Source organism: Paenibacillus campinasensis (assembly GCF_002272015.1).
GTDB lineage: Bacteria > Bacillota > Bacilli > Paenibacillales > Paenibacillaceae > Paenibacillus_AQ > Paenibacillus_AQ campinasensis.
Genome location: NZ_NPBY01000045.1, coordinates 115,343 through 173,013 on the forward strand (window position 1 = coordinate 115,343; position 57,671 = coordinate 173,013).

At 54.2% G+C, this 57,671-nt stretch carries 51 protein-coding genes (2 of these 51 running past the window's edge); 36 read left to right on the top strand and 15 right to left on the bottom strand.

What is annotated here, in order from left to right; translation table 11 throughout:
- A protein-coding gene (locus CHH67_RS14925; protein ID WP_095265987.1) for an alpha/beta hydrolase crosses the window boundary here: on the bottom strand, positions 1-738 show its 5' portion. The gene continues 267 nt to the left of window position 1, outside the view; 738 of the gene's 1,005 nt are visible here — the first part of the coding sequence; the start codon lies at positions 736-738; its stop codon lies beyond the left edge, outside the window.
- A 371-nt stretch (positions 739-1,109) separates the two neighbouring features.
- Here CHH67_RS14925 and CHH67_RS14930 point away from each other — a divergent pair, with 371 nt between their 5' ends.
- The 11 genes from CHH67_RS14930 (at position 1,110) to CHH67_RS14980 (ending at position 15,418) form a co-directional block, all read left to right on the top strand.
- Positions 1,110-1,691: a GNAT family N-acetyltransferase gene (locus CHH67_RS14930; protein WP_095265988.1), complete on the top strand. Its 582-nt coding sequence runs from the start codon at positions 1,110-1,112 to the stop codon at positions 1,689-1,691.
- A 19-nt stretch (positions 1,692-1,710) separates the two neighbouring features.
- The gene (locus CHH67_RS14935; protein ID WP_095265989.1) at positions 1,711-2,469 is read left to right on the top strand and encodes an energy-coupling factor transporter transmembrane component T family protein; all 759 of its coding nucleotides are present in this window, start codon (positions 1,711-1,713) and stop codon (positions 2,467-2,469) included.
- A 190-nt stretch (positions 2,470-2,659) separates the two neighbouring features.
- Positions 2,660-3,190 (top strand): ECF transporter S component, encoded by a 531-nt coding sequence (locus tag CHH67_RS14940; RefSeq protein WP_095266052.1) that lies wholly within the window; start codon positions 2,660-2,662, stop codon positions 3,188-3,190.
- 6 nt (positions 3,191-3,196) lie between these two features.
- Complete coding sequence (locus CHH67_RS14945) at positions 3,197-4,867, top strand: ABC transporter ATP-binding protein (RefSeq protein WP_095265990.1); 1,671 nt, start codon at positions 3,197-3,199, stop codon at positions 4,865-4,867.
- Positions 4,868-5,036: 169 nt separating this feature from the next.
- Positions 5,037-6,581 (top strand): MDR family MFS transporter, encoded by a 1,545-nt coding sequence (locus CHH67_RS14950; RefSeq protein WP_095266053.1) that lies wholly within the window; start codon positions 5,037-5,039, stop codon positions 6,579-6,581.
- Between the two features lie 277 nt (positions 6,582-6,858).
- On the top strand, positions 6,859-8,631 hold the full coding sequence (locus CHH67_RS14955) for a sensor histidine kinase (RefSeq protein WP_095265991.1): 1,773 nt from the start codon (positions 6,859-6,861) through the stop codon (positions 8,629-8,631).
- The gene (locus tag CHH67_RS14960; protein WP_095265992.1) at positions 8,628-10,259 is read left to right on the top strand and encodes a response regulator; all 1,632 of its coding nucleotides are present in this window, start codon (positions 8,628-8,630) and stop codon (positions 10,257-10,259) included. The genes CHH67_RS14955 and CHH67_RS14960 overlap by 4 nt, the downstream gene beginning before the upstream one ends.
- A 102-nt stretch (positions 10,260-10,361) precedes the next feature.
- A complete protein-coding gene (locus tag CHH67_RS14965; protein ID WP_095265993.1) occupies positions 10,362-12,056 on the top strand; it encodes a type 2 periplasmic-binding domain-containing protein in 1,695 nt (564 codons plus the stop codon).
- A 347-nt stretch (positions 12,057-12,403) separates the two neighbouring features.
- Positions 12,404-13,294: an ABC transporter permease gene (locus tag CHH67_RS14970; protein ID WP_095265994.1), complete on the top strand. Its 891-nt coding sequence runs from the start codon at positions 12,404-12,406 to the stop codon at positions 13,292-13,294.
- Between the two features lie 23 nt (positions 13,295-13,317).
- Positions 13,318-14,196 carry a carbohydrate ABC transporter permease gene (locus CHH67_RS14975; protein ID WP_095265995.1) on the top strand — a complete coding sequence of 293 codons (879 nt, stop codon included), beginning with the start codon at positions 13,318-13,320 and terminating at the stop codon, positions 14,194-14,196.
- A 220-nt stretch (positions 14,197-14,416) separates the two neighbouring features.
- Positions 14,417-15,418, top strand: coding sequence for a glycoside hydrolase family 53 protein (locus CHH67_RS14980; protein ID WP_244908209.1), 1,002 nt, complete (start codon positions 14,417-14,419; stop codon positions 15,416-15,418).
- A gap of 27 nt (positions 15,419-15,445) precedes the next feature.
- Here the strand turns inward: CHH67_RS14980 and CHH67_RS14985 are convergent, their stop codons facing one another.
- A complete protein-coding gene (locus tag CHH67_RS14985; protein WP_095265997.1) occupies positions 15,446-15,907 on the bottom strand; it encodes a MarR family winged helix-turn-helix transcriptional regulator in 462 nt (153 codons plus the stop codon).
- 258 nt (positions 15,908-16,165) lie between these two features.
- On the opposite strand from CHH67_RS14985, the gene CHH67_RS14990 reads away from it, so the two are divergent.
- Both CHH67_RS14990 and CHH67_RS14995 read left to right on the top strand, forming a co-directional pair.
- Entirely contained in the window at positions 16,166-16,897 is a 732-nt protein-coding gene (locus tag CHH67_RS14990) for an ABC transporter ATP-binding protein (RefSeq protein ID WP_095265998.1), read from the top strand.
- A 19-nt stretch (positions 16,898-16,916) separates the two neighbouring features.
- Positions 16,917-18,209 (top strand): ABC transporter permease, encoded by a 1,293-nt coding sequence (locus CHH67_RS14995; RefSeq protein ID WP_095265999.1) that lies wholly within the window; start codon positions 16,917-16,919, stop codon positions 18,207-18,209.
- Between the two features lie 35 nt (positions 18,210-18,244).
- Here the strand turns inward: CHH67_RS14995 and CHH67_RS15000 are convergent, their stop codons facing one another.
- Entirely contained in the window at positions 18,245-19,519 is a 1,275-nt protein-coding gene (locus tag CHH67_RS15000) for a BaiN/RdsA family NAD(P)/FAD-dependent oxidoreductase (protein ID WP_095266000.1), read from the bottom strand.
- Between the two features lie 214 nt (positions 19,520-19,733).
- Between CHH67_RS15000 and CHH67_RS15005 the strand changes: the two genes are divergently transcribed.
- The 6 genes from CHH67_RS15005 to CHH67_RS15030 all read left to right on the top strand — a co-directional run bounded on the left by CHH67_RS15005 (position 19,734) and on the right by CHH67_RS15030 (position 26,342).
- Positions 19,734-21,473, top strand: coding sequence for a two-component system sensor histidine kinase NtrB (locus CHH67_RS15005; RefSeq protein ID WP_095266001.1), 1,740 nt, complete (start codon positions 19,734-19,736; stop codon positions 21,471-21,473).
- Positions 21,474-21,949: 476 nt separating this feature from the next.
- The gene (locus CHH67_RS15010) at positions 21,950-22,384 is read left to right on the top strand and encodes a BrxA/BrxB family bacilliredoxin (protein WP_095266002.1); all 435 of its coding nucleotides are present in this window, start codon (positions 21,950-21,952) and stop codon (positions 22,382-22,384) included.
- An 89-nt stretch (positions 22,385-22,473) separates the two neighbouring features.
- Complete coding sequence (gene nadE / locus CHH67_RS15015; protein WP_095266003.1) at positions 22,474-23,283, top strand: ammonia-dependent NAD(+) synthetase; 810 nt, start codon at positions 22,474-22,476, stop codon at positions 23,281-23,283.
- A 182-nt stretch (positions 23,284-23,465) separates the two neighbouring features.
- A complete protein-coding gene (gene acpS, locus CHH67_RS15020) occupies positions 23,466-23,864 on the top strand; it encodes a holo-ACP synthase (RefSeq protein ID WP_095266004.1) in 399 nt (132 codons plus the stop codon).
- Between the two features lie 27 nt (positions 23,865-23,891).
- Complete coding sequence (gene mutY / locus CHH67_RS15025; RefSeq protein WP_095266005.1) at positions 23,892-25,040, top strand: A/G-specific adenine glycosylase; 1,149 nt, start codon at positions 23,892-23,894, stop codon at positions 25,038-25,040.
- 63 nt (positions 25,041-25,103) lie between these two features.
- Entirely contained in the window at positions 25,104-26,342 is a 1,239-nt protein-coding gene (locus tag CHH67_RS15030) for an MFS transporter (protein ID WP_095266006.1), read from the top strand.
- A 121-nt stretch (positions 26,343-26,463) separates the two neighbouring features.
- Here CHH67_RS15030 and CHH67_RS15035 read toward each other — a convergent pair whose 3' ends face one another.
- The gene (locus CHH67_RS15035; RefSeq protein ID WP_095266007.1) at positions 26,464-27,072 is read right to left on the bottom strand and encodes a superoxide dismutase; all 609 of its coding nucleotides are present in this window, start codon (positions 27,070-27,072) and stop codon (positions 26,464-26,466) included.
- Between the two features lie 299 nt (positions 27,073-27,371).
- Between CHH67_RS15035 and CHH67_RS15040 the strand changes: the two genes are divergently transcribed.
- The 9 genes from CHH67_RS15040 to folE all read left to right on the top strand — a co-directional run bounded on the left by CHH67_RS15040 (position 27,372) and on the right by folE (position 37,823).
- The gene (locus CHH67_RS15040; RefSeq protein WP_095266054.1) at positions 27,372-29,936 is read left to right on the top strand and encodes a hypothetical protein; all 2,565 of its coding nucleotides are present in this window, start codon (positions 27,372-27,374) and stop codon (positions 29,934-29,936) included.
- A gap of 30 nt (positions 29,937-29,966) precedes the next feature.
- On the top strand, positions 29,967-30,758 hold the full coding sequence (locus tag CHH67_RS15045) for an ABC transporter ATP-binding protein (protein ID WP_244908207.1): 792 nt from the start codon (positions 29,967-29,969) through the stop codon (positions 30,756-30,758).
- Positions 30,759-30,826: 68 nt separating this feature from the next.
- Positions 30,827-32,101 (top strand): ABC transporter permease, encoded by a 1,275-nt coding sequence (locus CHH67_RS15050; RefSeq protein ID WP_230875816.1) that lies wholly within the window; start codon positions 30,827-30,829, stop codon positions 32,099-32,101.
- Between the two features lie 35 nt (positions 32,102-32,136).
- Entirely contained in the window at positions 32,137-33,243 is a 1,107-nt protein-coding gene (locus CHH67_RS15055; protein ID WP_095266009.1) for an efflux RND transporter periplasmic adaptor subunit, read from the top strand.
- 372 nt (positions 33,244-33,615) lie between these two features.
- Positions 33,616-34,041, top strand: coding sequence for a GNAT family N-acetyltransferase (locus tag CHH67_RS15060; RefSeq protein ID WP_095266010.1), 426 nt, complete (start codon positions 33,616-33,618; stop codon positions 34,039-34,041).
- A 204-nt stretch (positions 34,042-34,245) separates the two neighbouring features.
- Entirely contained in the window at positions 34,246-34,848 is a 603-nt protein-coding gene (gene lepB / locus CHH67_RS15065; protein WP_095266011.1) for a signal peptidase I, read from the top strand.
- Between the two features lie 36 nt (positions 34,849-34,884).
- Positions 34,885-36,735: a tRNA epoxyqueuosine(34) reductase QueG gene (queG, locus tag CHH67_RS15070; protein WP_095266012.1), complete on the top strand. Its 1,851-nt coding sequence runs from the start codon at positions 34,885-34,887 to the stop codon at positions 36,733-36,735.
- A 140-nt stretch (positions 36,736-36,875) separates the two neighbouring features.
- On the top strand, positions 36,876-37,109 hold the full coding sequence (locus tag CHH67_RS15075; protein WP_095266013.1) for a YneF family protein: 234 nt from the start codon (positions 36,876-36,878) through the stop codon (positions 37,107-37,109).
- A gap of 120 nt (positions 37,110-37,229) precedes the next feature.
- Positions 37,230-37,823 (top strand): GTP cyclohydrolase I FolE, encoded by a 594-nt coding sequence (gene folE, locus CHH67_RS15080; protein WP_095266014.1) that lies wholly within the window; start codon positions 37,230-37,232, stop codon positions 37,821-37,823.
- A 166-nt stretch (positions 37,824-37,989) separates the two neighbouring features.
- On the opposite strand, the gene CHH67_RS15085 is transcribed toward folE, so the two are convergent.
- From CHH67_RS15085 to CHH67_RS15105, 5 genes are all read right to left on the bottom strand, one after another.
- Positions 37,990-38,262, bottom strand: coding sequence for a hypothetical protein (locus CHH67_RS15085; protein WP_095266015.1), 273 nt, complete (start codon positions 38,260-38,262; stop codon positions 37,990-37,992).
- Positions 38,263-38,294: 32 nt separating this feature from the next.
- Complete coding sequence (locus tag CHH67_RS15090) at positions 38,295-39,533, bottom strand: Tle-like phospholipase domain-containing protein (RefSeq protein WP_095266016.1); 1,239 nt, start codon at positions 39,531-39,533, stop codon at positions 38,295-38,297.
- A gap of 24 nt (positions 39,534-39,557) precedes the next feature.
- Complete coding sequence (locus CHH67_RS15095) at positions 39,558-39,866, bottom strand: hypothetical protein (RefSeq protein ID WP_095266017.1); 309 nt, start codon at positions 39,864-39,866, stop codon at positions 39,558-39,560.
- 380 nt (positions 39,867-40,246) lie between these two features.
- Entirely contained in the window at positions 40,247-41,611 is a 1,365-nt protein-coding gene (locus CHH67_RS15100) for a Fe-Mn family superoxide dismutase (protein ID WP_095266018.1), read from the bottom strand.
- 131 nt (positions 41,612-41,742) lie between these two features.
- Positions 41,743-42,732: an alpha/beta hydrolase gene (locus tag CHH67_RS15105; RefSeq protein ID WP_095266019.1), complete on the bottom strand. Its 990-nt coding sequence runs from the start codon at positions 42,730-42,732 to the stop codon at positions 41,743-41,745.
- A 209-nt stretch (positions 42,733-42,941) separates the two neighbouring features.
- Between CHH67_RS15105 and CHH67_RS15110 the strand changes: the two genes are divergently transcribed.
- Positions 42,942-43,682, top strand: coding sequence for an IclR family transcriptional regulator (locus CHH67_RS15110; protein ID WP_095266020.1), 741 nt, complete (start codon positions 42,942-42,944; stop codon positions 43,680-43,682).
- A gap of 144 nt (positions 43,683-43,826) precedes the next feature.
- On the opposite strand, the gene CHH67_RS15115 is transcribed toward CHH67_RS15110, so the two are convergent.
- From CHH67_RS15115 to acnA, 4 genes are all read right to left on the bottom strand, one after another.
- Entirely contained in the window at positions 43,827-44,927 is a 1,101-nt protein-coding gene (locus CHH67_RS15115; RefSeq protein WP_095266021.1) for a DUF1648 domain-containing protein, read from the bottom strand.
- A complete protein-coding gene (locus CHH67_RS15120; protein ID WP_095266022.1) occupies positions 44,924-45,325 on the bottom strand; it encodes a GntR family transcriptional regulator in 402 nt (133 codons plus the stop codon). The genes CHH67_RS15115 and CHH67_RS15120 overlap by 4 nt, the downstream gene beginning before the upstream one ends.
- 134 nt (positions 45,326-45,459) lie before the next feature.
- Positions 45,460-45,612: a hypothetical protein gene (locus CHH67_RS26230; protein WP_176475578.1), complete on the bottom strand. Its 153-nt coding sequence runs from the start codon at positions 45,610-45,612 to the stop codon at positions 45,460-45,462.
- A 200-nt stretch (positions 45,613-45,812) separates the two neighbouring features.
- Positions 45,813-48,530: an aconitate hydratase AcnA gene (gene acnA, locus CHH67_RS15125; protein ID WP_095266023.1), complete on the bottom strand. Its 2,718-nt coding sequence runs from the start codon at positions 48,528-48,530 to the stop codon at positions 45,813-45,815.
- 308 nt (positions 48,531-48,838) lie between these two features.
- Between acnA and CHH67_RS15130 the strand changes: the two genes are divergently transcribed.
- The 7 genes from CHH67_RS15130 (at position 48,839) to CHH67_RS15160 (ending at position 55,528) form a co-directional block, all read left to right on the top strand.
- Positions 48,839-49,858, top strand: coding sequence for an amidase domain-containing protein (locus CHH67_RS15130; RefSeq protein ID WP_095266024.1), 1,020 nt, complete (start codon positions 48,839-48,841; stop codon positions 49,856-49,858).
- A 95-nt stretch (positions 49,859-49,953) separates the two neighbouring features.
- Entirely contained in the window at positions 49,954-51,048 is a 1,095-nt protein-coding gene (locus CHH67_RS15135) for a D-alanine--D-alanine ligase (RefSeq protein WP_095266025.1), read from the top strand.
- A gap of 324 nt (positions 51,049-51,372) precedes the next feature.
- Positions 51,373-51,690, top strand: a complete 318-nt coding sequence (locus tag CHH67_RS15140; protein ID WP_095266026.1) for a hypothetical protein — start codon at positions 51,373-51,375, stop codon at positions 51,688-51,690.
- On the top strand, positions 51,687-52,688 hold the full coding sequence (gene uvsE, locus CHH67_RS15145; protein ID WP_095266027.1) for a UV DNA damage repair endonuclease UvsE: 1,002 nt from the start codon (positions 51,687-51,689) through the stop codon (positions 52,686-52,688). The genes CHH67_RS15140 and uvsE overlap by 4 nt, the downstream gene beginning before the upstream one ends.
- Positions 52,689-52,875: 187 nt before the next feature.
- Positions 52,876-53,733: an inositol monophosphatase family protein gene (locus CHH67_RS15150; RefSeq protein WP_095266028.1), complete on the top strand. Its 858-nt coding sequence runs from the start codon at positions 52,876-52,878 to the stop codon at positions 53,731-53,733.
- Between the two features lie 89 nt (positions 53,734-53,822).
- Positions 53,823-54,095 carry a hypothetical protein gene (locus CHH67_RS15155; RefSeq protein WP_095266029.1) on the top strand — a complete coding sequence of 91 codons (273 nt, stop codon included), beginning with the start codon at positions 53,823-53,825 and terminating at the stop codon, positions 54,093-54,095.
- Between the two features lie 167 nt (positions 54,096-54,262).
- Complete coding sequence (locus CHH67_RS15160; protein WP_095266030.1) at positions 54,263-55,528, top strand: SGNH/GDSL hydrolase family protein; 1,266 nt, start codon at positions 54,263-54,265, stop codon at positions 55,526-55,528.
- A 97-nt stretch (positions 55,529-55,625) separates the two neighbouring features.
- On the opposite strand, the gene CHH67_RS15165 is transcribed toward CHH67_RS15160, so the two are convergent.
- Together CHH67_RS15165 and CHH67_RS15175 are read right to left on the bottom strand one after the other, a co-directional pair.
- Positions 55,626-56,498, bottom strand: coding sequence for an aminoglycoside 6-adenylyltransferase (locus CHH67_RS15165; protein ID WP_095266055.1), 873 nt, complete (start codon positions 56,496-56,498; stop codon positions 55,626-55,628).
- Between the two features lie 316 nt (positions 56,499-56,814).
- A protein-coding gene (locus CHH67_RS15175) for a glutamate-1-semialdehyde 2,1-aminomutase (protein WP_095266032.1) crosses the window boundary here: on the bottom strand, positions 56,815-57,671 show its 3' portion. The gene runs 463 nt beyond the window's last position; the window shows 857 of its 1,320 coding nt (coding positions 464-1,320); its start codon lies off the right edge, out of view — the gene reads right to left on this strand; it ends in the stop codon at positions 56,815-56,817.

Below are 57,671 nucleotides of genomic sequence, written 5' to 3' on the forward strand. Positions count from 1 at the left end.
GCCATGGATGAAAAAAACCGGGATGCGGCTGTCCCGCACGGCGCGGATCGGGCTCACCTGCTCTACGCTGAAGCCTGCTTTGCGCCGGATGCGGGAGGCCACCCAGGACAGAAACGGAATGGAAGGGATTTTGTTCAGCGTGGTCAACTGATGCCTTAGCAGCTCGGTCAGATCGGAATAAGGGCAGTCGGCAACGACAAATTTGACTTGAGGGTCGGCGATCGCCAAGTATTCAAGCACTGTTCCGCCGCCCAGTGATTGACCGTGCAGTCCGATGCTGATATCCGCTCCGTATTCCCGGGTAAGCCAGCGAACCCATGCCTGCACATCATATTTTTCGTAATATCCGTAAGTGGTAAAACGCCCCTCGCTTCGGCCGTGCCTGCGCTGGTCAATCAGCAGGACATTGCAGCCTTCCTCCACGAACATATCGATAAATTGAGTAGAAAACGCCCTTGATCCAGTGTAGCCGTGAACGATGATAACCCAGCGCTTGGAGCCGGGATGACGCTCCACAGCGTCGCCGCACAGCCTCAGTCCGTCGAAGCTGGTGATCACGACCTCTTGTTTCTCAAGCGCCTCATAACGCTCCCTGCTGTATAACCCGGCTTTTTCCAGAATGGAGAACAGAAGGTGATCATTTCTTACTCTCATTCTCGTAATTTGCAAATATCCGAGTTGTGTAATCGCGGCAGCAAGAATCACAATAACCAGCAGAATGGAGATAGTAATGTACATCTTTACACTTGGCCTCCTTGTTTCGGTTATGCATGCGTGGATGCAGTATTGACGGGAGTGCTTCGGATGAATCAATATAGCTGTAAGGTTGTTTTCCACAACGAGGGTTCCAGGATTAATCGAATAGCAGGCTGTTCATCGATACGAACGCTGCCTATACTCCTCTATATTGTACCCGGAAGCGGCTGGAATCGCATGCTGCGAATAGCTGACAACGGGTAGTATCACCGAAAATAAGGTTTGCCACTCCTGATGATCAAAAATTGAGAGGCCCAACTTCCGTGTAAATGGCCAGCTCCCTCATTCCCCGCAGCGCATGTCTTGCTGGAAGCCAAACACGGATTTCTGATGCCGAAAAAGGAGAGATGCCTGTGTACCGCTGTCAAGGCGATATTCCCGAGCTGACAGGGGAGCGAATCAGACTCCGAAGGATGGAGCCTTCGGATGGACGAGCGATGTATGCGTGCTGGGCGGATGCGCAAACAGCTCGATTCCTGGAGATCCCGGCGATCAACGGGGCGGAGGCCGCCGCCGCTTTAATCGCTTCGCTGAACAAGCTGGCTGAAGAGGATGAAGCGCTGCGCTGGGGCATTGAGCTGCGACAGACGGGAACGCTGATCGGCAGCTGCGGCTACAATTTGTGGCAGCTGCAGGGGGCGTATCGCGGGGAGATCGGCTGTGAGCTCGCCAGCGCCTACTGGGGCCAAGGCTATATGCAAGAAGCGCTGTCTCTATGTATCGATTATGGTTTCTCGCAGATGGAATTGAACCGGATCGAGGCATACTGTGACCGGGATAATGGGCGCGCGGCCGCTTTTTTTCACAAAATGGGTTTCGTCCTTGAAGGGACGCTGCGGGAATATCGTTACTCGGACAGAGGCGCTGTGGATGCGGTGGTCCTGTCCATACTGCGCAGGGAGTGGAATGCTCTTCCGCCGCAGACCAAGGCTTAGATGCTAGGAGTTGTTGGATGTGTTGATTCAATTTGAAACCGGAAATACGCTGCTGCACAGAATGGATCCTCTCAGCAAAATGACGGTACTGTTCTGCGTGGCGGTGATGGCCATGGTGCTGGATCATTTCTCGCATCAGGCCGGGCTGCTGCTATTGTGCATCGCGGCAGCCCGCGGCCTTGCAGGTCTGTCATGGATGCGGATTGCCAGGGGCATCCGGTTGATTGCGATTGTGGCTGTTCCGTATTTTGTACTTACGAGCCTTACGGCATCGGGCGAGACGGTTGTGCTCGCATGGGGGCCGCTTGCATTCACCGCCGAGGCGCTGAATGCCGCCGCTGCAATGTCGCTGCGCATGATTGTGCTGTTCCTGTCGTCGCTGGTGTACATCGTGACCACCGATCCAAGAGCGCTTGTGACAGAAATGGTGGTGAGGCTTCGTTTGCCGTACCGGTTCGCCTTTGGCATCTCGGCCGCCCTGACGTTCATTCCGCTGCTTGAGGCAGAGGGCACCCAGATCCTGGCCGCCCATCAGGTGCGGGGGCATCGTCCGCCGAAAGGGATAACGGGGCGCATCCGCTGGTGGGGGCGGTTTGTCACCGCGGTGCTGCTGAATGCGTTGCGGCGGGTCCAGCAGACGGCCGGAGCGATGGAAAGCAAAGGCTTCGGCGCTTTCCCGGATCGGACGTTTCGCAAAGCGGTTGCGATTCCTTGGTGGAGCCCGTGGTCGGCTGCGGCTGGCGTGCTATTGACCTTGCTTGTGTGCTGGATTGTCTAAATTGTTAACCTTAAACTAATAAAATAGGTTGACGTTTCGGATCGGAGAAGGCAAAATACTAGAGTAACAAAATTCAGCGAAACACTTCCGAAGAAGCAAGGGAAGTGCAGTTCAAGGAGGAGTTCAAGTGTCTTCATCCGCGTCTACCCATCATAAATGGTTCTCGTTTACAACCCAGGAAATTATCCTGATGGCGATGCTGGCTGCGGTCAATGCGGTGATCACAGTGTACATCGGTCCGGTTAACAAGCTGCTCACCAGCCTCGGGGGGCCGATTGCAACCTCGACAACGACCGGAATTTATATGGTTTACGGTCTGCTGGCCTATTACATCATCCGCAAGCCGGGTACGGCCGTGCTGACATTTGCCATAGGAGGAACCATTCAGGCCTTAACGGGAACGGTTTACGGCATCGCATCATGCTTTGTAGCCGCTGGTTGTTATATGGTAGTGGCAGAGGCGATCTTTGCCATCTTCCGTTACAGGAATTGGAGTGCGGGCGTGATGATGCTGACAGGAGGCGCGATGGTGCCGCTGTGGTTCCTGTTTGCTTCGATCATGTTCGGTTATACCGCTTGGCCGATTGGCGTGCTTGGCGCTGCGCTTGTTGTCCGGATTGCCAGCGGCATTGTGGTGTGCGGCCTGCTGACGAAGGTGCTTGGCGACGCGCTCGTCAAATCGGGGCTGTTGCGGCGGTTTGCGGCCGGGGCACGGAGTTAACCCGGTATGAAAGGCACGGAGGTCATCTGTACCGAGCTCGGATTTACATATGACGGAGAAGAGCGGCCAGCCCTGGAAGGCGTAACGATGGCCATCCGCTCAGGAGAATGGGTCGCTATTGTCGGCCCCAGCGGCAGCGGAAAATCAACGCTGTGCCAGCTGCTTAACGGGCTTCTGCCCCGAAGCGGGGGCGGAGTTCGGGCGGGTCAGGTACAGCTGGACGGAATCGACCCGAAGGATGCGCCGCTCTCGGCGGTAACGGAGGCGGCGGGGGTGCTGTTTCAGGACCCGGATGCCCAGCTCGTCCAAGGCATTGTCGAGGACGAGGTGGCGTTCGGCCCTGAGAACATGAGAGTCCCGCCGGAGCAAATCGAGCGGCGGGTCCAGGAAGCGCTGCAGGCGGTCCGGCTGCTGGACCGCCGCGCAGACCCCGTCCGCAGCCTGTCCGGAGGACAGCGGCAGCGGACGGCGATCGCCGCGGTGCTGGCGCTTAAGCCGCGGCTGCTCGTCTTTGACGACGCCTGCGCCAGCCTGGACGCTGCGGCGCAGGCGGATTTCCTGCAGCTGTGTCGCATGCTGCAGGCCGAGGGCCGGACGCTCATCACCGCGTCCGGCCGCTTTGACGATGTCGCGCGCGCAGCGCAGCGCGTCATCGTCCTGGACGGCGGCCGCGCGGTGCTGGACGCGCCGCCGGAGGAGCTGCTGCGCCGCTGCGGTGAGCAGCTGGCGCAGCTGGGCGTGCTGCCCCGGGCCGCAGGCTCCCGGGGCGCGGGCCCGGCGGGCGGGCCGATGGCCGCCCCGCCTGCCGCCGGGGCGCGAGCTGCCGCGCTGGAAGCGGCCGCCCCGCCAGCGGCCGCCCCGCCAGCGGCCGCTCCGCCAGCGGCCGCTCCGCCGCTGGCCTCCGGCGCCGGGGCATTGCACGCCCCGGCCACCTCGGCCAAGAGCGGGCCGGGAGCCGCATCGCCCGCCGCCGGCGCATCTTCGGCACTGCTGGACATACGCGAGCTGAGCTTCTCGTATCCCGGCGGCCGAAGGGCGCTTGACTGCGTAAACGCTCGCCTATATCCCGGCGAATGGGTGCTCCTCACCGGGGAGAACGGTTCGGGCAAAACCACGCTCAGCCGCCTCATCATGGGCTTGCTGCCTGCACGTTCCGGCAGCTTGTACTGGCAGGGAGCGGATATGGCCGCGCTGCCGGTTTACCGGAGAGCAGAGCATATCGGCTACGTATTTCAGCAGCCGGAGCATACCTTTACCGCCTGGACCGTATGGGATGAGCTGGTCTATGCGCTCCATGCGGGAGCGCATAGCCGGGACAGAACCGGGTTTGCCGGCGATCAGCTGGAGCGGGCAAGCTTTCTGCTGGAAGCGGCCGGCCTTGTTGGGCGCGAGCAGATATCTCCCTATCTGCTGAGCCAGAGTGAGAAGCGGCTGCTCAGCCTGATCAGCCAGCTTGTCATCCCCAAGCCGCTGTATATTCTGGATGAGCCGACCTCGGGCATGGATTATGCGGCGGTAGACCGCGTGAACCATCTGTGCCGATTTGTAATCGGGGAAGGCGCCGCCGTGCTCATGATCACACATGATCCCGGCTGGGTGCAGGAAGCGTCCGCGCGTATCCTCCATCTGGAGGACGGAAAAGTCAAGACTCCCCATCCGGCAGGGCAAACAGTATAATAGAAATATTACACAAGTTGGAAGCGCTCCTGTACAGGAGGGCTTCTTATGCTGTAGGCCGCATTTGTGTCCCGGTGAAGCGAGAGCTTCGTCGTCAATCCTTTTGCGGGGCGGAACTTACATAGGGATGCAGCCGCGGCTCGTACAGAATAAAGGGGCGTATATGGACTTGAGTACAGTAAAACATAACAAGCGCGGCTATATATTGGCAGGGTTATTGTTGTCCACGTTTATGGCTGCCATTGAAGGAACGGTTGTCGGGCCTGCCGGTCCGGCCATTATCAGCAGCTTTGGCAGCGTCAGCCTGATGAGCTGGATTTTTACCGCGTATCTGCTTACGATGACCGTAACCACCCCGATCTTCGGAAAGGTCAGCGATCTGTATGGCCGCAAGCCGGTATTCCTCTATGGCTCGCTGGTGTTTCTGATTGGCTCCCTCCTGTGCGGCTTGTCGCAGTCCATGACCCAGCTGATCGTGTTTCGCGCCATCCAGGGGATCGGTGCGGGTGCTGTCATTCCGGTGACGTTCACGATTATCGGGGACATCTATAACCTGGAGGAGCGCGGCAAGGTACAGGGGATGATCAGCTCGGTATGGGGCATCTCCTCGTTGATCGGTCCGCTTCTGGGCGGCTATTTTGTGGACTATTTATCCTGGCACTGGATTTTTGTGTTTAACGTGCCTTTTGCATTATTGTCGATCTGGCTGATCTATAAATACTTTCTGGAAGAGCGCAGCCCGCGCTCAGTTTCGATTGACTATGCGGGAGCTGGGCTGTTCGCGGTAGGAACGACGGCGCTGCTGTTTGCACTTGCGGTCGGCGGGGAGACCTATGCCTGGACCTCGCCTTTCATGCTGGCACTGCTGTTCGCTTCGATCGCGCTGCTGGGGGCATTTCTATATGTAGAGAGCCGGGTGCAGGAGCCGATGCTGCCGCTCGGGCTGTTCAAAATCCGGGACATCGCGGTGTCCACAGCTGCCAATCTCTTTGTCAGCGCGCTCATTATCGGGCTCAGCACCTACCTGCCGCTCTGGATACAAGGGGTCCGAGGAGGAAATGCGACTCAGTCGGGTCTGGCTCTGGCGCCGATGTCGATCGGCTGGCTGATCGGCTCCATTATCAGCGGCCGGATCATTCCGCGAATCGGTTCCCGCGTGACGGCCATCATTGGCACGATCGCTCTGATCATCGGGGCTGCCGGGCTGGTAAGCACGCAAAAAGACACCCCGATGGGGCTGCTGTTCATCTATACATTCATATATGGCGTGGGCTTCGGGTATATCTCCACCTTGTTCCAGATTATCGCCCAGTCCTCGGTCGGTTATCAGGTTCGCGGGGCCTCGACCGCGCTGAATTCCTTCATCCGCACCTTTGGCCAGACGGTGGGTGTAGCTGTGTTCGGGCTGTGGATCAACGCCGAAATCGCCAAGGGGATTGCTGCCAGCCCGGAAGCTGCAGCCATTACGAGTGAGGATATCAACAAGCTGCTGTCTCCTCACGAGGCGGCGGAGCTTCCTGAGGGCGCGGGCGGCGTATTGAGCCAGGTGCTGGAGGGAAGCCTGCACTCGCTCTTTATGGTGATGGCAGGCATGGCCGTGCTCACGCTGTTCATTGTTGCGGCCTTCCGCAACCGGCCGCCTGCACCGGAGGAGGGCTGGGAGACGGAAACGGAAGTTCAGACTTCTGCTTCCGATCCGAAGCGGAAGCGGTAATTGCCATTAGCGCGCCGATTGTCAACGCAACGGCCTGCCAAGCCATGACCCGATGGGTGATGAATGCTGGCAGGCCGTGCTGCGTTATGAAGCATTTGTGTTCGGGGCTTCTAGCTTCCAGGTTGATCACAGACCTTTTTTCATGAATTCAAGTCAATTGGCTGCAAAAACATCATAAAACCTTGTCATCATGCCGTATGCCGCCAGGACTTGCTCCATTATAATAAACGTATTTGGCATGCTGTCCGCATCCATAGGGGAACAGGGGATGTTTTGAATGTCCGGATTTAATTTGTATCGCAAAATGGTGCTGTTTATTTTTCTGATGCTGATTCCGATTATGGGATTGTATCTATACTCCAACAAAACGACAACCACGGTGCTGAGCAGGGAATTGAGCGCTTCGAATACGAACCAGCTCGTCTTTTTTCAAAATCAGGTGAACACGGACATCGACATTCTGGCTTCATGGCCCAATCTGCTGCTGCATGATCCCGATATTTCAAGCTTCCGGGAAATTTACCTGGAGGACGATGATCTGAATCTCGACGCGATCAATCTGGTCAAGCAGATCCAGACGAAGCTGAGTCTTCAGCAGAGCTCCTCGAATTGGCGTAGCCATCTGGCGGTGTATTCGCCGTCTCTTGGCAGGGTGGTGACAGAGAATGATGCCGGCTATTATTCCCATGCGGAGCTGGAGAGCCATTTGACCCCGGGCTGGCAGGTGTCCTCTTATATGGAAGGAAGCGAGCAGCGCTTTCTTTTTTCCTGGTATGCCGCCGCTCCGTATTCCTCGATGTCAGGCCGGTACAACACCGTGACGAAGGTTCAATTCGACAGCACGAACATTCAGGATATGCTGGATCGATTCAAAAGCGACGGAAGAGGGGATCCGTTTTACTACAAGCCGGGCACCGGCGTCATCTATAATCGGACCGCTGACCGGGACCGGATCAGCAGCATTCTGTCAGAGCTGAGCAGCGAGCCGCTGCACAAGGTGGAGAACCGTGTCAAGAAGGTGGACGGTAAAACGTATTCGGTCAGTCTCGTGATGTCGGAGGCGACAGGCTGGTACCTGATCGATTATTTGCCCTTGTCCGATATTATGCAGCCGATTATGACCTCCAACAAACGGTTTTACCTCTCGATTGCAGCCTTGCTTATGATGGGTTGTGTGACCGCTTACTTGCTCTACTCCCAGGTGCAGGTGCCGGTCAAACAGCTGGTTCATGTGTTTCGTAGGCTTCAGATCGGGGACTATTCAGTACGGATGCAGGTGAAGGGGAAGAATGAATTCAGCTTTCTGGCCGCCCGTTTTAACTCCATGGTCGAGCAGATTCAAGAGCTGTTCGAGCGAGTGTACCTGGAGAAAATCCATGTCCGGGAAGCGAAGCTGAAGCAGCTCCAGTCGCAAATCAATCCGCATTTCTTCTATAACTGCTTCTCGTTCATTACGAGCATGGCCAAGCTGAAAAAATACGAGGCGGTCGTGGCCATGTCCCATAGTCTGTCGCGCTATTTCCGTTATACGACCCGGCAGGAGAGGGAGCTTGTGCCGATTGCGGACGAGCTGGAGTTTGTCTCTCATTATTTGAACATTCAGACGTTGCGGATGAATCGTCTCACCTATCGCATTGCATCGCATGCGCTGGAGCAGGCGCTAGAGATTCCGCCGCTGGTGATCCAGCCTCTTGTCGAGAACGCGGTCCTGCACGGAATCGAGCCTCAGGCAGGCCCGGGAGAAATCGAGGTTTCCTTTCGGGTGGAAGACGGCAGGGCGGTTGTCATCGTGGATGACAACGGGGTCGGCATGCGTGACGGGCAGCTTGCGGAGCTTGAAGCCCGCATGAACAGGCCTATGGATGAGAATATGGGCTGTGGTGTCTGGAACGTCCATCAGCGAATGCGGCTCAGGTATGGAGAACAGGCTGGCCTGCGCTTCAGCAATTCTCCGCTGGGAGGAACAAGGGCAGAGCTGTACTGGCCGGTTGCGATGGACCATCAGCCCGCTGAAGCACAGCGGGAGCAGAGGAGGTTAGGAAGCGGATGAATATATTGCTGGTTGATGATGAGAGCTATGTCACCGAAAGCTTGAGGGAGACGATTCCCTGGGATGAAATCGGCATTCAGGCGGTGTATCAAGCCTCCTCAGCCTTCATGGCAATTGACAGGCTGGAGGAGCTGGATATTGACATCGTGGTGACGGATGTCCGAATGCCGGAGATGTCGGGCCTGGAGCTGATCGGGACGATTACCGAGCGCTGGCCGCATATCCGCTGCATTTTGCTGACAGGCTACTCGGACTTTGAATATGCGAAGCAAGCCGTCCAGCTGCAGGCTTCGGCCTATATTCTGAAGCCGGTGGATGACCGGGAGTTCATCCATAGCATTGCGGCTGCGATCCGGTCCATTCAGGAGGAGCGGATGGAGCTTGAACGCTATTACAAGCTGCTGCACAGCTGGAAGTCGGATCTTGGCCACTTGAGGACGCGGCTGCTGCAGGACTTGGCACTCGGCAGGGAGCTGTCTGTTCCCATGTTAACAACCAAGCTTGTTGAATATGAAATCGCTTTCGATATGAATCGGGATACAGCGATGCTGCTCATTCAGCTAGGCAGCAGATTTACGGGGCTGGATGAGCATTCGGCCGGTTTGATGGAATATGCCATCGTGAATATGGCGGAAGAGGTATTTAAGGACCGCTTCCACATATGGTGCGGCAAGGCGCCTCATCATTGCATGATTCTTCTGGCTCAGATGAGGGAGGATGGCCAGGGGCTGGCAGCCGGCAGCGGAACACAGCCGGCCGAGGTGCTGCTGCAAGGGTATGCTGAGCAGCTGCAGCACCATGTGAGCAGCTATTTGAAAGGGGAGATTTCGGTGCTCGTTACGCCGATGTTCCGCTTCCCCGGCAGCGTGGCCGATACTTATCGCGCGGCACTGTCATCGCTGTATGTGCTGGACCAGAGCGACCGCGGCGAAATCCGGTTTATGAATGAAGCGGCAGCTTCAAGCGAAGTGCTGATCCAAGCCGTGGCGGAATTGGACCAGCCGCCAGCCCTCTATCAGCTGCTGGAGACGAGGCAATGGGAGGATGCCCGCGGCAAGCTGGAAGCTGTTTTTGCCGTGCTGGAGCAGGCCTGCATCGGACAAGCGCAGCTGTACGGGGTGTTTCTGCACATAAGCAATGCTTATATGTATATCGCACACAAGCAGGGATATTTAATTCACCAGCTTGACCAGGCCGGCTGGGACCCGCTGTATATTCAGCAGCTTATTCAATCGGTGAGTAAACTTCGGGCATGGTCCCTGGACATGCTGGACAAGCTGGTCCAGATCGACTCGGGTCAGGACCAGCGCCACAAGAGCCGCATCGTGCGTCAGGTACAGGACATGGTGGCAGCCGAGAACGGTCATGAGCTCTCCGTCAAAACGATTGCAGACAGAGTCTATCTGCATCCCGTCTATTTATCTAAGATCTACAAAAGCGAGACCGGCGAAGGGCTGGGCGATTATATTATCCGGAAGCGCATGGAACGGGCGCTTTATCTGCTTAAGCATACGAACAAACGAATATACGAAATTACAGCTGAGCTTGGCTACCAGAACCCGCAGTACTTCAGCAAAATGTTCCGCAAGCTGTATGGAATGACACCCCATGAGTACAGGGAGCAATGATGTTGCCAAAGGTGCAGAAATGTTCGATTCGTGACATAGGCTGTGCGGGCCGCGTCCCTCTATAATGAAATTGTAAAGTCGTGAGCCAAAGGGGGAGTAGATATGTGGGTAAGAAAGGGCTGGCTGCAGCTGCTGGCGGTGTCGATTCTGCTGGCAGGAAGCCTGGCCGGATGCGCAGGCGGAGGCAGCGGCAGCGGCAGCGGCGGTGAAGAGGGAGCAGCGCCTGAGGAGAACCAACCTGTAAACGCCTACAAAGAGAAATACGAGCCGGAAGTTACGATCACCACCGTGTGGGGTGTTGATCCTACATTGAAATTCAAGAACGGAGAGACGATTGAGAACAATGTAGCCACACGCTGGGCCAAAGAGAAATTCGGCATTAACATCAAGTCGCTGTGGTCGATCACGGATACCAACGGCGCCTTTGCGACCAAGCTCCGGCTGGCCATGTCTTCGGGTCAGGAGATGCCGGAGGTGGTTACGCTCGGCACGGAGAACAACCAGCTTGCCCAGGATCTGATCGATTCGGGGATGTTTGCGGAAGTCGGCACGCTGTTTGACCAGTATGCCTCACAGACTTGGAAGGATGCGATGAACCAGGATCCGAATGTATGGAATCCTTATACGCGCGATGGAAAGCGGATGGGAATTCCGGTACTGGACTTTGCCTATAACCATGACTATATTTTGTGGATTCGCCAGGACTGGCTCGATAAGCTCGGTCTGAGCGAGCCGAAGACGCTTGATGAGCTGGAGCAGGTGATGGATGCATTCAAGAACCGGAATCCGGATGGGCTTGCCCCGGACAAGGTCATTCCGCTGAGCATCGGATTCAAGACGTCCATGAACACCTGGATGGGAGACCCGTCCTGGGTATTCGGCGCATACGGCACGCTGCCGCAGCAGTGGAATGAATCCGAGGATGGCACATTGGAGTACGGCTCCGTTCATCCGGGGATGAAGGAAGGGCTCAAGAAGCTCAAATCATGGATGGATAGCGGCTACATTCCGAAGGAAGCGGCGCTGTGGGATGAGAACAAGACGGCCGAACCGGCTGTGGCAGGAACGGCAGGCATCATTCCAGGTCCGTACTGGATGAGCGGATGGCCGCTGCAGGACACGGTCAAGAATGCTCCGGGGGCGGTATGGAAGCCAATTCCGATTCCGACCGGTCCGGATGGAACGGCGATGCGGCACGGCACGCACTACACGAACGGAGTCACGCTGATTCATAAGGATATGAAGCATCCGGAAGCCTTTTTCACCTATCAGAACTATCTGTTTGACAACTTCGCTGTCTCCAAGCCGGGCGGGGAATTCGAATACGGCATGTTTGAAGGCTATGATTACGAGCTGGATGGGAACGGTGAAATGGTGCCTAATGATCAGATCGAGGGCGGTTACGTCAATGTCGTCCGTTACTTGCTGGTCCGGGACGGCGCGCGCATTCCTGACCAGCAGATGCAGGCGCTGATGAAGCTGGCGGATGGCGGCACGCCTGAGACGCGCCTGGAGAGAGATGTCGCCGTCAACTACGGCAAGGATACGCCGGCCGCGGCACAGGTTCTCTTGACCCAGGAGGACATCTCCAAGAAGGACATGTTCACAGGGCCTGTCACAACAACGATGAAATCGAAATGGGATTATCTGAACAAAATCGAGAATCAGGCGCTGAATGAGATCATATACGGAAAGCAGCCGCTGGATTCCTTTGACGCCTTCGTCAAGTCGTGGAAAGGCGGAGGCGGGGATCAAATCACCCAAGAGGTGAACGAGTGGTATCAGAGCGTGAAATAACGGTAGCAGGGCCTTAGCGTTCCGCAGCGATGCGGGCGTTATAGGCCCTGTTCTGCCTTTGGCTGTCATGCCGACCGCCTGGGGCTGGTATTGCTAACGGCCCTTATTTTATCGCCAACCGCCCTTAAACGGAACGTGAACCGCCTTATGACTGTAACGCTATCTGCCTTCGGCGAGGTGGTGACTGCATCACGCTGCATCTGCACGACATGCTCGGAATCGGGGTGTTTCCGAGGCCCCGGCAATTTTGATTGGGATCGTGCCATGAATGTTGGTTTTGTGAGCTACTGCGCGGCAGGAGGGGCCCCTATAATGAGGTTGTAGATCGATTTAACGGGAGGAACCGCATGAAAAATTTACGAAAAACGTGGCCGTTTCACCTCATGCTGCTGCCGGCGCTGATCTGCCTGGCGCTGTTCAGTTACCTGCCGATGACGGGGATCATTATGGCATTTCAGGATTACAAGCCATGGGAGGGCATTCAGGGCTCAGCCTGGGTGGGGTTGGACAACTTCCGCTATCTGTTTGAGAGGGAGGACAGCCTCCAGGTGATCTGGAACACCCTGGTTATCGCGGTCCTCAAAATTGTGTTTAATCTTCTCGTACCGTTCAGCTTTGCGATTCTGCTCAATGAAATAAGAAAGCGGGCTCTGCAGCGGACGATTCAGACGATGGTGTATTTGCCGCATTTTCTGTCCTGGGTCATTCTGGGCGGAATTCTGATCGAAATGCTGGCCGTGGACGGATTTGTGAATCGGGTGCTTGCCTCAGTGGGCGTTCAGCCGATCTTCTTCCTGGGGGATAACGACTGGTTCCGGTTTACGGTCATTGTATCGGATGTATGGAAGGAATTCGGGTACAACACGATTGTGTTTCTGGCCGCGCTCGCCGGGGTGAATCCGACGCTGTATGAGGCGGCCGAAATCGACGGTGCTGGCAGGTGGAAACAGACGCTGCACATCACGATGCCGTCGCTGCTCCCGATTACGGTCGTTGTCGGCACGCTGGCGCTGGGCAACATCTTAAACGCCGGGTTTGATCAGATTTTTAACCTGTATAATCCGCTTGTGTATGAAAAAGGAGACATTATCGACACGTTTGTCTATCGTACAGCTATCTTGAACGGGGAGATGGGATTCGGAACAGCCATCGGATTGTTCAAATCTGTAATCAGCATGATCCTGATTCTGATTTCTTACCGGATGGCTTACAAATGGGCAGGCTACCGTATATTCTAGTCCGCTGAGAGGAGGGTCCGCAGGTGTATCACAAAACGATACCCTATCGCATCTTTAACGTGTTCAATATCGGTTTGCTGGTCTTATTGGCCGTGCTCTGCATCATTCCGCTGATTCATGTGCTGGCCATTTCATTCAGTTCCAAAGCGGCAGCGGATGCTGGCCTCATCGGATTGTGGCCGGTTGATTTCTCGCTTGAAGCTTATAAGAAAACGATGAACAACCCGGCCTTCTTGCGCTCCATCTGGATATCGGTGGCCCGAACCGTGCTTGGAACCGCGCTTACGCTGGCCATAACTTTCCTGGCGGCGTACCCGCTGTCCAAAGAACGGCGCGTGTTCGCCAGCCGCAGTGTGTACTCCTGGCTGTTTGTGTTCAGCATGGTGTTTAATGGGGGGCTGGTCCCTTTCTATATCGTGATCCAGAAGCTGGGGCTGATCAATTCGTTCTGGGTGCTTGTACTGCCAGGTGCGGTGAATACGTTTCTGGTGATCCTGATGCTGAACTTTTTCAGAGGGATTCCGAAGGAGCTGGAGGAGGCGGCATATATTGACGGAGCGGGGCATTTCAAGACGCTGTTTCGCATCTATTTGCCGGTGTCGCTCCCCTCGATCGCCACAATTGCGCTGTTCAGCATGGTGTTTCACTGGAATTCCTGGTTTGACGGGCTGCTGTATTTAAACAATTCCCGCGACTTTCCGCTGGCGACTTTCCTGCAGACGGTGATCATCCAGCAGGATATGAGCACGATGAGCATGAGCCCGAAAGAGATGGAGCTGCTGTCGCAAACAACGGTCAATGCGGCACAGATCTTTATCGGGGCAGCACCGATTTTGCTTGTGTATCCTTTTTTGCAGCGATTTTTTGTGAAAGGGATGACGCTCGGATCTGTGAAAGAATAAGGCTCAGCTTCATGCCGGGGATGCAAAGGCGGGAGCCGCGCCCCACAGGTTTACTTTTATTGGGAAAACAGCCTGTTTGTTAACATAATGCCATGTAGATCTGCATGGACGGCGCTTACAATACAATTACCGGCCGGAAAATTGTATTCATTCAGGAGGTAGGGTAATGGAAATCAGGCTGCAGAAAGGGGTATGGCTTAAGATGGTGTTATGTTTGGGTATGCTGGCCTCATCCTTCGGGTTCATGGATGGTGAACGGCTGAACGCAGCGGATGCATTTGTGAAGGGCGCGGACATCAGCTGGGTAGCCGGAATGGAAGCCCAGGGCTACAGCTGGCGGGACAAGAACGGGGTTAGGCGGGATATTCTGGACATTCTGAGACAGGACTATCAGATCAACGCAGCCCGCATTCGGGTCTGGGTGAATCCGAACATGAACGACTATATGAACGGATACATGAATGCAGAACAGGCGGCGCGGCTTGCCCGCCGGGCCCAGGATAAAGGCATGAGAATCATGCTCACTCTGCATTACAGTGACTCCTGGGCGGACCCGGGACATCAGAACAAACCGTACGCCTGGCGCAGCTTTAATTTTCAGCAGCTGATGGATGCGGTTTACGCCCACACCGTGTATGTCATGAATACGATGCAGCAGCATGGCGTGACTCCGGCGTGGGTGCAGATCGGAAATGAAACGAATGACGGCATGCTCTGGGAGGATGGAAGAGCTTCGAGAAATATGAGAAATTATGCCTGGCTGGTTAATACGGGGCACAATGCGGTGAAATCTGTAAACCCGGAAACACGGACCATTGTCCATCTGTCCAACGGCTATGATCGCGAATTGTATCGCTGGAATATCGGCGGACTGATCAATCACGGAGCCCATTTCGATCTGATCGGAATGTCCTTGTATCCGGAAGCTGGGGACTGGGCAACCAAGGTGGATCAGACGATTGCCAACGCGAAGGAACTGGCTTCGAATTATGGCAAAAGCATCATGATAACCGAGATCGGGATGGATTACGATCAGGCTGCTGCCGCAAAAAGCTTCATCAGCAGCATCAAAACCAAGGTTCGCGAATTACCCGGAGGCACGGGGCTGGGTGTGTTCTATTGGGAGCCGCAAGCCGTGCCCGGGTATAATGGAGGATATAACAAAGGGGCCTGGCAATCTGACGGCAGACCCACAATGGCGCTGGAGGGATTCAGGGATTAATCGAATCACGGGGCGCAGCTAAAGCGCTCACAATGGATGCGATACCGCTTCAGCCCTATCCCCCAGCTTATTCAGCAGAGTCAGCAGCTCTGACTTCTCCGCTTCATTTAATCCGCTGAGCGCTGTATGGATCTGTTCCGTATAATGAGGGAACAATTGATCCATCAGCGCTCTTCCTGCTTTGGTCAGGTCGGCAAAGATCACTCTCCGGTCATCACGGCACGGCCTGCGCCGTACATACCCTTTAGCTTCAAGCTTATCCACCACATAGGTTACGTTGCCGCTCTGCAGCAGCAGCTGTGCTCCGACCTGCTGGATGGGCTGTGGACCCTGGCTGTACAGAACCTCCATCACCGCAAAGGCTGTCGGATTCAGACCGTCAATTCTAGCTCCGTTTGCCACATGTGTGCTGACACTTTTGAATGATTTGGCAAACACCCGATACAGGTGTAAAGAAAACTGCGTCTCTCTTTCATGTGACACACTCATGCGTTCTCCCGCCTTTTTTCCGGACTTATCGCCCTGAATGATAATTTCTTTAACCTTACGACAGAAGGGCCGGGCGGCAACATGTGATTTGTCACATTCAGCGGACGAATTTACGAAAATCCTGAAAATTAAAAACCGGGGCTTCTATATGACCTGCAAGCGTACCAACGGGTGTCCATAATGCAACCATTCGGCACAGCGAACGTAAATAAGAAGAAGCACCACTCTCACAATCGATCATCCGGGAGGTTTCTATATATGCATGATGGACTTGCAGCAAGCATGTCTGCTGAAACGGTTCTGAAGGTACATATCGATGAGGCTGGCTATGAGCCTGGCAAGCCTCGCATCCATCATATTTCTTTTGATGTCGTTCGCGGTCAGCTGCTGGGGCTGATCGGGCCTAACGGGGCCGGGAAGAGCACCACGATCAAGGCGCTGCTGGGCCTGCTGAAAAACTGCAAGGCCGAGGTCAGCATCGCAGGCGACCCGCCAAGATACGCTTATGTCCCTGAGCATCCGGTCTTCTACGAGGATTTAACGTTATGGGAGCATCTTGATTTGGCTGCCGCTGCATTTGGCATGGGCGATCAGGAGTTTGAGGAGCAGGCGACAGCCCTTCTGCGGCAATTCGATATGGAGAAGGTGAAGCATGACCTCCCGAACGGGTTCTCCAAAGGCATGAGACAGAAGATGATGCTGATGATCGGTTTTTTGGCCAAGCCCGATGTTTATATCGTGGACGAGCCGTTCATCGGGCTCGACCCGAGAGCGACCCGGGATTTTCTGCGCCTGCTGGATGATGAACGCCGCCGGGGCGCAGGGGTGCTGATGTCCACCCATGTGCTGGACACAGCGGAGAAAATATGCGATTCCTTCATCCTCATATCAGGCGGTCAGATTGCATCCCGTGGATCACTGGAGCACATCCGTGAGGCAGCCGGCCTGCCGCAGGGATCATTGTTTGATTGCTTCGATGTGCTGACATGACGGACGGGGGGAGAAGCGTATGACTACGAACAAGAGGATTGCCAGCCCGAACGCGCTCTTCCGGCGCCGGCTTGTATCCCACTGGTCTTACCAGCGCACCAATATCGGCGCTGTTGTGGATTGGGTCATCATGCTGTACATACTCATTCCCGGGCTGCTGCTCGGGATCGGGCTTTATCGTGACTTTCTGACGAGGCCTCTTCCTGCTTGGATAGAGCTTATTCCGATCCAGGGGGCGGCAGCGGTCCTGCTGCTGCTGTTCTCCGGACGGCTGCTGCTGTTTATGGAAGAAGCGGATGTCCTGTTTCTGCGTCAACACCCTGCATGGTTGAAAGGCTTGATGATTCGGGGGATCATCTACAGCCAGCTGGTGTCGACTTTAAGAGGAATGCTGCTGACGGCGCTTATTCTTCCCGTATTGATGGCAGCCTACGGACTGAGCATCGGGACGTTGATTTCTTTGCTGGCGCTTGCGGCCGTCTGTTCCTGGTGCACCAATGTTGCGTTCCGGATGATTGCCGTCAGCTATAAGGGCTGGAGGCACCGCCTGTGGGCTGGCATCACCCGGATCGTCTCGCTGTGGGGATATATTCTGGTCGCGACGTGGGGCAGCGACCGGCCAGGGCTGATGTGGGGGGCGATGGCGATATTGGTGCCCGTTCTGCTCCTGCTCGTCCGGATGCGGGTAAGGCTTCGCGCCACCTTCCTGGCGGATGTCCGTGAAGATGCCAAGGTGCGGGTGCAGCTGACCGAAAAGCTGCTGACCCAGGCGGTCGGAAAACCGCCGAGTATACGCAGCAAGCCATGGCTGTTCCGAAAGTCAGGCAGACTGTATAGCAGAGGCGCGGATAAGCGGCTGGCCAGTGCAGGGATCAAGGCTTTGCTGCGAAATCCGGAAAGTCTGCTCATGTATATTCAGATTACGGCGCTTGGCATTCCGGCTATCTGGCTGCCTCCGCCTATCATTAAGCTAATCGTGCTTGCTGCCCTGCTTCTGATGATGTCGTATTGGCTGAATACGAGCTGGGCGCGTTTTGCCAAATCGGACTTCGTGGCGGTGCTGCCATTCAGCAATGACCAGTTCCGGAGCGCTGGCAAACTGGCAGCAGGCACTCTCCTGGCAATTCCTGCTGCAGTGTATGGGGTTACAGCGGGCATGACGATGTTCTCTCCAGTTCTGGGACTGCTGGCTGGACTTGTGCTTGCCGCCTTGTCGGTGTGGGTCGTTCCGAGTCTGACCGCTTGGCCGCTGTATAAGGAGGAGCGGGGAATCCAGTCAGTAAACAAAAGGGCAGCCGAAGCTAATGATTAGCGTTCGGCTGCCCTGAAGCGGCTTGACCTGCTGTATCAGCGACTGCCCACTGCCGCTTCAGCCGCGAATTTGCCGGCGGTGTAGCCGGTGGAGAATGCAGCTGTAATGTTATAACCACCGGTGTACCCGTGAATATCCATAATCTCCCCACAGAAGAATAGTCCCGGCATCAGCTTGGATTCCATCGTTTTCGGCTGGATCTCTTTCAAGCTGACCCCGCCGCCAGTCACAAAAGCTTCCTTTAAAGAGCGCGTGCCCGAGGCGCGAAACATTAATTTTTTTACCGTGGCGGCCAGTGTGGTTATTGAGGCTTTGGACACGTGGCTGCATACGAGCTCCGCATCGACGGAGGCTTTGGACAGGATCAGGGGGATCAAGCGCTCCGGAAGCCATCCTTTCAGCACGTTTTTAAGACTCTTTCTGGGCTCTTCTTCCAGACGCTCTCTGAGCTCTGTCTCTACCTCGGCCTGCGATTGTTCAGGGAACAAGTCGATGGCCATATCGACATTCACCGTATCAAATTTCCGCTGTACCTGGCGTATGAACTGGCTGCAGCGCAGGGCGATGGGGCCCGATACGCCAAAATGCGTAAACAGCATATCCCCTTGATGGGCGATCACCTTTTTTCCTTTCGGGTTCCATACCGACAGTTCAACATTGCGCAAGGACAGCCCTTGAAGCTCCTTCGAAGCAATCCAAGGCTCTGTGGATACGATCGGGACCTCTGTTGGGTACAGCTCGGTAATGGTATGCCCGGCCGCTTGCGCCCACGGATAACCGTCACCGGTAGAGCCGGTCTGCGGAACGGATTGTCCGCCTGTGGCGACAATGACGCACGCGGAGGACAGCACTTCGCCGGATTTCAGCTCAATTCCTGCCGCGCGGCCATGCTCATACAGCACCCGGTTGACCGGGCTGAGGGTGCGAATGGCGGTTCCGAGCTCTTTCACTTTGCCGATCAGGGCGTTCACGACGCTTGAAGCCTTGTCGGTCACCGGAAACATTCTTCCGTTGTCTTCCTCCTTGAGCGGAATGCCGAGTCCTTCGAAGAAGGCCATGATGTCCCGGTTATTCCAGTTCTGAAAAGCGCTATATAAAAATCTTCCGTTGCCCGGAATATTCGCAATCAGCTCATCCTCGTTCTTGGCGTTGGTGACGTTGCATCTTCCGCCGCCTGAAATGCCGAGCTTTCTCCCCAGCTTGTCCCCTTTATCTACAAGAAGCACAGAAGCGCCTCTTTCCGCCGCAGCGACACAGGCCATCAGCCCGGAGGGACCGCCGCCGACAACAATTACATCATAATCAGGCATGTTTGATAGTAGCTCCTTTAAGGGTATATATGTTCATCTATTGTAACTCTATTATATCCACATGCGTATAACATTCCTACCTTCGGACAAGGATGGCCCACGACAGCGTTTTGTTATGCTCGACGACACCTCTGGAACATATTGTATTCTCATGTCTCCTGTGTTTTAATCAAAAATAACTGAGGGCATTGACCAATTGAGGTGATGACGCATTGTGCTAGGTCTGTTGAAAGATATTATGCTGCAAGTTCTGCTATCCGCCATTTTGATCTTTCAGGTCCCGCTCCTCCTAGACAGACAATGGAAAAGTCTGAACAGGCATAAAGAGAAGGATATGGATTTCTTCCGTTATCGCAAACATTTTGTCATCACATGCGGAGTCAGCATGCTGCTATGCATTCTGATTTCCTCGATGAATGAGTTTTACGTGCCTCTGAATTTGGGGATCGTTCCTTTGTTTATCGGTATTTTATACGGCAGCAGAAGGGATGGAATTGTGCTTGCTGCCACCTATATTATGCTTCTGGCATGGATCGGCGAATTCTCGTACATTCTGATCCCGCTGCTTGCGGTCTGGATCGCTTATCCCTTCCTCCCATGGTACTCAGCACATTTCAGCAAAGGCTCCAAGATGGAGAAGGTCGGCTGGTTATGGAGCGGACTCATACCGGCCATGCTGATTATTATTGCTTCCCGTGTGATGGATGGCAAGATCAACAACTATCATCTGGACCCCGATGAGCTGCTGGCTATGATTCTGTATGTTTTGACCGGTATTTTTCTCGCCGGATTTATCGTGTATGGGATTGAGACTACGCAAGAACGGCTGATATACACCCGTTATTATACGATGCAGCAATCGCGCGATGGACTGCAAAAATTACTGGAGATGGTGCCGCTGGGGATGGTTACGGTGGATCGCCAGGGTGGCGTCATTGCGTCCAACCAGCTGTTCATGGCTAACCTGAAGTCGATCTTCCCGCATCTGACATCCCGTGATCTTGCAGCGGAGCCGCTGATTGACGTGCTGGAGCAAACGCATGAAAAAGAATACATACATTCCAAATTTCATAACGCTCTCCTCGGGGAAGAAACGAATGGAGAGATCGTTCGCTGCGGCTCCAGAGTATATTCCGTCAGTGTGTTCCCGTTTCGCCGGTTATATCAGGAGGAGGTCACCGAAGTGGTTGGCATCCTTCACGACATGACGGAGCTCGAACGCATGCGGACAGAGTTCCGCAATGCCGAGCGGCTCAGCCTGGTCGGGCAGATGGCGGCCAGCATCACGCATGAAATCCGCAATCCGATGGCCGTTGTCCGCGGTTTCCTGCAGCTGATGAAGGAGAAGAGTCCGGATGAGCTGGATCATTATTACCGGATCGTCATGGAGGAGCTTGACCGGGCCAACGGCATCATTAACGACTTTCTGTCCCTGGCCCAGAACCGTGATCAGGAGAAAGAGGATTGTCATCTCCATGACATTATTCAAGAGCTTAGCCCGCTGCTGTGGGCCGATGCGAACTTGCGCGGACAGAGCATTGAGCTGAAGCTGGCGACAGCGGTGCCAAACATGCAGCTCAATCCGAAGGAAATCAAGCAGCTGATCTTGAATCTGTGCCGCAACGGCATGGAAGCGATGAAGGAAAAAGGTGTGCTCACGATTGAAACGAAGCGTTCCGAGGATGACGTGGAACTGTACATTATCGATACGGGAATCGGCATCCCGGAAGAAGAGCGCGGGCGATTGTTTGAGCCATTCTTCACGACCAAGAGCAAAGGGACTGGTCTCGGTCTGGCACTATGCCTTAGCATTGTACAGCGGCATAACGGCACGATTGCCGTAGATTCGGAGGAAGGGAAGGGGACGGTCTTCAAGATCAGACTGCCGCTTCGCGCCTATGCCCAGTCTGTTCTTCCGTCTTCAAGTGCTGCATCGGCTGCTTCCGCCGAATAAGCTGCTTCTGGAGAAGACATAATATAGTGGAGTTTTACTTGAAAAGGAGGCCACTATCGGATGAGCAAAAACGATTCCAAGCAGCAGGAGCAGCAAAAGCGGGACAATACACAGCGTCGCGGCGAACCGATCGCCGACAAGAAGAAGGACGGCGTGAACTATCCGGCTACCTAGACTCCGGGATGACGGGCGAGCGGTATTGCGACGGAGCAGATACCGCTCGCTTTTTTATAATGTCGATAGAGGCGGAGCCGGGTCTATTCCGTAGGCCAAGGGGCACTAGAGTCCTCCTTGTTTTCGGCTTTATGAAACATTCATCATGGCCCCAAGTACGCATTGCCAGGCCTGCCCCGATCAAAAGGCGCTCCTTCCCGGCTTGTTATTCCTTGCTTTCATATTGTGTGATTGTATAATATAGATAGCGAACAGCTGTTATACATTGAACAATCTTGTTTATATAAGGAGTGAAAGCAGTTATGGGTATGTCTTTTGATCGATATATGCGCGATATGGTTCAACCGATGAGGGATGAACTGACCCGTCTGGGGATCCAGGAGCTGACCACACCTGAAGAGGTGGAACAATCGCTTCCGAATGCTAAAGGCACGGCGCTTGTCGTGGTCAATTCCGTATGCGGATGTGCAGCAGGTCAAGCGCGTCCGGGAGTCGCTCTCGCGCTGGAGAGCACGGTGAAGCCGGATCACCTATATACCGTATTTGCCGGACAGGACAAGGAAGCAACGGCGAAAGCCCGTGAATATTTCGCTCCATATCCGCCATCTTCTCCTTCAATTGCGCTTTTGAAGGATGGGGAGCTGGTACATTTTATCGAGCGCCATCAGGTTGAGAACCGCTCGGCAGAAGAGATTGCGGCGGATCTTGTGGACGCGTTCGAGCGTTATTGCCAGTAATTCGGCAGCATTTTGCAAGGCCCCGATGCATTCGGCATATCCGATGCCTGCGGGGCTTTCTCATTTATTCTCGAAGGGAGTCGTGAGGGATGAGCCTACAAGAACAAATCATCGCTGAGCTGGGTGTCAAGCCCGCTATTAACGTGGAGGAAGAGGTCCGCAAGCGGGTAGATTTTCTGAAATCTTATGTGAAGAATGCCGGTGCATCCGGTCTGCTGATCGCGATCAGCGGCGGGATCGATAGCGCGGTTACAGCGGGTCTGTGCAAGCGTGCAACGGACGAGCTTACTCAGGAGGGCAATCAGGAGTACAAGACGCTTGGCGTATTCCAGCCGTATGGCGAACAGGCCGATATTGCAGACAGCTATGCGGTGGCCAAAGCATTCGATCTGAAGTATACCGTGGAGACGAATATCGAGGAAGCGGTGAATGAGATCGCGCTTGAGGTTGAGCATAGTCTCAAGAACATCGGTGTGAATCAGCATATCAGCATCCCTGGCAAAGGCAATGTCAAGGCTCGTGTGCGCATGGTGATGCAGTATGCCCTGGCATTTGAGCAGAATCTGCTCGTTGTCGGTACAGACCATGCCTCCGAAGCAATCACGGGCTTCTATACCAAGTGGGGCGACGGCGCAGTGGACATTACTCCTCTCACATCGCTGAACAAGCGCCAGGTGCGGCAGCTGGCCTCTTATTTGGGCGTGCCTCAATCGATCCTGGACAAAGCCCCTTCGGCAGGGCTCTGGGAAGGGCAGACCGACGAGAAGGAGCTGGGCATCAGCTATGATGACAACAGCGATTATCTTGAAGGCAAAACGATCCGTCCAGAGGTTCAGGAGAAACTGGAACGCATGTATGTGAAGACGGCTCACAAACGGAACCAGATCCCCGGGATTTAATCCCGATCCGTTACATAAACAGGAACGACAGGCATCTTTTAAGTCTCATTATAGGCTTAAGAGATGCCTTTTTCGCTGCCCAGGCTCGCGTTAAGCGGGCTTGGACTGATACAATAGAGAAGATGTTTTTTATTTTCCCAAACGACATATTGGCATATTGGAGAAGAAGGGGAGTAGATCTCGTGATATACGGAATCGGCCATGACGTCCTGGAAATCGGGCGAATGGAGATTTTGCTGACCGGACCGCACGGTCAAAAATTTATAGAGCGTGTGCTTACCGAGGCGGAGCGGGTGATCGCAGAGAGGAAGGGCGCCAAGCGTACGGAATTCGTGGCCGGGCGCTTCGCGGCAAAGGAAGCGATATCCAAGTCGTTCGGCTGCGGTATCGGCAAGCTGATCGGCTTTCTCGATATGGAAATATTGCCGGATGCCTGCGGTAAACCGGTGGTTACTTTGTCGCCGGATGCATGGGCGAGGCTCGGCTTGGGCTCTCCCCAGGGCTACACGATTCATCTCAGCATCTCCCATCAGCCCGAGCTGGCCTCCGCTTTTGCCGTTGTCGAAAAGAATGTGGGATAGTTCAATGAAGGAGAACCGCTATTAAATATGTACAATACAGAACATAAACGATATTTCAGCCACGAGCTGCTTGACTGGTACGACAGAAACAAACGTGATTTGCCTTGGAGACGCCACCGGGACCCTTACTATATATGGGTGTCGGAGATTATGCTGCAGCAGACCCGGGTGGATACGGTCATTCCATATTTCCAGCGTTTTATTGAGCGCTTCCCGACGATTGAAGCGCTGGCTGATGCCCCCGAGGATGAGGTGCTCAAATGCTGGGAGGGGCTCGGCTATTATTCGCGTGCCCGCAATTTGCAGCAGGCTGCCCGTCAGGTCAAGGAGCAGTATGGCGGCATGATGCCAAGCGGCAAGGATGAGGTGGCCGGCCTCAAAGGAGTTGGTCCGTATACAGCGGGTGCGATCCGCAGCATTGCCTTCAATATTCCGGCCCCTGCGGTCGATGGAAACGTCATGCGGGTGCTGTCCCGATACTTTCTGATCGAAGAGGATATTATGAAGGTTCGGACCCGGACGCATATGGAGGAGCTGGTCATGACGCTCATTCCGGAGGGCCGGGCCTCTGATTTCAGTCAGGCGCTGATGGAGCTGGGTGCGCTGGTGTGCACACCGAAGTCGCCTAAATGCCTGACGTGTCCGGTCATGCATCACTGTGCGGCCAGATTCGAGGGGAAGGAAGAACAGCTGCCGATCAAGACGAAGGCGAAGCCGCCAAGACCAGAGTATCGGTTGACGGCGATTGTCGAAGGGAGTGGCCAGCATCAGGGCAAGATCCTGGTCCGCAGGCGTCCTGCAACCGGCCTTCTGGCCGGGATGTGGGAGCTGCCGCATGTGACGGTATCGGCTGATGGCAGCGCGAATCTGGCGTCATTGCCGGAAGAGGCCGCTATGGAACGCCTGACAGGCGCGCTGCGGGAAGAGGGCATTCCTGCCACTGCGGCCAGCTATTTCATGGATGCAGAGCATGTCTTTAGCCATATCCGCTGGCATATGCGGGTGTACCGCTGCCAATATCAGGAGCTGCCCTCCGCTGAAGCTTGGGTCGCCGAGACGGCAGCCGCTTATGAGGCACCAGAAGCGCAATATCAATGGATCGATGCGCAGGACATGGAGCGCTATGCGTTTCCTAATGTATTTATCCGCATTTTAGGCGCATATTTTGCATCCTAGACGGACCGAGGGCCAAGGTGCACTCGTCTGTTTGGACTTAGAGGGACATAGGGGGAATAAGCATTGCAGAGCTGGAGGCAGGCACTGCTGTACATTGTCGGGATTGGCATCTCCAATTTGGGAAACTGGATTTATCTGGTTGCGATTAACCTGCTCATATTGCATATGACGGGGTCTCCGGCGGCGGTGGCCGGCTTGTTCATCATTCGTCCGCTGGCCGTGCTGCTGACCAACTCATGGGCCGGAAGCCTGATCGACCGGATGAATCAGCGAAGGCTGATGATCATGACCGATGTGATCCGTGGGATACTTATCGCAGTCATCCCTTTCCTGTCGTCGGTATGGGCGATTTATGCGGTGATGTTTCTTGTCAGTGTGGCTGGCGCATTCTTTGGCCCGACTTCGATGACTTACGTAACCAAGTTGATTGCACCCGAAGACCGCAAGCGATTCAATGCCTGGTCCAGCTTTACAACATCGGGAGCCGTGCTGCTCGGACCGAGCATATCCGGCCTGCTTATCGCCTACACGGATATTCGGGTATGTATTTTCATCAATGCGATATCCTTTCTTCTCTGCGCATGGGTGATCCGTCTCCTGCCTGATGTGGATCAGGAGAAGGCTGCCGAGGGCGAGCCGAAGCAGCGGCTGACGCTGCAGGTCTGGCTTCAGGACTGGAGGTCCGTCATCCGGTTCGGTCAGGCGGCGAAGTATTTCGTGACGGTGTATATTTTATTCCAGACGGTGATGCTGCTCGGGTTCGCTCTGGATTCGCAGGAGGCGACCTTTATCAAGCAGGTGCTGCTGCTTGGCGATGAGGGCTACGGCTTGCTGGTGAGCGTGGCGGGTGCAGGCTACTTGGCCGGTTCAGCGGCAGCGTCCTTTTCCGTGAAGCTCTTGTCCCTGCGGATGTTCATCAGTGCGGGCACTTTGCTGTCGAGTCTCGGCTATTTATTGTTCTATGCGTCGTCCGGCCCGATGGTTGCTGCGGCGGGGTTCATTCTGTTCGGATTCTTCTCTTCCTATGCCAATGCGGGCTTTACCACGTTCTTTCAGAATCAGGTGCCGATTGAGCTAATGGGACGCTTTAGCAGTGTAACCCGGCTGGCGGAAGGAATGCTGCAAATTGTGCTGACGCTCTTGCTCGGCTTTGCCGCAGACCTGTGGTCATTGCAGGTGGTTTGTCTGATCGGCGCCGGCGCGGCCGTTGCCGTATCGGTGGCTGTGCTTGTGGCGGTATATGCGCCTTCCAGGTCGCATCATTATGAGCCTCCGGCATCTAACAGAAGTGCGGCAACGTAGCCCCCGGTTGATAGACGGGCGGGTGCAGGATGAATGATGTGTGGTTATGAATATGCATATAAAAACAGGCTGCCTATGTAGAAATCATCTACAGGCAGCCTGTTCTTATATAGACCGTAACTTACTTCGCGTTCTCGTAGCGCTTGCCAACTTCTTCCCAGTTTACAACGTTCCAGAAAGCAGCGATGTAGTCAGGGCGTTTGTTTTGGTATTTCAGGTAGTAAGCATGCTCCCATACGTCCAGACCAAGGAGAGGCGTTTGCCCTTCCATGATTGGGCTGTCCTGGTTAGGCGTGCTGGTGATTGCAAGTTTGCCGTCTTTTACAACCAGCCATGCCCAGCCGCTGCCGAAGCGAGTTGTAGCTGCTTTCGCAAAATCTTCTTTGAATTTGTCGAAGCCGCCAAGCTCGTTGTTGATCGCATCAGCCAGTGCGCCGGTAGGTTGTCCGCCGCCGTTTGGCCCGATGATTTCCCAGAACAGGGAGTGGTTGGCATGTCCGCCACCATTGTTGCGAACCGCAGTGCGGATGCTCTCAGGTACAGCGTCAAGGTTGCCAATCAGCTCTTCCAAGCTTTTGTTTTGCAGTTCAGGAGCGCTTTCCAGAGCTGCGTTCAGGTTCGTTACATAGGTGTTATGGTGGCGATCATGGTGGATCTCCATCGTTTGTGCGTCGATGTGTGGCTCGAGCGCGTCATTTGCGTAAGGAAGCGGTGGTAATTGGAATGCCATAATGAAATACCTCCTGATATTATATAGTTTTTGGTTATGATCAAAGCACTTCCTTCATTATAAAGTGGAGGAAGTCTTTATCATCCGAAGCCAGCCCATATGTAATGTTGACTACACTACATATATTAAACCTTTTGAGGGGATTAAATCAACATTTATGTTTGAAAAGTCCGTGAAGAGGGGATGAAGTCTTTTTTTAAAACTAATGATCGGCATCTGTCGTTATTGTAGTATAGCCCATCCACCCGCAGAAAAATCACGGATGATGGGGAGGAAAGGAGGAGCATCCTTGTATGCTTATGAACAGTAAAAGCTTCAGAGCGGCAGTCATCCTGCTGGCCGCTGCCCTGGCCGTCACTCCGCAGGCTAGTGCGGCTAACAATGTTAGTTCGAGCTCCGGGAAGACGGCGCCAGCTGCTAACGCGTCCCTTAACTGGAATGTAAAGCTGGGCGATGGGGTCACCGCAGCGCTGGAGCAGGCGGATGTATGGCGCCAGGATAGCGGCAATGTGGCTGTGTTTACTCTCCGCTACAAGAACGGAGGGAAGAGCCCTGCACGACTAGTATCTTATTTTCCTAAGGCGGTACTTCCCGGGGGGGACGTCAAAGCTGCCAATCCGATTACGAAGGATCTGGCGAAGAAGAAGGTTGAGCCGGGCCAGAGCCTGAGTGTGACCTACTATGTAAAAACGGAGCAGGCATCCATATCCGGAATGAAGCTGGTTATGGACGTGTGGAACCCGAAGGTAAAAGGATACTTGGAGCGTGTCGGGTCTTATAGAATACCGGCTGCATACTCGGCTGCGGTTGCTTCCGGAGCAGCGCGGAAGCTCAGTTTAGGGGGAACGCCGGTTACGGTCAAGGCCGAATCGCTGGAAGTGATCAAGCATGACGGCAAGGTATATGCCAAGGTCGGCATGTCGCTGACAAATCACGGAAGCCGTGTCTGGACCGACAAAGCACTGAATCCGTATTTGGCAACAGGCAGCGGGAGTGCCTTCGAGCTTCAGCGAGAAGCGGGAATGGAAGGAGTCCCTGTGCAGCCCAAAGAACGGAAAAAGGTCTACTACATAACAGAAATCCCTTCCTACCTTAAAACAACCGATCTTCGTTTTCTGTGGACGGAAACCGACGATACGCTGAAGCTGGATCTCCCGGTGGCCTCCTTCAAGCTGCCCAAGGCCATATCGCCCCAGTGGGATGTGCCTGAAGGAGAGGCCAAGTCCTTGACGATATCCGGACAGCCGGTAGAAGCCAGCGTCCGCCAGGCATTGCTGCGGGTTTCGGGCGATCAGGCAATGTGGAATATCGAGGTGGCCTTCAAGAACAACGGAAAGAAATCGGTGACGGTTCCTGCCTATGATTATGCTATCAAAGCCTCGGAGGGCTCTCTGTATCCTTATGAGGCAGAGGATCGGGGCGCGCTGACCATCAAGCTCAGCCCGGGGGAGGAGCGTGCAATCACACTCGATATGGCGCTGCCGGCTCAATTGGATCAGGAACGGCTGAGACTCCGCATGATTGCACCATCCGGGGATAACGGGACAATCGGTACGCCCGCAGATCAGGAATCAGGCGGTCCTGCAGCTCCTAAGGTAATGGCTCATATTAACCTGCCATTGGCCTATTTCAGCATCCCTTATCAAACTGAGCGCAGATCCTCGATCGGCGTGGAGTATCCGCCACAAAGCCCGAAAGGATTCGCCTATACATTGGAATCTATTCAGCGGCTTCCATGGCAGGATACGGATCTTGTGGTGGCGAAGCTTCGTTTGCGTAATCCCCATGAGACGAATTCGATTCTGCTGCCTGAACTGACGGCGGAGGTGATAGCGGATGAGAAGGTCTTGCTGTCGGCTCCAGAAGTGATTGCGGAGGAGCAAGGATCACGGATCGCACCGGGAGCTGCGACAGAAGTGTACGTCATGGCAAAGATTCCATATACAAATGATATTCAAACCCTGCGCTTCCGGTTGTCTACGCAGCAGGATAGCGCCAAAAGTCCTTTCCTGACATGGACCGCCTCGGGTCACGCCCAATCCGTGGAGCGTCTGGAACAAGGAAAGCCTTATTCAATCAAGACGGCTGGCAAGAGATCGGAATTGCAGGAGCGGCGAACGATCATCTATGAAGGAACAGACTCGGACATCATTTATTCTGAATTTACCTTGGCCAGCAGCGAGCAGCGCCGGATCCAGGCTCCATTAATGAAGGGATATTTCCAGGGGACCAGCGGACAGATCTACGAGGCCGAAACGGTACAGCCGGAAACGCCGCTTCAACCCGGAGCCAAGCAGTTGGTTACCTTCTGGGCGAGAGTGCCGAAAGGGGCCGGAAGCGACTTGCAGCTGGCTCTGGGTACAGCGATGACAGGGAACAAACTGGCAGAGTCGGGTACAGAAGCAACCGGCATAATGAGCGTGAAGAAGCTGACGCTGAATCCGGTTCGACCGGCCACAAGCAGAGGTCTGACTCAGCTGGACTGGTATCCTTATCAAATTTCTGTTACGAAATTAGCAGGGTCTCTGCAGGAGGGAAGCCCGACCATTTCACTGAATCTAACGTTTGATGTTAAACGGACTGACAGCATCACCGCTGCCGATGCCGGGCATAAGCTGATCTTAACGATCAAGGACAGCCTGGGTCAGACACAGGAGCGGGTGCTTACCCCGGGAACCGATATCCAGGTGCCGGGAACCCGGACGGTTTCGCTTGAATTAACGGACGAGCAGTATAAGAGACTTCGGGGCGGATGGCTTAGCCTGACGTTGTCGGATGAGTTCCAGAATGAACGGATTATTATGGGAAGCCAAACCGTTAACCTGACCTTCTATCCGAATTCGGTGCCGGATTCGGAGTGGTAACGATGAGCAAAGGAAAGGAATCGAGCGAACATGTTACGTTTGGAAAATGTATCGCACAGCTTCAAGAACGGCAGTGAAGTGCTGAAGGTGCTTCACCATATCGAGTTCGAGGTGAAGGAAGGCGAGATGATAGCTTTGCTTGGCAGCTCGGGCTCGGGGAAGTCCACATTGCTTAACTTGATGGCGGGGCTGATGAAGCCGACGGAGGGCCATATTTATATCGCCGGCCAGGATATCGTCAAATTCAGTGAAAACAAGCTCGCCGTCTTTCGGCGCAAGCATATCGGATTTATATTTCAGGCTTATGAACTGATTCCTACGCTGACGATATTGGAAAATGTGGAGCTTCCGCTAGTCTTCCAATCGGTTTCTGGATCAAAACGCCGGAAAAAGGCACTAGATCTCTTGGAAATGACGGGAATCGCAGACAAGGCCCGCCTTTATCCTTCCCAGCTTTCGGGAGGCCAGCAGCAGCGGGTTAGTATTGCCCGTTCGCTGATTACGGAGCCCTCGGTCATTTTTGCTGACGAGCCAACGGGTAATCTGGACACCCGTACGGAAGAAGAGATTATTCGGATCATGATGAATCTTAACGAATCGATGAATACGACATTTGTCGTCGTCACGCATGAAATGGAAGTTGCCGCCCAGATGAAAAAAACAATCATGCTTCGAGACGGTTATTTGGTCCGTCCGGATGAGAAGCAGCCGATGCTGGCTCATGCTCCATCGCTTCCTGGAGGCGATCTGCAGGCTTCTGCTGATGAATCTGACATGCAAGATGATTCGGAGAGCGCGGAGAAGGCAGGTGACGTCAGCTGAAACTAACAGACAGTATGCGGCTCGCATGGGGGCAGATCAAGCGTCGTAAAGTCGTTACAGCCTTGTGTATGACAGGTATATCGATTGGCTGCGCGGCGATCATTGTAGCGATCAGCATAGGCAATGCCGCTCAAAGTTATTTGGATAAGGAAATCATAGGCGGTTTGAAATTAGATGAAATAACGGTAACCCCCCAGAGCATGGGTGGAAATAGAGGTGGCGAGGAGCAGGATGGACTGGAGCGGGGACTGCTGACCGAGGACAAGCTTCAAGTCATTGAGGGTTTCCGCCACGTAAAATCTGTCATTCCATCCAAGCAGCTTGGATATCTTCGCTTTGTCTCTTCCGACAATCTGGTCCATGATGGGATCAATGTCATGGCTGTGGATCTGTCGAAACTGAGGGAGCAGGGGAATCAGTTCCAGCAGGGCGGTCCGCTCGATCAGGTAGGTGCCGTTGTGCTTAATTACGGAGCCACAACAGGCTGGAAGGATTCGGAGACAGCCAAAAGATTAATGGAGATGATCAATAGCGACGGCAATAACCCGATGCTGTGGGAAGAATATGAAATGTATGAAAGAAACATCACAGATATGATGGGCAAGAGCCTTCAGCCGGAGCAGATGATTGGGGAGAAGATGGTGCTCGGCCCGCAGCTTTATATCGGAGGCATTCTGGAGGTAGAGAAAGGTCAAAACCCGATGTATGCCATGTATGACCGCCGGGCTTATATCTCCTTTGAAACGGCGGAGTGGCTGAGCGACTATCTAAACCCTGAAGACAACTCTTCCACAAAGCGGCGGACCTTCGATACCTTGACGGTAAAGGTAGATGATCTTCAGAACATCAGGCCGCTTGAAGAGCTGATATCCAAGCTGGCCCTGAATGCCACCGACAATCTGGCGGCGCGGGACCAAATTGCTTCTCAGCTGAATACGTTCAAGGCAATTGCACTGGGTATCGGTATTTTCATTTTGCTGCTGGCCTCAATCTCGATTATTGTGGCTATGACGATGTCCACGCATCAGCGCCGTCGCCAAATCGGTATTATGAAGGTTCTCGGAGCGCATATGGGTCAGATTCGGATCATGTTTATTGTGGAGGCCAGTGTGCTCGGTTTTCTTGGTGGCTTGCTTGGGATCGTCTTCGCTTTTTTGATTATTAACGGGTTGAACTCGTTTATTACGGCATCGGCAGGGATAGCCGGGCTGCAAATTGCCGTGACCCTGGATACATTGCCTATCGGAATCGCATTCGCAGTTATGACGGGAATTCTATCGGGGATTTACCCGGCGATCAGTGCGGCTAGGACCAACGCGCTGCTGGCGATTAAGCGGGATTAGGATATGAGAGACATCGGAAAGGATGCTAAAACGGTATGAAAAAGGTCATTAAATGGTTGGTCATTGTATCGGTGCTGGCTGTGGCCGGCTATTGGATTTATGGGCAGATGAAGCCGGGGGAGCCTGAAGTATTCATGATGGAAGAGCCGCAGGTTATCTCTTTTCCAGTGACCGAAGAGACCGTCGTATCGACTGTACAGGTTAAGGGGGCCTCGGAGTATGGACATGAAACGATGGTGTATGCCCCTTTTGAAGGTACAGTGGAGGCTTGGAACGTCACGAACGGTCAGCAGGTCAAGAAGGGCGATGTCATGTTTAAGCTGGACGAAAAGCCCATCCGCCAGCAACTGCAGCAGAAGGAAGCCGAACGGAAAAAGCGGAAGCTGGAGCAGGAAAAGAGGGAGATGGAGCAGGAATTGAAGGAATTCACCCTCAATCAGGAGCTCGACAACGCTCCGATGGGAGCGACGGAGGCAGAGCGCTTGAAGATGCTGGCTGACCAAGAGAGCGCGCGTCTTAGCGGCGAGCTGGATTCTGTGAACGAGCTGATCGAAGAACAGACGATCACCGATTTGAACGATCGGCTGAAGAAATCGACCTACACATCGCCTACAGCAGGTATTTTTCTGTTCGGCAACTCAGAGCAGCAGCCGCAATCCCTTACAGCGAACCAATATATAGGCAAAATTGTGGATCTGAATTCGCTTCAGTTTGTGGCCTATGCCGGGGAAAATGAGGTGTTCAGCATTAAGCCGGGCATGGAAGTCGAGGTGAAGCATTCGTCTCTGAAAGATATCCGACTGAAGGGAGAGGTGAAGGAGGTAGCCAAATTCGCGGAGACGATCTCCCAGGAGAAACAGACCTCCCAGGCACCTCAGTTCAAGGTCATCATCTCTCTACCTGAAAATGATCGCTTGATCGGCGGACTGACCTTGACCGGGGACATCGTAACCGAGCGCAAGGAGAAGGCTGTTGTTGTTCCGAAGCTGGCGGTATTGACCGAAGGCGAAACCAGCTACGTTATGGTGGATAAGGGCGACGGACAAATCGAGCGGCAGGATATCCAGACCGGGATGCAGACACTGGACAAGATAGAGGTGTTATCCGGGCTAAAGCCGGGGGACACGGTCGTCCTTCAATAAAATCATGACAGTATACCAGGCGTCTTTCCGGGCATACCGGAAGGGCGCTTTTTATATAAAGATGCAAGAAAGAGATCGAAAAAGCGCGGGAAATGTTGGATCTTATCATTTAACGTTCAGCTAATAAATACCCCGGTTTTATCAAATATTTTCGCTGTGTAATATGGAAATAAATGTTTCTCCAAAAATGTAAACGCTTAATATGAAGCGCTTTCAGAAGAAAACTCGTGAATTTCTGCGGAAATTGTGGTTTAATGGACAAGGGAAAAGGATTATGGCCATTTTTGTAGTATTGAAAAATGTTAGGTTTGCATAAACGCAAGACGATACAATTGTAAACCGCATCATGTTAACGAAAAGGGAGATTGGGAGATGCATGTTCGTTCCTTTCAGTTGAGTGATTGTAACCCGGTAACAGAACTTCTGCGAATCGCTTTGTCGGAAGAATGCTACGAGAATACGATGAAGCCCTTCTCAAGACAACTCGCTTGGGACTCGGACCTGATTATGGTAGCGGAAGAAGACGGGGAAATCGTCGGTGCCTTGATCGGCACGATTGAGCGCAATCATGGTTGCTATTACCGCATAGCCATTCATCCTGATCATCGCAGAAAGGGAATTGGCAAAGCGCTTGTTTCGGCTATGGAGCAACGCTTTCAATCGCGCAAGGTCAGCCGGATCCTCGTTGCGGGTGATGAGCACAATGCTGCCGCTATGCCATTTTATGAGGCTCTGGGTTACGGAGCTAACCAAATCCTGAAGTCGTTCCAGAAGCTTAGCATCGTGAGCCAACAATAGGTACATATCGCGAAAATAAGCCCCTAGAACAGCAGGCCTGCAGGCTTCCATAGAGACATGAATGGACCGTTAAACAATATGAGCATATCTTTCAGCCGTTGCAAATGGGTGGGAGATATGCTTTTCTATTAATGTACCTGTATTTGGGTGAAGGCATCGTCTTCCGGTGCTTCCCAGGTGAAAAAGACACAAGGAAGGTGTATTATGGAACAAGTAATTCCACCGGAATCTCCCAATCGCGGAGAGGGTAACGGTCCTGAGAATCCTAAGACCGGCAGTAATGGATGGGCTACGGAGCTGTGGGACTGGATCAAGACGATTGCTATTGCATTTGTTATCATGGTGCTTCTTAATATGTATGTTTTCAATCTGTCCATGGTAAAAGGGGAGTCGATGCAGCCTACGCTGGTGGCATCGGAGCGACTGTTCATTAATAAAGTGGTGTATCATTTCTCCAAGCCTGCGCGAGGAGATGTTGTTGTGCTGAAAGATCCGAGCCAAGGGCCGGACAAGAAGGAATTTCTGGTGAAGCGTATTGTTGGCGTTCCGGGGGACACCATTGAAGTGAAGAACCAGAAGCTGTATGTCAATGGTGAAGCCCAGGTGGAATCGTATACGGATGTTCCGATTGAAGATCCCGGCTTCCAGCCGGTTACGCTGGAGGAAGGCCACTACTTTGTAATGGGGGATAACCGCCATCTTGGAAAGAGCAAGGACAGCCGCATGTTCGGAAGTGTGAAGGAATCCGACATTGTTGGCCGGGCGGAGTTCATCTTCTGGCCGATCTCGGAAATTAAAAAATTATAACGCTGTTTCTCAAACGGTGAAAGGAGGCGCTGGAGAATGACAGACAGACTAGGCTCTTACGCTCCTCCGCCTTCGGTTTGGGAGGAATTGAAAGCGGAGCTGAAGCAGGCTGCGCCGGAGCTCGGCATTGATGATATCGGATTCGCTTCAGCGGAACCGTTCGTGTCGCTGAAGTCCATCCTGCAGCAGCATCGTGATAAAGGCTATGAGTCCGGCTTTGAAGAGCCGGACTTGCACAAGCGGGTGACGCCTATGCTCCCGGGGACCGAGCCGGCGTCACTTATTGCGATTGCGGTGGCTTATCCGTCGAAGATGGCCAATCCGCCGAAGTCGGAGCCCGGCAAATATCGGGGCATTATGGCCCGGTCAGCGTGGGGGCGGGATTACCATCATGTGCTTCGGGAGGCGATGAGCCGTCTGGAAGCTTTTATTCGTGAGCGAGTGCCTGATGCGGTGCTCGAGAGCATGGTGGATACAGGCGCGCTGGTCGATCGCGCTGTAGCGCAGCGGGCGGGCATCGGCTTTAGCGCCAAAAACTGTGCGATCATCTCCCCGAAGTATGGATCATGGATTTACTTGGGTGAGATGGTGACGAATATCCCGTTTCCGCCGGATACGCCGGTTACCGAGGACTGCGGCGAATGCACGAAATGCATTGATGCCTGCCCGACTGGCGCGCTCGTCGGCCCCGGGCAGCTTAATAGCCAGCGCTGCATATCCTTCCTTACCCAGACGAAGGGATTCCTGGACGAGGAGGTTATGCGCAAGATCGGCAACCGGCTGTATGGCTGCGACACTTGCCAAATCGTCTGCCCGAAGAACCGGGGGAAGAACTGGGACCATCATCCGGCGCTTCAGCCTGATCCGGAGAAGGCGAAGCCGCTCTTGCTGCCGATTCTGGATCTGAGCAACCGCGAATTCAAGGAAACTTACGGGGATACGGCGGCGGCCTGGCGAGGCAGAAAGCCGATCCAGCGCAACGCTGTAATTGCGCTTGGCAACTTTAGAGACGCTTCGGCAGTACCGAAGCTTAGCGAGGTGCTGCTGAAAGATCCGCGCCCGGAGCTGCGCGGTACCGCTGCGTGGGCTCTGGGCCGAATTGGAGGCGAAGAAGCAATGAACAACTTAGAGAAAGGCATGGCTTCCGAACAAGACAGTCAGGTTCGGAACATGCTGCAGCAAGCCTTATCCAAATTGAAATCGGCGTCGAATACCGATACGCCGGCTGCGGAACATGAGCAGGCGAGATCGCAGACTGACAATGCGGAAGCGCACGGCGCTTCCGGACAAGGGGGTACACAGCAAGGCAGCGGCCCGGCTGATGCGCCTGTTCAGGGAGCCGAGCCGATGGCCGTCCCGGAAGGCGGTCCGGAGATGATCTATTATGATGAGATCCAATCGCCCGTCGGGCCATTGACGCTGTGCGCAACCGACAAAGGCCTGTGCTTGATTGAATTCGGCAGCTTTTATGTAAAGGAAGCCGTCATTCAGCAATGGTCCCGGACCTGGGCCGGCAACGGCGGGTACAAGCGGGATCCGGAGCGGCTTGCTCCGGCAGCGCAGCAGCTTAAGCAGTATTTTGCCGGTGAATTGAAGGCGTTTGATCTGCCGCTTGATATGCGGGGCACCTCCTTCCAGCTCCAGGTATGGGAGGCGCTCAAGGCCATTCCTTACGGTTCGGTGCGCTCATATAAAGACATTGCGGAGTCGATTGGACGTCCGAAGGCGGTGCGGGCGGTCGGCGGCGCAAACAACAAGAACCCGATTCCGATTGTGGTGCCATGTCACCGCGTGCTCGGGGCGGACAACTCTCTGATCGGTTACGGCGGCGGGGTGGAGCTTAAGCGAACACTGCTGGTGCTTGAAGGAGCTATTGCCGATCGGTAGAAGGGAACACGGCTTGTCTTTACTGAAATATGCCTAGCGGCATATTTCTTATTTGCCGTCTTTTAGAGGACATGCTATGATAGGTTCGTCGTATATGCGACAACGAGTGGAGAATATTAGTGTCTAAAGGTGGTCAAGTGATGCATATTGTCATTCCGATTATCACGTTAATTGTGGGTTTAGTGGCCGGATTTTTCATCGGTGCGTTTTATTTGCGGAAGCAATTGGAGAAAATGCAGAGTGATCCGGAAATGCTGCAGAAGATGGCGAAGCAAATGGGCTATAATATGAACAGCAAACAGATGCAGCGCGCACAGCAAATGATGAAGAATCAACCGCTTCCTGGCAAAGGGCAAGGTCGCAAACGTAAATAATCATGACAGAAGCGTCAATCCCGCTTGAAGCATGGGGCGGTGGTGGCCGCTTCTCTTTATAAATACCGCTAACAGCGGAAATGTTGCCCGTTGTATTCGGAAACGGAAGGAGGATGTACCGTGTCAGGCGTTAAAGACTACGTTAATCATAAAGTGGGTCAGCATCGTGAGCAGATTGAATATCATGTAGAGCAGATACTGAAGCTGATCGGTGAAGATCCAAGTCGGGAAGGACTGCTCGAAACCCCTGCAAGAGTGACCCGAATGTACGAGGAAATTTTTGCAGGGTATGAAGTGGACCCGAAAGACGTTCTGGGTGTTACCTTTGACGAGAACCATGAAGAGCTGGTGATCGTGAAGGATATTGTGTATTACAGCCAGTGTGAGCACCATATGGCGCCGTTCTTCGGCAAGGTTCATATCGGCTATGTACCGAGCGGTAAAATTGCCGGGTTGAGCAAGCTGGCCCGTCTGGTGGAGGCCGTTACCCGCCGCCTGCAGGTACAGGAGCGGATTACAGCGCAGATTGCGGATATTATGGTTGAAGCGCTGCAGCCTAATGGCGTGATGGTTGTTGTGGAAGGGGAGCATCTGTGCATGTGTGCACGGGGCGTGAAGAAGCCTGGAAGCAAAACCGTGACCTCTGCCGTTCGCGGAACGTTCCAGAGCGATGCTGCGCAGCGTGCCGAGTTTCTGTCCTTGATCAAGGACTGAGTGGGTCATATATTCATAAGGAAGGGCTTTGCCTGTGATGGCAAAGCCCTTTTTGGTGTGTGCAGCAGGATGCGAAAGCTAGAATGTCAGGGAGCGAATCCCCAGTATATGTTTTGACACGGAAGACGCAGAGGCATCCACAGCGGTGCCCTGGGTGGGTCCTGCTTCAAGAGGCGCCATCCACACGCTTCATCTCCTGCACGTACTGCACCAGCACTCTTTTTTGCTGTTCAATGTCCTGGATGCGGCGAGCGATTTCGGTGAAGAACACCTCGATCTCATCGCGCAGCAGCAGAGCCGATTGTCCTTTCCAGTCCTGCAGACGGGCGTACAGCATGCGCGCCTCCCGCTCATCGGTCTGTATCGCTGCCAAAAGCCCGGTCAGCTCGCGCTCGGCCTGCAGCAAATCGTCCAGCTCGAGTAATATTTCCCGGTTCATATAATCCCTCCCCAGGGGTTAGTTGAAGGTTGTTAGCTGCTGCGATCCGTTCGCTCGAACAGATCGGCTTTATAACTGATGTAGTTCACGATATCGGTCGTGTGCTGCAAATGCCACTGGCTCATCGACACAATCGAGGCATCCAGCTGCTGTACGATCGGCTGCAGCCGCCGGCTGTGGCTGGAGTTCAAGTATCGGGCAAGACGCTGGCGAATGCCCTGCAGCTCGTTGTGACTGTGCTGGGCGTGGGCTCTCCACCGTTCGGCCACATTTCTTAGCTCGGCTGGCGTCACCTGAATCGTCCCGGCTGAGAGGCCTGCCAGACCGCCGGTTAAAGACCAAGGCATCGCTTGGCCAAACAGGCTCAAGGCAGGGTAGCCGCTCGCCCATGGCGCTCTTGAGAAGTCAACCCGTTTATCGGTTGCTCCATCGTACAGCCGGTTGGAGATATACCCGTTCTCGAACTGGTAGCGGTCCAGCTGATGATAGTTCGGTCCGCCGAGGGTATTGGCGATTTTGTCCTTGATGCTCAAGCCGTCGTTAGCTTCTCTATAACTGGAATCTATGTAGTAGGTGGAGCCGACATGCCCCTCATACCCACCGAACGCTCCGCTGGCGATAATGTCGCCCGGGTGGGCATAGTTCACGATCAGGTCGTTAAATTCGCCGTTCTCGGCTCTTCTTCGGTATTCGGGAGACAAGCTTCCGATGACGGAGGGAGCACTGAAGGTGACGGCCGGTATGCCGGTATAGGCTGCTGCGTACTGCGCGTTCGCGCCTCCCAGCGAGTGTCCGGTCATCGAGAAATCGAAATTTTTGTATTTCTTCTGCATGTCCTTGGCATAATCCTCAGCCTGGTACAGCTGGTTTTTGCCAATAAAATCAGTGGTCTTGTCCCACTTGCGCGATTGTTCGCCGAACCAGTCCTTGACCGTGGTAAGACCAACCGTATCCTCGATCTTCGTTAGATGTTCATCAAACGGGCGCTTGACCTCGGTTTTTCGCTTGATCTCGTTGATGCCGATGCCGGCATCGGTGATGTAATCGGGAACGGATGCGCTCAGCCCCTCGCTGCCTTCGGTGCCGCGGTAAGCGATGACCGCTTCACCGGAGTTGCGGTTGACGAAGGTGACGGCATCGAAGCCGGATACCCGATAGCTTTTCGTATCCTCGAGAACTTCCCAGCCTGGAAGATCCCCGATCTGTTCACCTTCCTTCAGATCTTTGTACGCGAGTCTGGATAACTTCTGATATGTTTCATCATCTACCATCTTGCGGTCCTCCGAATGAATACATTATTTCGAGCCTTGAGCCTCAAGCGCTTCTTTCAATTGCGGGCTCATGACAAAATTCTTGGTCTCCTGTGTGTTGAAATTGACGGACAGATTGAAGGTCTGGTCCTCATGCCCTTGTACATAGCCTTCAACATCAATTTCATCCGCAACATAGGAAGGGACCTTCTTGGCACCGGTAATCTGGACCTCGAGGCCGTATTCCTCCCGGAAGTGCTTGATCACCGTTTCCTTGGCTTGTTCAAGCAAGGCTTCCTCCTCTGTTGCAGGTGTGACCTGGCCCCCATTATTCGGGGATTCATGGGCGTTCATGCTTTGGCAACCTCCTAATACGATCGTAAATAACATCCCTATCGCAAGCAGCATCCGGAATCCGGAGCGAGTGCGGCTCGGCATAACCCTATCATCCCCTTGATATTCATCGATTGGCTTACCGGTATCATAATCCAGTATTCAGGTCCATTCAACGGGAGAATTAACCAGAAATTTGGTGAATTAGGCCTAAGATTGGATTGTGTCCCTGGACCTGGATGTTGCGGCTTCTCGGAGAGACGAGCCTCGGCATAGTTCATGAGGAGAAGGAAGCCCGCCCCACGCTTACCGCTAGCGAGAAGGGCAGGCTGTACTCTGCTTAATACCCCGTTATGCGAAGTTTGAAGCATCGGTTATGCAAGACAACTGGAATTTCCTTATCAGAATGGCGGCCACTTCAGAGTACGGGCGTGGCGGAAGCGCTCGGCCACCTCAGGCCAGTACACGACATTCCACCAGTTCCGAATATAGTCGGCGCGCTTGTTCTGATATTTCAAATAATAGGCATGCTCCCATACATCCAGCGCGAGGAGCGGGACGACATCCCACTGGGATAAATTCTGATGCTTCTCGGCCTGAAGAATTTCCAGGCGATGGCTGCGCGGGCTCCAGACGAGGATGGCCCAGCCGGAGCCTTCGACTTTGTCGGCGGCTTCGGTGAAGTGCTTCTTGAAACGCTCGAAGCTTCCGAAGTCTTGATTGATCTGCTGAGCGAGTTCCCCTGTCGGCGCACCTCCGCCTTTCGGGTTCATAATGCTCCAGAAGATCGTGTGCAGATAATGACCGGCTCCATGGAATGCCAGCTCGCGTTCCCAGTGCTTCACCAGCTCGAAGTTGCCGGTTTTGCGCGCTTCCTCAAGTTTGTTCTCCGCGTTGTTGAGCCCGTCTACATAGCTTTGGTGATGGGCATCATGATGCAGGCGCATGGTAGCCTCATCAATATGGGGCTCCAGCGCATTGTACGGGTACGGAAGCGGCGGCAGCTTGTGCCCGCCTATCGGAACAGGCTTGCTGCCCGCCGGGCCATAGACCGAGCCAGGACCGTTACCGCCGGGCGCATGATCCGAGGCGGCCCGGGCCTCGGCCTCGGCTTCCCCCTCGGCCCGGGCATCCGCCGTGGCAGCTGCCTTGGCGGGCTCCGTGGCTGCCGATATCGCCGCAGCCGGGGCGTTGCTGCCCGTCCCCTCAGGGGCAGAGGTGATCCCCGCCTCTAGGGTGTCCGATGGATGCGGCGCGGCGTCCTGGGCAGCCTGGGGAACTTCGGCCCGAGGCGGGTGGAGCGTCTGCTCCGACTTGGCGCTCGCCATCCATCGTTCAAGCGCTCCAGGAGCATTCAAGGGCTCGAGCACGCGCAGGAAATACTCGGATTCGCGAATAATGTGCAGCAGCACCTTGTCTGCGAGCGGCGCTTGTCGTACAGCCGGGCTGGCATTTCTCAAGTCATGCAGCTGGCGGATGAAGTGCTGGGATTGGTCAAAGGATACTCTGAGCAGCTGCTCCACCTGGCTGATCAGATGAGCCGGGACCGAAGCGCCGTGCTCCAGGATCTGACGAAGCAGTGCGTCGGCCGCTCTCTCCGTCTCTGCAAATACGACATGCCATTCATTGAACAGCCTGACGTAAGGCTGCTCCAGTGCTGGCACAACCGTCTGAATAAACTCGGTATGCTCCATCTCCTGCTGCTTCCAGAAGCGGATTTCCTCCAGGATGCGTGCCGGGAGCAGGGTGCCGTATATCAATAACATAATTCCTTCCCTCCTGTTCCTGTCCTCACTATTACATACTGTATTCGCAGGCAGGCTTGTACTATGAGACAAGAATAAATAAATAACCCCGCTGTCCGAATTGCAGGACAGCGGGGGAAGGGAAATCTTCATTAAGAGCCTTCTGGAACCGGCAGTTTGCCGAGAAAGGTGGATACACGTCGTAAATATTCGCGCGTGTGCGCCCGGTAGATAAGCTCGTGATGAGCATCCTCAACGATCCACACATCCGAATCCTCGTGCGTCTGATTAGCGGCTATTTTCTCGGCGATCGGATAAGGGGCTTTGTCGTCGAGCGTGCCGTGGATGAACAGGATCGGGAACGGATAATCATGGCGTCTCACTTCGCTATATGGAATCTGGTCGAGACTGGTGCCGTTCAGCACCGGGAACAGCAGCTCCAATATTTCAAGTGATGGATGTCTCGGCAGATTAATGTGATTTTGGATATTATGGTACAGTGTGTCCGGCTCAAGCAGGAATGTGCTGTCCAGAATCATGGCGTCCACATCCTTGGTGTCAAGGCCTGCCTGAAGCGCGGTTCCGGCCCCCATCGAGAAGCCCCATACGACAATCTGCTTAGCACCGCGCTGCTTCGCTTGCTCGATCGCGCCCAGAAGCTGCCTGCGCTCTTCCTTGCCGCCTGTCGCCGCTGCGCGGCTGGTCTGGGAGGCAAATCCGTAATCAAACATGAGGACGTTAAAATTCATGTTGTGGGCGTAATGGGCAATATCGTACATCGGAACCCAGGTCTCTTCCCGGTTGGCCCCATAGCCGTGGCTCAGCACAATCGTTCTTGTGGAATCCTTGGCAGGGATATACCAGCCGTCCAATTCGCGCTTCCCATCGATGGAATGAAAGGTGATGTTCTCATAATTCATATCCTTGGCTAGCTTCGGATTGGAATAAAGCGGAGCGACCGTCGGGTTAGACAACACCCAGGCGATATAGGCATGGAGCGCAATAAAGCAGAAGATAAGGAAAAAGACGACCGAAAGAACAAGAGCGAGTGCGATATGCTTGAATCGAACCAGGCTGGGTGACAGCTCGGTTGGATTGTTCGTTTGGGAGAGTGGGGCGTTTCTACCAGTAATCATGCTCATGTCTGGCCCCTCCTTACCATATATAAATTCCTTAACATGAAAAAGGCTGTTTGTATCATCGTATGCCGGGCAGTAATGAAAGTCAATCGATATCCATAGATTGTTAGACAACTGTAATGTCTATGAATGCGGTTTACTTCTGGGCCATTTTTTCATATAATTCTTGTAACCAGGTTTCATGTAATGAAACGCGAGAGGAGCAGGTCGGTATGGAGGACCGCAAATTGACTGTGCGTGCCGTTGAACGGGCATTGGATATATTGCTGTGTTTCACGAAGAGCAAGGAGCTGGCGCTAACAGAGATTGCATCGTTGATCGGACTTCATAAAAGCACGGTACACCGGCTGATGGCTACGCTGGAGGATAAAGGATTTGTCGTTCGCAACAGCGAGACGGAGAAGTACCGCCTTGGCTTGAAAATATGGGAGTTGTCTGTGCATATGTCACAGAGCGACGATCCGGCAGCGAGGCTGCTGCCTGCCATGGAATCGCTGCGCGACCGGCTCGGAGAGACGGTCAGCCTATATTTAAGGGATGGCGCAGAGCGGATACGCATCCAGGCAGTGCAGAGCAACCAGGCCATTCGCCGGGTCGCCCAGGTCGGGGCCAGGCTGCCGCTTTCCGTTGGGGCTTCGAGCAAGGTGCTGGTCGCCTTTGCTGCGCCGGCGGATCAGGAGGAGCTGTTAAACGCCCCGGATTGGCCTGAATCGGTAGATCGGGACGCGTATCGGAAGCAGCTGGTGGATATCATTCAGGATGGCTATGCCATCAGCATGGAGGAGCGCGAGCCGGGTGCAGCGGCTGTTGCGGTGCCGATCTTTGATCGGAACGGGAAGGTGGCTGCCGCGCTGTCTATGTCCGGGCCGGTGACCCGCCTGTCGGCGGAGAAGCTGCGCGAATATGCCCCGATCTTGAAAGAAGCAGCGCATGAGATGGGAATGATGATTTAGAACATGAATAATGAATAGGGCCTCAGTCTTCCATGCTACAGTGGAAGCTGAGGCCCTTCGTATTATTGGGCCGGCCAGATACTTCTGGCTGGCCTTTAGGTGTTTGTACCGCCCCAGGGTTTGGTGAGGGCTTTGAGTGTTCGTTTATCTGGCTAACAGCGTCACTAGCACAATCAGGACAATCGGGGCCAGAAGGATTAGCCAGCCCAGCGGATGGGCGTGATTGATCGTCCAGCCGACGCCCATTCTTTTCTCCACGAACAGGGAAGGGTCCTGGCGGTTGAAGTAGAAGAGACCGAGCTTCCAGTGTCTATCGTCATTCGGATGATATGTCGAAGGCGAAGCATCCGGCGTTCTTCCGATCCGGCTTCCGCCTTGGCCGGTTGTGATCGTCAGCCCTAACGCGGCAACGACAATGACGACAGGGATGATCAGGCTGACAACCGTGAGCAGATTCGGATCCAGCTGAAGCGCCATGTTCACCTGAATGCAGGAGAAGAGCAGCACAATCAACAGGCCGGACATGATGCTGAACAGGGACCATCTTCTGCGGAAGATGGTGTTTCGCGCTTTGGACTGCTCCGGGCGATTCGGGTCAAGCTGCTGCTTGCTGTTCCCGATAGACCAGTTGATCATCAGGAATACCAAGATCATAATGACCTGCAGAATGTTCGGCAGGAACACATTCAGGTAAGACTTGGCGGCTGTCTGCGTGACATTGCCGGCAAAATCGAATTTCATCGCCAGCGTATCCGGGATCCGGTCGTAATATGTCAGCGTCCAGACGGCGCTAATCCCGGCGATGGCGGCGTGGATGAGAAACCACAGGTTGCTCAGCACCAGCTTCGTATTGCGGAAGCTGGTATCTACCGCGACGATCTGACGCTGCGGGGAGGACTGAGGGAGCGTCTCCTTGATCGTTTTGGCCATGAAGTGAAAGCGCAGGTACAGGAACGTATGAAATACAAGCATGGCAGTAATGCAGACAGTCAGGAGCCATCCTTGCCCGTTCATGTCCAGGCGTGTCATGCCGGTCAGGGAAGCTGCGAATATCAGCGCGTAGCCGATGCAGCTGATCCGGATGAACCTTCTGCGCAGACGGTTCAGCGGCTCGCTGCGGTTCATCTCCTCACTGACAGAGACGCCGAAGCTGATGGTTTCCCTGGTGAATAGAGGCATAAAAGCCAGCGTTAACGCTATGGGAACAAGTAGACAAGTCAATACTAAAGCGGCTGCGAAATTCATGGGGCATCCTTCCTTTCATTGGTGGTAATGTGGCTGTAGAGGTCACGGACGACGGCCAGCAGCTGCTGCTCATTCATGCCGCGGCAGATTGCTTCCGCGATAATCGGCCGCAGCTGGGCATCGCGCCGGTGTGCGTAATCGCTAGTCATGCCAGGCAGTGCGTCAGGCTGAACGACAACGCCTTTTTGCCGGTGAATCTGAATGAAGCCTTCCTGTTTCAACAGTGTGTATGCTTTATTCACCGTGTGCAGGTTAATGCCGATATCAGCGGCCAGGCTGCGAACAGAGGGGAGCGGCTCGCCCGGCTGGAGACGGCCGCTGGCCATGCCTTCGATAATCTGATTCATCAATTGGGTGTAGATCGGAGTGTCCGACTGGAGATCCAGCTCAATAATCACAAGATGCTCACCGTCCCGTTCGTGGTATAGTTCTAACTGTTATATTTATAGTATAACAGATGGAACAAAAAATATATAGATGAAACTATAAAAAAGGAATGCCCGATTTATGATCGGGCATTCCTTAACGTGTATTATGGCTTGCGCTTTGCCTGCGATTCCTTCATTTTCTGATTCAGTATTTCCTGAAAGGTCGGTTTAGCGTCATTGGCCTTTTTGCTTGCGGATATATAGTACGGTCTAGGATATTGATAGTGATAAGGCATAAGATGATGGATTTTGATCATAGCGGTAGTCCTCCCATAGCCGCCAGGGATATAAACGGCCTTTACAAGGATATAACCCGCATGGCCCGCAGCGAAACCCCTTGTCTGAAATTCAGGAAGATCGCATTACGGAATAAACAAAATCCCCGGCATCCGGTCATGGATGCTGGGGATATATGCCTAGAGCCTGTGTCTGGATGTTAGGAGTACGAATGACCTGCTTATTGGTTCGAAGCGATCATTTGACGGAGCACCGTTTGCAGGATGCCGCCGTTATGGTAGTAATCCACATCAACCATGCTGTCAAGACGAGCGGTTACAGGGAATTCGAACTTCGTGCCGTCCTCGCGGGTAGCGACCACTTTCAGCTCTTGCCCTGGCTTGACGTCATTGCTCAGCCCTTCGATATCAAAGGTTTCACGTCCGGTCAGCCCAAGGCTCTTCCAGCTCTGGCCGTCCTGGAACTGGAGCGGAAGCACGCCCATGCCGACGAGGTTGGAACGGTGAATCCGTTCGAAGCTTTCAGCCAGAACCGCCTTGACGCCGAGGAGGAAGGTTCCTTTGGCAGCCCAGTCACGGGAGCTTCCGGTACCGTACTCTTTACCAGCGATAACGATCAGGTTCTGTCCGCCAGCCTGGTAGTTCATCGAAGCATCATAGATCGACATCACTTCCTCGGTTGGCAGGTATGTTGTCACACCACCCTCGGTTCCAGGCGCAACCTGGTTGCGGATCCGGATGTTCGCGAATGTACCGCGCATCATGACCTCATGGTTACCGCGGCGGGAGCCGTAGGAGTTGAAGTCCTTGCGTTCCACACCGTGCTCGGTCAAGTATTTGCCTGCCGGGCTGTTCACCGCAATGTTGCCTGCTGGCGAAATGTGGTCGGTCGTTACGGAATCGCCGAGAAGGGCGAGTACGCGAGCCTGCTTGATGTCCTGAATGTCAGACAGCCCGTTGCCGAGTCCTTCGAAGAACGGCGGGTTCTGAATGTAAGTGGACTTGTCGTCCCACTCATACAGTTCGCCTTCCGGAACAGGGATCTGGTTCCAGCGCTCGTTGGCAGTAAATACATTTTCGTACTTCTTGCGGAATGCGTCTGCGCTGACGGACAGTCCGATCGCTTCGCGAATTTCCGCGCTTGTAGGCCAGATATCCTTCAGATATACAGGCTGGTTGTTCGGATCGTAGCCGATCGGATCGTTCTGGAGGTCGATATTGACCGTACCTGCCAGTGCGTAAGCAACTACGAGCGGAGGAGAAGCCAGATAGTTCGCCTTCACCTGTGCATGCACGCGGCCTTCGAAGTTCCGGTTACCGGACAGCACGGCAGCTACCGTCATGTCGTTGTCAGCGATCGCTTCGCTTACTTCGTCCGGAAGCGGACCGGAGTTACCGATACATGTTGCGCAGCCATAACCAGCTACATAGAAACCGAGTGCTTCAAGGTACTGGAGCAATCCGGCTTTCTCCAGGTAGTCGGTAACGACGAGGGAACCCGGAGTCAAGCTGCTCTTCACGTAACCTGGCTTCGTCAGGCCGCGCTCCACCGCTTTTTTCGCAAGGAGACCGGCACCGAGCATAACGCTAGGGTTTGAAGTGTTCGTGCAGCTTGTAATTGCCGCGATAACTACGGCGCCTGTACCCATAGTGCTCTTGCTTCCGTCTTTATGGGTAACTTCAACCTTCTGCTCGATTTTCTCATCGCTCAGACCATAGCCGCCCTTCTCAATCGGGGTGCGGATGATGTTGTTGAAGTTCTCTTTCATTTGGGTCAGCTCGATGCGGTCCTGAGGACGCTTCGGACCAGCCAAGCTTGGTACAACCGAAGCCAGATCCAGCTCGATCACATCGGTAAACTCCGGATCCGGCGTATCCGCTGTGCGGAACATGTTCTGCGCTTTGTAATAATTCTCAACCAGCGCTACCTGCTCATCGGTACGGCCGGTGTTGCGAAGGTAAGCCAACGTCTCGTCATCGACAGGGAAGAAGCCGATCGTAGCGCCGTATTCCGGAGCCATGTTAGCAACCGTTGCACGGTCAGCCAGGCTGATGTTCGCAAGGCCAGGGCCGTAGAACTCCACGAATTTGCCGACAACGCCCTTTTTGCGGAGCAGTTCCGTTACAGTCAGGGCAAGGTCAGTTGCCGTTGCGCCTTCCGCAAGGCTGCCTGTCAGTTTGAAGCCGATAACCTCAGGGGTTACAAAATAGAGTGGCTGACCGAGCATGCCGGCTTCAGCCTCGATACCGCCAACGCCCCAGCCGACAACGCCCAGACCGTTGATCATGGTCGTATGGGAGTCCGTACCTACGAGGGAGTCAGGGAAGACCAGCGTTTCGCCGTCAACAGTCTTCGTGGCGGCAACCGATGCGAGATACTCCAGGTTAACCTGGTGAACGATCCCTGTTCCCGGCGGCACCGCACGGAAGTTGTTGAATGCGGTTTGAGCCCAGCGCAGGAAGCGATAGCGCTCTTCGTTACGCTCAAATTCAACCTTCATATTGTATTCCAGTGCCTGATCGGTACCGAACGCGTCAACCATGACGGAGTGGTCGATGACAAGGTCAACCGGAACGAGCGGGTTGATCTGCTTCGGATCTCCGCCGGCTTTCTTAACGGTGTCACGCATAGCCGCCAGGTCAACAACGACCGGTACGCCGGTGAAGTCCTGGAGAACGATACGAGCTGGAATGAATGGGATTTCCTTATTGCTGCCTAGACCTTCATTCCATTTGGTCAGCAGTTTGACATGATCTTCGGTAATTGCCCGTCCGTCAAATTGGCGGACAGCTGCTTCAAGCAGTACCCGGATAGAGAAAGGCAGCTTGGAGATTTGGCCAAGTCCTTGCTCTTCGAGGGCCTGCAGGCTGAAATAGCAGTATTCCTTGCCCCCTACCGTAAGATTACGGGAGATAGAGAACTGATCCTTTACTGGCATACATGATCCTCCTTGTGTGCTGTCAATCTGGCTGTAGTTCCACCAGATGAAACTCAATTTCAAAATTCAACATACTTTAAGTATAACGTTTTCACCCCTGTACGTAAAGTTTTTTTTGAGAGATCGAGAAGCCCGATTTTGTAGACATACTGCCTGATTCAGGGCGTATTTCAAGGCTTCGGGGACGCGGGAAAGATAGAGGAAAGGAAGCGGTAGTGAAGCCTATTCGGAAGGGGGTTCATAGCAGAGCGGATTACTTCATATAGTTGTGATAGGGAATAGGGCTGATGTTGAAGGAGGGAATGGCAATGAGCAGCGTAACGGAAGCGGAACAGCCGTGGAAAAACGCATTATATACCTATGTCAATCAGTATAATCAGAACCGGATTGATTACTCCTCAGGGCTGAAAGAGCAGATCGTCACAGACCTGGATTATTTAATGGAACGCGGGGAGCGCCAGTCTCGTCTGGCGGCGTGGTTTGAGGAAAGGGGCGTATTGCCGCTGAAGAGCGAGACCCGGGCGAAGCTGCAGCGCGTCGTGCATGAAACCGAGGATAGCGTTACCGTGGACGTAAGGCTTCACAGCCTGTTTTATTATGATAAAAGAGGGGTGACCCACCGGGAGGACACCATTCAGTTGGAGCGGCTTACGCTTGTGCGGGACGGGGATTCCTGGCTTATCGTCGGTATCGAGCGCTTGTCGGACGAACGCCATCCCGCGTGGAATCTGGAGGCCAAGACAGAGGCTAGCGGCGGGGAACCGCTCCCTTCAATTCCGCTGCTGAATAACCGCGTATATGCCGGAGGCAGTCATCCCAGATCGGGGCGATATGACCGCGAAGCCGCGGCTGCTTATGCGGACCGCTGGTGGGATTCCGGCAACCCGGAGTTTGCCGTATTCGATGTGAATTGCACGAATTATGTCTCGCAATGCCTCTTTGCAGGCAAAGCCCCAATCCACTATACTGGTAAAAGAGAAACGGGTTGGTGGTATAAAGGCTATATCAATAAGCGCGAGTGGTGGAGCTATAGCTGGGCGGTATCCAACAGTCTGGCCATTTATTTAGGCACCAGTGCATCCGGGCTTCGGGGCGAGCTCGTGGAACGGCCCGAGCAGCTCATGCTTGGCGATGTAATTCTGTATGACTGGAACGGAGACGGGGCTTATCAGCACAGCACCATCGTGACCGCGTTCGATGCAGAGGGGATGCCTCTGGTGAACGCACATACGGTCAGCAGCCGGCACCGCTACTGGGATTACCGGGATTCCTATGCATGGAACGATCGGACGCAGTATCGTTTTTACCATATCCCTGATGAATTTTAAGGATAGATCATTAGCTCCGCTGTAAAAGGATGAAAGCCGTTTACGCATGGGAGACAGCATGAACAAGCTGCATTACGGACAAGAGAGAGGTTGACATGGGACAGAACAAATTGACGGTTGGTTTGGTATACGGCGGGAAATCGGGGGAGCACGAGGTTTCGCTCTCGACGGCATTTGCCGTGATGAACGCGTTTGATTATGAGAAGTACGAGATCCTCCCTTTTTATATTACGAAGCAGGGAACGTGGAAGGTAGGCGCAGTCATGTCCGCTCCTTTCTCGGAGCAGGAAGAGCTGAAGCTTTCGCAAGGGGAAGGAACTGAGGCGGCGCTGAATGCCGTATTCAGCCGGCTCTATGGCAGCGAGCAGCCGAAGGTCGACATCATGTTCCCGCTTTTGCACGGAACGTTTGGCGAGGACGGCACGATTCAAGGACTGTTCGAAATGGCGGACATTCCTTATGTCGGAACCGGCGTGCTGGCATCGGCAGCAGGCATGGACAAAGTAGTGATGAAAAAGCTGTTCGAGATCGCCGGACTGCCGCAATGCGATTACGACTATTTCAATCGCACCCAGTGGAATCGCAGCCAGCATGATGTGCTTCAGAGCATTGAGGATAAGCTGGGCTACCCCTGCTTTGTCAAGCCGGCGAATCTGGGGTCGAGCGTCGGCATATCCAAGGCGAAAGACCGGGAGCAGCTGACCAGCGCGATCGAAACGGCGCTGAAATTCGATAACAAGATTATCGTCGAGCAATTTGTGGATGCCCGTGAAGTGGAGGTCAGCGTGCTTGGCAATGATGAGCCGATGGCATCTGTGCCGGGTGAAATCGTCTCTTCCAGCGAATACTATGACTATGCTGCCAAGTACACCGACGGACAATCGCAGATGCAGATTCCGGCGAGCATTGATCCGGATACGGCCGATCGGCTGCGCGAGCTGGCGATCCAGGCATTCAAGGCGATTGAAGGCAGCGGCATTACCCGCGCCGATTTCTTCATCCGTCGCTCGGACGGCGCGATTATGATCAATGAAGTCAATACGATGCCTGGCTTTACACCGTTCAGTATGTATCCGCTGCTGTGGAGAGAGACAGGTGTCTCCTACCGGGAGCTGCTCGAACGAATGATTGAGCTTGGCCTTGAGCGCTACAACAGCAAGCAGTCCCTGGTATATGAGAATCAATTCTAATAGAAGTTGAATAAAGCCCATTCATCCGTGCTGGACAGCATAACGGCCGGAAGCGAAGGCGAAGAGGGGCTGAAGAAGCAAGGCGCTCGCCTATGTCCCCCTCAAGTTCCACCGCCAAGGCGATAAGTGAAGAAATCTGGATCCAGGAGCGATCCGAAGTCCAGCTGGCTTGTTCCGCAATCTATGGAATTGTACATGTGCAGTCAAGCCGAAGAAGGTTTATCATGGTGTACAAGGAATAACAATATAGATAACGCCGGGGGGAGTCCGTCTATTGCAGCGGCTCCCCTTGAGTATAAATTTATAACGAAAGGAAGCTGGCACATGGGATTTCAAACCGAGTTCAATTCCGTTTGCAAGTTCAAGAATGAGCAGGAGCTGTACGAGCTGTTGGAGTATGGACGGGGGAAGATGCTGAAGCAGGGCCTTCGGGTGTTTCCAACCGGGCAGAAAGTGATCGCTTACTCTCCGGACAATGTTGCGGTGGCGATCGTGCGGATTACGGCATGTGTTGCCGAGATTAATTTTCAGGGACAGGAAGTGACGTCGGTGGAGCTGCAGCTTGTGCGCAGGCTGACGGAAGAAGAGTCCAAGATGCAGACCGCGCTCGCCCATGAAATGTTCTTCGGAGACCATGCGTGATTGTCCGCTTCGGCTATGTGGCTATGTCAACCGTTATTGAGAATGCATCGCCTTCCAGGACGATGACCATGAAAAGTTTCTCAAAGCTTGAGGACAGGGAGGCAGGCCTGCGAAAGCTTGAACGGATCGCGAATGAGAACCTCCACAATACGCTCCGTCTGCTCAAGCATAACGAGGCCCATGACATCAAGGTCTACCGCTTTTCCTCCAAGCTGATTCCACTGGCGACACATCAGGACATGCAGGATTGGGATCCGTTCCCGGCCCTGTCAGCAGGATTCTTGGAAATAGGCAGCTACGTTAAGCGACAGAAGATGCGGGTGTCCTTTCATCCGGATCATTTCACGGTGCTCAGCACCCCTAGACCCGAAGTGTTGCGGAATTCAATCGGCGACTTGAAGCAGCATGTACGCATGCTGAAGGCGATGGGGCTTGACGCCGACATGAAGAATAATATACATATCGGTGGCGCGTATGGAGACAAGCCTTCCGCTGCGGCGAGATTTGTGGAGCATTTTCACGAACTTGACCAGGAGATCAAGGAGCGCCTGACGCTCGAAAATGATGATAAAACCTTCACGGCCAAGGAGACGCTGGCGGTATGTGAAGCAACCGGATTGCCGATGGTGTTGGACCTTCATCACCAATGGGTAAATCATGATGGGGAGTCGCCGGCGGATCTGTGGCCGCACATTGTGCAGACATGGACCACCCCGCTTGCTCAGGCGGGCTCACAGCCTGACCACCCGCTTCCGCCCAAGATTCACGTGTCCAGTCCCAAAAGTCCGTCAGATCCCCGCAGTCATGCGGATGAGGTGGAGGTGGCACCGCTTCTGGGCTTCCTTCGGAGCATCGCCGGAACAACCTCCAGGCTGGATGTCATGATAGAGGCCAAGAGGAAGGACGGAGCGCTGTTTAAGCTGATGGAGGATCTGGCAGGCTATCGCGAAGAGGGCGTTGAAATCGTAAATGGGGCTTCGGTTCGGATTGAACCGTGAGCGCTGGATTAGGTCTAGTCAAGTAAAACTATGGGTTGCAAAATTATGGAAATTAAGGTACGTTTGTGTAAAGGCCTGACGGTCTATCTACCATTTTGTATCCGAATAGAATGTAGCCCTTACCTACGGGGGATGAAGTGAATACGATGTAATATCATAGATTGATATAGAAAGTAGAGTGAGCCATTTGAACGAGAAGGATAAAGTACCTTATGTAGTCAGCAGCAAGAGTTACACGGCTGTGGCGATCAATTGCGCCGCGAAGGCGGGCGAGTGGATCAAAAGCAGACTTGGCACGGTTGCGCAGCTCAGCACCAAGACATCCGCTCAAGATTTGGTGACAGAGGTCGATAAGGGCGCAGAGCAGATGATCCGTAAACTGATCCTGACCCATTTCCCTGATCATGCGATCCTGGGAGAGGAAGGGGTAGAGCCGGGGCCGGAGGCTTCGGCCCAAGCGCTGGAGGCCGCCCGTCAGGAAGAGTATTTATGGATCATTGACCCGGTGGACGGAACGACGAATTTCGTGCACGGCTTTCCGTTCTTCTCCGTATCCATTGCGCTTGTGCATCGGGGTGAAGTGATCGTCGGTGTCATCTATGATCCTTCCCGGGATGAGCTGTTCGTGGCGGAGAAGGGCAAGGGCGCTTATGTTCATGGCAATCCGACCGAGGTATCGAAGGAAGAGAAGCTGTCAAGCAGCTTGATTGCCACAGGCTTTCCGGTGGAAACGTCAACGCTCCTGCCGCAAAATATGGCCGCGCTTCAGGCGCTGGTGCCGAAGGTTCGCAATGTCAGAGCCGGAGGATCGGCAGCCCTTCATATGGCCTATGTCGCTGCAGGGCGTCTGAGCGGATTCTGGGAGGTCGGCCTGAATGCATGGGATATTGCGGCAGGCTCCTTGCTCATTCAGGAATCCGGCGGCACGGTAACTGATCTGAATGGCCGTCCGTACGAGCTATCCGTGCGCAATGTCGTCGCAACCAATGGGCGCATTCACAATGCGATCCTGGATGTGATGAAGGAAGCAAGCACCGGGAGCTGAAGCCGGAAATAGAGGCCAAAACCGGGATCAACAGCGGATAATGTCGCCATCCAGCCGGAACACTAAGGCAAAAGGAGGGTTTGTACACGATGCATGATTCATCGGAACAAGATTTGGAGCGCCAGCTTAGTGAGATGTTGACGGAAGGCGAGATGCAGGACAAGGACCGGGAAAAGGAGCAGCGTCGTCTCGTCTCCCCGAAATATGAAATCCGGATTCAAACCCAGCTTGATCCGATTGTGGAAGAAACGCTTAAATTCCGCAGCATGGCCAAGGAAGTGGACGGTCGGTATGACAAGTACATGAAGCAGGCGGGCCATAAGGATCAAGCGAAGCCGAAGGATGACAAAGACAATGTTTGATGGTTAGTGAAGTTATCGGTTTTATTCAGGAATGGGCAGCGAGCAAGGGGCTGTCCATTTTTTTATGCTTTTACAGACAAAAGCGATCAAGCTGGCAATGTACTTTCTATCAATGGGAGTGGTAAAATAAGGATGTTCATAGATTTTATCGTTATGGGAGTGAGGATATGCGAAAAGTTTGGAAAAAATGCGTTGCTGTCGCCGCAGGCGCAATGCTGCTCGCAGCAACCTGGCTCGGTCCCGGGGCGGCATCGGTATCCGCGAATACGCAGCTGGCACAGCAGCATACATACCGGATCGTCGCGCTTGGCGATTCGCTGACCGTAGGTTATGAGCCCGGCATGCAGCCAGGCAGCAGACCTTACGGCTTCGTGGAGCGAGTGCACGAGCAGGCGCTCTACCATGGACGGACCGAGGTCGTCAACTTGGGCATCGGCGGATTGAAAACCGGCGGACTGAGAAACTACGTCCGGGCGATATCCGAAGGCCGCACTATTCGGGCGGAAGAGATTCAGCCTGGACTGGCCCAGATTGATCCACGCGCTCAGCAGATTGGCGCAGGGGCAGCCCAGCTGAAGCCGGTATTGGTCCAAGCGGATCTGATCACCGTAACGATTGGCGGCAATGACCTGATCGAGCTTGTTCATACCGCCAGCGATCTTAGCGAGGCAGAGCTGACAGCGCGCCTGCAGGAGATGTTCCGGCTGTACAGAGAGAACGTAACCGCTGTGCTTACCCAGCTTCATGCCCTCAACCCGGATGCGCTTATCGTACTGGCCGACCAGTATAATCCGGTTCCGAAAATTGCCGGCGAAGCGACCTATGTTCAGCTTGTTGAAGCTACGCGGGAGTTCACCCGCATGATTGACGAGCTGGCTGCGGAATTCGGCGAGCGGGGCGTTAAGATCAAGGTGGCGCATGTGGCACAGGAGTTCGTCGGCTCCGAGCTGACGATGACCCATATTCTGAAAAAGGACATTCATCCGAACCAGTACGGGTATGAAACGATTGCCAAGGCATTCGCCCGAACGATATGGGGAAGCTACAAGCTGTCACCGGTCCCGGAATCCGGGCAGCCGATGCGGATTGTGGTCAAAGGCGAGGACTTGATCACACCGTACCAGCCGATTATGCGGAGCAATCGAAATTATGTGGCTATCCAGGATATCGTGAACGCGATTGGAGCCGCGACGAAGTGGGACAACAAAACCTCCAGCGCGACCATCACGTACGGAGATCAGACGGTTGTGGTCAAGATCGGCGCTAACACGATCAAGGTGAACGGTGCGGACGTTCCGATTGAAGCCCCGGCGTTTCTGCACAAGGTAGGTAAAGAAGACAAAACCTATGTTCCGCTAGCGGCGATTGCAACAGGGCTCGGCCTTGACGTTCAATATGTCGCCAAACTGCGAACCGCCTTTATTAATCTGTAATTCACTTCAGTAAGTAATGGATTGTCATGTTCCGCCCCGTATGAAAAAAAGCGGCCCCGCACCGACAGAATCTCTGTCTGTGCGAGGGCCGCTCTTGTTATCTAATCTGCGTTGCTCCCTTCGGAAGCTGTCGGACGCGCTCCAGATAGTCCGTCACCCGCTGATCCTCTTCGAGTGGATACGTATAGCCGAGACGGGCTGCCACATCCTTGGCTGTTAGACGGAATAGACGTCCGCTTGCGAATAGTGCATTCCACACCGCTTCGTATGATCCCCCGGCATAGGTATCCATAAGCAGCTGCCACCTGTCTTCCGGCAAATGGTTCTTTATATATTTGCTGCATTTGCCGACACTGAGCGAGAAGTCGGTCCGGGTGCCGACCTCCCATTCCAGCATTTTCATGAGCATCGCCCGGACATAGTTGTTGAGATGCTCCTGGGCGTACAAGATTTCCTGTCTCCACAGCCCTTTGGCCACATAGGTGGATACCCACCAAAACTCATTGCAGCAATCGGCATAGTAGGCCGCCGAGGGGCGCTTGACCCAATAATCCACATCTGTCGGCGGGGGGATAACAGGAAAGGTGCCGTCCTTGTCGAGCAGAACCTTGAGCAGCTTGTCTTCCTGGCAATAGGCTTCTTTCTCTTCAATCGGAATCAGGGTCATGTCAATCCGGTTGCCATCTGTAAACAGCATCAGATACGAGAACCGGTTTCCAAGCTCGGGAGGAAACATAGCCATATCCTCGGGAGTCTGCATGATCACCCGCTCGCCGAACACATCGACCCAGCCGGGATCCTTCAGAAAGCTGTCCATCTCGGTAACATGGTAGCTGATATCGTAATCCTGAAAAATATCCCTCGGCACGTTCGGGTTCGTCCGCGAGCCTTCGAGTGTCACCGCACGCACCCGTTCATCCCGTCTTGCAACCTTCAGCACCAGTTCCATCATCTGTTCTTCACTTCTCATCATGGCGAAATCCCTCCATTATCGGTTTGGACGTAAGCGGCATGAAGCGAATAGGTGCCAGGAGGGGCCCGTATGCGAGCAGGCTGCAGGCCTCCCGTAACCGGACGGGACCGGAGAAATCCATGGCAATGGCATGCTCGAATTGCGGTCGATCCTCCGGATGGACATAGAGCATGGGAGGGCAGCCAGGCCGAGAGGCACGAGCGTTATAATTTATCGAGCAGCTTTTTCATTCAACGGCATCTCCTTTCGTTCAGAAATCCCTCAGAAACTTGCTTTAAGTGAACTTGTGATGGTCGTTATGGAATCGTTCATGTTATTCATTCTTCATGGCCTTAAAGGATTCCTCCGCGGCCTTAATGGTTGTCTCAATATCCGCTTCGGTATGGGCGGTCGTTAAGAACCAGGCTTCATACTTGGACGGCGCGAGATTGATGCCGCGATCCAGCATATGGCGGAAGAAGGCAGCGAACGCTTCCCCATCGGTATCCTGCGCTTCGTCATAATTCGTAACCGGATGATCGCAGAAATGAGTGGAGAAGGAGCCGCGGATGCGGTTGATGGTCAGCGGGACATCCCAGCGTTCGGCTGATGCTTGCAGCCCTTCGGTCAGCTTGATCGTCAGCCGCTCCATCTCTTCGTATACGCCTTCGCCCTGCAGAACTTCAAGGCAGGCGATCCCCGCTGCGATGGAAGCGGGATTGCCTGCCATCGTGCCGGCCTGATATGCAGGGCCGAGCGGGGCGACCTGCTCCATAATATGCTTGCGGCCGCCGTAGGCTCCGATTGGAAGACCGCCGCCGATAATTTTGCCAAGCGCGGTCAAGTCCGGTTGAATAGCCTCGTGGTTCTCAAGGCCGGGATACGTCTGGGCAGAGCCATAGTGGAAGCGGAAGGCGCTGATCACCTCGTCATAGATGACGAGGGAGCCGTTGTCATGCGCCATTTGGCACAGGCCCTCCAGGAATCCCGGCTTCGGCATCACCATGCCGAAGTTGCCCACGATCGGCTCGACCATCACGGCGGCAACGTCATCGCCCCAGCGCTCCAGGGCAGCGCGCAGACCGTCCAGGTCATTAAACGGCACGGTAATGACCTCCTGGGCGATGCTGCCCGGAATGCCGGCGCTGTCCGGAATGCCAAGCGTGGACGGGCCGGAGCCGGCGGCAACGA

What these genes read in the sequence shown, in the direction of transcription:
- CHH67_RS14940 (WP_095266052.1), top strand. Translation starts at nt 2,660, where the DNA reads ATGGCGATGCTGGCTGCGGTCAATGCGGTGATCACAGTGTACATCGGT.
- CHH67_RS14945 (WP_095265990.1), top strand. Translation starts at nt 3,197, where the DNA reads ATGAAAGGCACGGAGGTCATCTGTACCGAGCTCGGATTTACATATGAC.
- CHH67_RS14955 (WP_095265991.1), top strand. Translation starts at nt 6,859, where the DNA reads ATGTCCGGATTTAATTTGTATCGCAAAATGGTGCTGTTTATTTTTCTG.
- CHH67_RS14960 (WP_095265992.1), top strand. Translation starts at nt 8,628, where the DNA reads ATGAATATATTGCTGGTTGATGATGAGAGCTATGTCACCGAAAGCTTG.
- CHH67_RS14965 (WP_095265993.1), top strand. Translation starts at nt 10,362, where the DNA reads ATGTGGGTAAGAAAGGGCTGGCTGCAGCTGCTGGCGGTGTCGATTCTG.
- CHH67_RS14970 (WP_095265994.1), top strand. Translation starts at nt 12,404, where the DNA reads ATGAAAAATTTACGAAAAACGTGGCCGTTTCACCTCATGCTGCTGCCG.
- CHH67_RS14980 (WP_244908209.1), top strand. Translation starts at nt 14,417, where the DNA reads ATGCTGGCCTCATCCTTCGGGTTCATGGATGGTGAACGGCTGAACGCA.
- CHH67_RS14985 (WP_095265997.1), bottom strand. Translation starts at nt 15,907, where the DNA reads ATGAGTGTGTCACATGAAAGAGAGACGCAGTTTTCTTTACACCTGTAT.
- CHH67_RS14990 (WP_095265998.1), top strand. Translation starts at nt 16,166, where the DNA reads ATGCATGATGGACTTGCAGCAAGCATGTCTGCTGAAACGGTTCTGAAG.
- CHH67_RS14995 (WP_095265999.1), top strand. Translation starts at nt 16,917, where the DNA reads ATGACTACGAACAAGAGGATTGCCAGCCCGAACGCGCTCTTCCGGCGC.
- CHH67_RS15000 (WP_095266000.1), bottom strand. Translation starts at nt 19,519, where the DNA reads ATGCCTGATTATGATGTAATTGTTGTCGGCGGCGGTCCCTCCGGGCTG.
- CHH67_RS15010 (WP_095266002.1), top strand. Translation starts at nt 21,950, where the DNA reads ATGGGTATGTCTTTTGATCGATATATGCGCGATATGGTTCAACCGATG.
- nadE (WP_095266003.1), top strand. Translation starts at nt 22,474, where the DNA reads ATGAGCCTACAAGAACAAATCATCGCTGAGCTGGGTGTCAAGCCCGCT.
- mutY (WP_095266005.1), top strand. Translation starts at nt 23,892, where the DNA reads ATGTACAATACAGAACATAAACGATATTTCAGCCACGAGCTGCTTGAC.
- CHH67_RS15035 (WP_095266007.1), bottom strand. Translation starts at nt 27,072, where the DNA reads ATGGCATTCCAATTACCACCGCTTCCTTACGCAAATGACGCGCTCGAG.
- CHH67_RS15040 (WP_095266054.1), top strand. Translation starts at nt 27,372, where the DNA reads ATGAACAGTAAAAGCTTCAGAGCGGCAGTCATCCTGCTGGCCGCTGCC.
- CHH67_RS15045 (WP_244908207.1), top strand. Translation starts at nt 29,967, where the DNA reads ATGTTACGTTTGGAAAATGTATCGCACAGCTTCAAGAACGGCAGTGAA.
- CHH67_RS15050 (WP_230875816.1), top strand. Translation starts at nt 30,827, where the DNA reads ATGACAGGTATATCGATTGGCTGCGCGGCGATCATTGTAGCGATCAGC.
- CHH67_RS15055 (WP_095266009.1), top strand. Translation starts at nt 32,137, where the DNA reads ATGAAAAAGGTCATTAAATGGTTGGTCATTGTATCGGTGCTGGCTGTG.
- CHH67_RS15060 (WP_095266010.1), top strand. Translation starts at nt 33,616, where the DNA reads ATGCATGTTCGTTCCTTTCAGTTGAGTGATTGTAACCCGGTAACAGAA.
- lepB (WP_095266011.1), top strand. Translation starts at nt 34,246, where the DNA reads ATGGAACAAGTAATTCCACCGGAATCTCCCAATCGCGGAGAGGGTAAC.
- queG (WP_095266012.1), top strand. Translation starts at nt 34,885, where the DNA reads ATGACAGACAGACTAGGCTCTTACGCTCCTCCGCCTTCGGTTTGGGAG.
- CHH67_RS15075 (WP_095266013.1), top strand. Translation starts at nt 36,876, where the DNA reads ATGCATATTGTCATTCCGATTATCACGTTAATTGTGGGTTTAGTGGCC.
- CHH67_RS15085 (WP_095266015.1), bottom strand. Translation starts at nt 38,262, where the DNA reads ATGAACCGGGAAATATTACTCGAGCTGGACGATTTGCTGCAGGCCGAG.
- CHH67_RS15090 (WP_095266016.1), bottom strand. Translation starts at nt 39,533, where the DNA reads ATGGTAGATGATGAAACATATCAGAAGTTATCCAGACTCGCGTACAAA.
- CHH67_RS15095 (WP_095266017.1), bottom strand. Translation starts at nt 39,866, where the DNA reads ATGAACGCCCATGAATCCCCGAATAATGGGGGCCAGGTCACACCTGCA.
- CHH67_RS15100 (WP_095266018.1), bottom strand. Translation starts at nt 41,611, where the DNA reads ATGTTATTGATATACGGCACCCTGCTCCCGGCACGCATCCTGGAGGAA.
- CHH67_RS15105 (WP_095266019.1), bottom strand. Translation starts at nt 42,732, where the DNA reads ATGAGCATGATTACTGGTAGAAACGCCCCACTCTCCCAAACGAACAAT.
- CHH67_RS15110 (WP_095266020.1), top strand. Translation starts at nt 42,942, where the DNA reads ATGGAGGACCGCAAATTGACTGTGCGTGCCGTTGAACGGGCATTGGAT.
- CHH67_RS15115 (WP_095266021.1), bottom strand. Translation starts at nt 44,927, where the DNA reads ATGAATTTCGCAGCCGCTTTAGTATTGACTTGTCTACTTGTTCCCATA.
- CHH67_RS26230 (WP_176475578.1), bottom strand. Translation starts at nt 45,612, where the DNA reads ATGATCAAAATCCATCATCTTATGCCTTATCACTATCAATATCCTAGA.
- acnA (WP_095266023.1), bottom strand. Translation starts at nt 48,530, where the DNA reads ATGCCAGTAAAGGATCAGTTCTCTATCTCCCGTAATCTTACGGTAGGG.
- CHH67_RS15130 (WP_095266024.1), top strand. Translation starts at nt 48,839, where the DNA reads ATGAGCAGCGTAACGGAAGCGGAACAGCCGTGGAAAAACGCATTATAT.
- CHH67_RS15135 (WP_095266025.1), top strand. Translation starts at nt 49,954, where the DNA reads ATGGGACAGAACAAATTGACGGTTGGTTTGGTATACGGCGGGAAATCG.
- CHH67_RS15140 (WP_095266026.1), top strand. Translation starts at nt 51,373, where the DNA reads ATGGGATTTCAAACCGAGTTCAATTCCGTTTGCAAGTTCAAGAATGAG.
- CHH67_RS15155 (WP_095266029.1), top strand. Translation starts at nt 53,823, where the DNA reads ATGCATGATTCATCGGAACAAGATTTGGAGCGCCAGCTTAGTGAGATG.
- CHH67_RS15160 (WP_095266030.1), top strand. Translation starts at nt 54,263, where the DNA reads ATGCGAAAAGTTTGGAAAAAATGCGTTGCTGTCGCCGCAGGCGCAATG.
- CHH67_RS15165 (WP_095266055.1), bottom strand. Translation starts at nt 56,498, where the DNA reads ATGAGAAGTGAAGAACAGATGATGGAACTGGTGCTGAAGGTTGCAAGA.